The organism is Acetobacteroides hydrogenigenes, assembly GCF_004340205.1.
Taxonomy (GTDB): domain Bacteria; phylum Bacteroidota; class Bacteroidia; order Bacteroidales; family ZOR0009; genus Acetobacteroides; species Acetobacteroides hydrogenigenes.
Window position 1 is genome coordinate 1 of record NZ_SLWB01000020.1, and the last position, 45,724, is coordinate 45,724.

The 45,724-nt window shown below is 45.1% G+C and carries 45 protein-coding genes and 2 tRNA genes; 27 read left to right on the top strand and 20 right to left on the bottom strand.

Features of this window, described 5'->3' with window-relative positions; genetic code table 11:
* The 4 genes from porK to porN all read left to right on the top strand — a co-directional run.
* A partial coding sequence (gene porK, locus CLV25_RS14900; protein WP_165877105.1) for a T9SS ring complex lipoprotein PorK/GldK occupies positions 1-816 on the top strand: 816 nt, incomplete at its 5' end.
* 11 nt (positions 817-827) lie between these two features.
* On the top strand, positions 828-1,955 hold the full coding sequence (porL, locus tag CLV25_RS14905) for a type IX secretion system motor protein PorL/GldL (protein WP_131840466.1): 1,128 nt from the start codon (positions 828-830) through the stop codon (positions 1,953-1,955).
* Between the two features lie 25 nt (positions 1,956-1,980).
* Positions 1,981-3,555: a type IX secretion system motor protein PorM/GldM gene (porM, locus tag CLV25_RS14910; RefSeq protein WP_131840467.1), complete on the top strand. Its 1,575-nt coding sequence runs from the start codon at positions 1,981-1,983 to the stop codon at positions 3,553-3,555.
* Positions 3,556-3,557: 2 nt separating this feature from the next.
* Entirely contained in the window at positions 3,558-4,466 is a 909-nt protein-coding gene (gene porN, locus CLV25_RS14915; protein WP_131840468.1) for a type IX secretion system ring subunit PorN/GldN, read from the top strand.
* A 72-nt stretch (positions 4,467-4,538) separates the two neighbouring features.
* Here porN and CLV25_RS14920 read toward each other — a convergent pair whose 3' ends face one another.
* Positions 4,539-5,624 carry a mannose-1-phosphate guanylyltransferase gene (locus CLV25_RS14920; RefSeq protein WP_131840469.1) on the bottom strand — a complete coding sequence of 362 codons (1,086 nt, stop codon included), beginning with the start codon at positions 5,622-5,624 and terminating at the stop codon, positions 4,539-4,541.
* A 107-nt stretch (positions 5,625-5,731) separates the two neighbouring features.
* Here CLV25_RS14920 and CLV25_RS14925 point away from each other — a divergent pair, with 107 nt between their 5' ends.
* Positions 5,732-6,472, top strand: coding sequence for an MlaE family ABC transporter permease (locus CLV25_RS14925; protein ID WP_131840470.1), 741 nt, complete (start codon positions 5,732-5,734; stop codon positions 6,470-6,472).
* Positions 6,469-7,239, top strand: coding sequence for an ABC transporter ATP-binding protein (locus tag CLV25_RS14930; protein ID WP_131840471.1), 771 nt, complete (start codon positions 6,469-6,471; stop codon positions 7,237-7,239). The genes CLV25_RS14925 and CLV25_RS14930 overlap by 4 nt, the downstream gene beginning before the upstream one ends.
* Before the next feature lie 5 nt (positions 7,240-7,244).
* On the opposite strand, the gene CLV25_RS14935 is transcribed toward CLV25_RS14930, so the two are convergent.
* Positions 7,245-7,577: a DUF4834 family protein gene (locus CLV25_RS14935; protein ID WP_131840472.1), complete on the bottom strand. Its 333-nt coding sequence runs from the start codon at positions 7,575-7,577 to the stop codon at positions 7,245-7,247.
* A 34-nt stretch (positions 7,578-7,611) separates the two neighbouring features.
* On the bottom strand, positions 7,612-10,158 hold the full coding sequence (locus tag CLV25_RS14940; protein ID WP_131840473.1) for a hypothetical protein: 2,547 nt from the start codon (positions 10,156-10,158) through the stop codon (positions 7,612-7,614).
* Positions 10,159-10,307: 149 nt separating this feature from the next.
* Here CLV25_RS14940 and ung point away from each other — a divergent pair, with 149 nt between their 5' ends.
* Positions 10,308-10,991, top strand: coding sequence for a uracil-DNA glycosylase (ung, locus tag CLV25_RS14945; protein WP_131840474.1), 684 nt, complete (start codon positions 10,308-10,310; stop codon positions 10,989-10,991).
* Between the two features lie 2 nt (positions 10,992-10,993).
* On the opposite strand, the gene CLV25_RS14950 is transcribed toward ung, so the two are convergent.
* Both CLV25_RS14950 and dtd read right to left on the bottom strand, forming a co-directional pair.
* A complete protein-coding gene (locus CLV25_RS14950; protein WP_131840475.1) occupies positions 10,994-11,317 on the bottom strand; it encodes a nucleotide pyrophosphohydrolase in 324 nt (107 codons plus the stop codon).
* Complete coding sequence (gene dtd, locus CLV25_RS14955; protein ID WP_131840476.1) at positions 11,317-11,769, bottom strand: D-aminoacyl-tRNA deacylase; 453 nt, start codon at positions 11,767-11,769, stop codon at positions 11,317-11,319. Before dtd ends, CLV25_RS14950 begins: the two co-directional genes overlap by 1 nt.
* A gap of 143 nt (positions 11,770-11,912) precedes the next feature.
* On the opposite strand from dtd, the gene CLV25_RS14960 reads away from it, so the two are divergent.
* Together CLV25_RS14960 and CLV25_RS14965 are read left to right on the top strand one after the other, a co-directional pair.
* A complete protein-coding gene (locus tag CLV25_RS14960) occupies positions 11,913-12,794 on the top strand; it encodes an SMP-30/gluconolactonase/LRE family protein (RefSeq protein ID WP_131840477.1) in 882 nt (293 codons plus the stop codon).
* 35 nt (positions 12,795-12,829) lie between these two features.
* Positions 12,830-13,390 carry a hypothetical protein gene (locus tag CLV25_RS14965; RefSeq protein WP_131840478.1) on the top strand — a complete coding sequence of 187 codons (561 nt, stop codon included), beginning with the start codon at positions 12,830-12,832 and terminating at the stop codon, positions 13,388-13,390.
* A gap of 257 nt (positions 13,391-13,647) precedes the next feature.
* Here CLV25_RS14965 and CLV25_RS14970 read toward each other — a convergent pair whose 3' ends face one another.
* Positions 13,648-13,851 carry a hypothetical protein gene (locus CLV25_RS14970; protein WP_131840479.1) on the bottom strand — a complete coding sequence of 68 codons (204 nt, stop codon included), beginning with the start codon at positions 13,849-13,851 and terminating at the stop codon, positions 13,648-13,650.
* Between the two features lie 62 nt (positions 13,852-13,913).
* A tRNA-Gly gene (locus tag CLV25_RS14975) sits at positions 13,914-13,986 on the bottom strand.
* A 383-nt stretch (positions 13,987-14,369) separates the two neighbouring features.
* Here CLV25_RS14975 and CLV25_RS14980 point away from each other — a divergent pair.
* Both CLV25_RS14980 and CLV25_RS16115 read left to right on the top strand, forming a co-directional pair.
* The gene (locus CLV25_RS14980) at positions 14,370-15,218 is read left to right on the top strand and encodes a hypothetical protein (RefSeq protein ID WP_131840480.1); all 849 of its coding nucleotides are present in this window, start codon (positions 14,370-14,372) and stop codon (positions 15,216-15,218) included.
* 45 nt (positions 15,219-15,263) lie between these two features.
* Positions 15,264-15,386, top strand: coding sequence for a hypothetical protein (locus CLV25_RS16115; protein WP_262709479.1), 123 nt, complete (start codon positions 15,264-15,266; stop codon positions 15,384-15,386).
* Between the two features lie 185 nt (positions 15,387-15,571).
* Here the strand turns inward: CLV25_RS16115 and CLV25_RS14985 are convergent.
* The 3 genes from CLV25_RS14985 to CLV25_RS14995 form a co-directional block, all read right to left on the bottom strand.
* Positions 15,572-15,644: transfer RNA gene (locus tag CLV25_RS14985), tRNA-Gly, on the bottom strand.
* 74 nt (positions 15,645-15,718) lie between these two features.
* A complete protein-coding gene (locus CLV25_RS14990) occupies positions 15,719-16,336 on the bottom strand; it encodes a nitroreductase family protein (RefSeq protein ID WP_131840481.1) in 618 nt (205 codons plus the stop codon).
* A 23-nt stretch (positions 16,337-16,359) separates the two neighbouring features.
* Positions 16,360-17,286: a DMT family transporter gene (locus CLV25_RS14995; RefSeq protein ID WP_131840482.1), complete on the bottom strand. Its 927-nt coding sequence runs from the start codon at positions 17,284-17,286 to the stop codon at positions 16,360-16,362.
* A 73-nt stretch (positions 17,287-17,359) separates the two neighbouring features.
* Between CLV25_RS14995 and CLV25_RS15000 the strand changes: the two genes are divergently transcribed.
* Positions 17,360-18,451 carry a lysylphosphatidylglycerol synthase transmembrane domain-containing protein gene (locus CLV25_RS15000; protein ID WP_131840483.1) on the top strand — a complete coding sequence of 364 codons (1,092 nt, stop codon included), beginning with the start codon at positions 17,360-17,362 and terminating at the stop codon, positions 18,449-18,451.
* Here CLV25_RS15000 and CLV25_RS15005 read toward each other — a convergent pair.
* Positions 18,448-19,131 (bottom strand): phosphoribosylformylglycinamidine synthase subunit PurQ, encoded by a 684-nt coding sequence (locus CLV25_RS15005; protein WP_131840484.1) that lies wholly within the window; start codon positions 19,129-19,131, stop codon positions 18,448-18,450. The genes CLV25_RS15000 and CLV25_RS15005 overlap by 4 nt on opposite strands.
* 153 nt (positions 19,132-19,284) lie before the next feature.
* On the opposite strand from CLV25_RS15005, the gene CLV25_RS15010 reads away from it, so the two are divergent.
* The 11 genes from CLV25_RS15010 to CLV25_RS15060 all read left to right on the top strand — a co-directional run bounded on the left by CLV25_RS15010 (position 19,285) and on the right by CLV25_RS15060 (position 31,644).
* Entirely contained in the window at positions 19,285-20,337 is a 1,053-nt protein-coding gene (locus CLV25_RS15010; protein ID WP_131840485.1) for an endonuclease/exonuclease/phosphatase family protein, read from the top strand.
* A 183-nt stretch (positions 20,338-20,520) separates the two neighbouring features.
* Positions 20,521-21,360: a CheR family methyltransferase gene (locus CLV25_RS15015; RefSeq protein WP_131840486.1), complete on the top strand. Its 840-nt coding sequence runs from the start codon at positions 20,521-20,523 to the stop codon at positions 21,358-21,360.
* 9 nt (positions 21,361-21,369) lie between these two features.
* Positions 21,370-22,200 carry a CheR family methyltransferase gene (locus CLV25_RS15020; protein ID WP_131840487.1) on the top strand — a complete coding sequence of 277 codons (831 nt, stop codon included), beginning with the start codon at positions 21,370-21,372 and terminating at the stop codon, positions 22,198-22,200.
* A 3-nt stretch (positions 22,201-22,203) separates the two neighbouring features.
* Positions 22,204-22,761: a chemotaxis protein CheB gene (locus CLV25_RS15025; protein WP_131840488.1), complete on the top strand. Its 558-nt coding sequence runs from the start codon at positions 22,204-22,206 to the stop codon at positions 22,759-22,761.
* A gap of 6 nt (positions 22,762-22,767) precedes the next feature.
* Complete coding sequence (locus CLV25_RS15030) at positions 22,768-23,523, top strand: GAF domain-containing protein (protein WP_131840489.1); 756 nt, start codon at positions 22,768-22,770, stop codon at positions 23,521-23,523.
* A gap of 2 nt (positions 23,524-23,525) precedes the next feature.
* Positions 23,526-26,126, top strand: coding sequence for a PAS domain S-box protein (locus CLV25_RS15035; RefSeq protein WP_131840490.1), 2,601 nt, complete (start codon positions 23,526-23,528; stop codon positions 26,124-26,126).
* A 26-nt stretch (positions 26,127-26,152) separates the two neighbouring features.
* Positions 26,153-26,725 carry a SiaB family protein kinase gene (locus CLV25_RS15040; RefSeq protein ID WP_131840491.1) on the top strand — a complete coding sequence of 191 codons (573 nt, stop codon included), beginning with the start codon at positions 26,153-26,155 and terminating at the stop codon, positions 26,723-26,725.
* A 26-nt stretch (positions 26,726-26,751) separates the two neighbouring features.
* On the top strand, positions 26,752-27,132 hold the full coding sequence (locus tag CLV25_RS15045) for a DUF1987 domain-containing protein (protein ID WP_131840492.1): 381 nt from the start codon (positions 26,752-26,754) through the stop codon (positions 27,130-27,132).
* 36 nt (positions 27,133-27,168) lie between these two features.
* Entirely contained in the window at positions 27,169-30,261 is a 3,093-nt protein-coding gene (locus tag CLV25_RS15050; RefSeq protein ID WP_131840493.1) for an ATP-binding cassette domain-containing protein, read from the top strand.
* Positions 30,261-31,190: a hypothetical protein gene (locus CLV25_RS15055; RefSeq protein WP_131840494.1), complete on the top strand. Its 930-nt coding sequence runs from the start codon at positions 30,261-30,263 to the stop codon at positions 31,188-31,190. Before CLV25_RS15050 ends, CLV25_RS15055 begins: the two co-directional genes overlap by 1 nt.
* A gap of 4 nt (positions 31,191-31,194) precedes the next feature.
* Positions 31,195-31,644, top strand: coding sequence for a hypothetical protein (locus tag CLV25_RS15060; protein ID WP_131840495.1), 450 nt, complete (start codon positions 31,195-31,197; stop codon positions 31,642-31,644).
* 56 nt (positions 31,645-31,700) lie between these two features.
* Here CLV25_RS15060 and CLV25_RS15065 read toward each other — a convergent pair whose 3' ends face one another.
* Entirely contained in the window at positions 31,701-32,066 is a 366-nt protein-coding gene (locus CLV25_RS15065) for a diacylglycerol kinase family protein (RefSeq protein ID WP_165877107.1), read from the bottom strand.
* A gap of 270 nt (positions 32,067-32,336) precedes the next feature.
* Between CLV25_RS15065 and CLV25_RS15070 the strand changes: the two genes are divergently transcribed.
* Positions 32,337-32,555 (top strand): hypothetical protein, encoded by a 219-nt coding sequence (locus CLV25_RS15070; protein WP_131840497.1) that lies wholly within the window; start codon positions 32,337-32,339, stop codon positions 32,553-32,555.
* A gap of 123 nt (positions 32,556-32,678) precedes the next feature.
* Here the strand turns inward: CLV25_RS15070 and tsf are convergent, their stop codons facing one another.
* From tsf to rplM, 4 genes are all read right to left on the bottom strand, one after another.
* Positions 32,679-33,503 (bottom strand): translation elongation factor Ts, encoded by an 825-nt coding sequence (gene tsf, locus CLV25_RS15075; protein ID WP_131840498.1) that lies wholly within the window; start codon positions 33,501-33,503, stop codon positions 32,679-32,681.
* A gap of 34 nt (positions 33,504-33,537) precedes the next feature.
* Positions 33,538-34,359, bottom strand: a complete 822-nt coding sequence (gene rpsB / locus CLV25_RS15080; protein WP_131840499.1) for a 30S ribosomal protein S2 — start codon at positions 34,357-34,359, stop codon at positions 33,538-33,540.
* Positions 34,360-34,514: 155 nt separating this feature from the next.
* Complete coding sequence (gene rpsI, locus CLV25_RS15085) at positions 34,515-34,901, bottom strand: 30S ribosomal protein S9 (protein ID WP_131840507.1); 387 nt, start codon at positions 34,899-34,901, stop codon at positions 34,515-34,517.
* 5 nt (positions 34,902-34,906) lie between these two features.
* The gene (gene rplM / locus CLV25_RS15090; protein ID WP_131840500.1) at positions 34,907-35,362 is read right to left on the bottom strand and encodes a 50S ribosomal protein L13; all 456 of its coding nucleotides are present in this window, start codon (positions 35,360-35,362) and stop codon (positions 34,907-34,909) included.
* A 351-nt stretch (positions 35,363-35,713) separates the two neighbouring features.
* Between rplM and rlmH the strand changes: the two genes are divergently transcribed.
* Both rlmH and CLV25_RS15100 read left to right on the top strand, forming a co-directional pair.
* Positions 35,714-36,187, top strand: a complete 474-nt coding sequence (gene rlmH / locus CLV25_RS15095) for a 23S rRNA (pseudouridine(1915)-N(3))-methyltransferase RlmH (RefSeq protein WP_131840501.1) — start codon at positions 35,714-35,716, stop codon at positions 36,185-36,187.
* Positions 36,162-39,842, top strand: a complete 3,681-nt coding sequence (locus tag CLV25_RS15100) for a sensor histidine kinase (protein ID WP_131840502.1) — start codon at positions 36,162-36,164, stop codon at positions 39,840-39,842. The genes rlmH and CLV25_RS15100 overlap by 26 nt, the downstream gene beginning before the upstream one ends.
* A gap of 130 nt (positions 39,843-39,972) precedes the next feature.
* On the opposite strand, the gene CLV25_RS15105 is transcribed toward CLV25_RS15100, so the two are convergent.
* The 4 genes from CLV25_RS15105 to CLV25_RS16225 form a co-directional block, all read right to left on the bottom strand.
* Entirely contained in the window at positions 39,973-40,629 is a 657-nt protein-coding gene (locus CLV25_RS15105) for a hypothetical protein (protein WP_131840503.1), read from the bottom strand.
* 524 nt (positions 40,630-41,153) lie between these two features.
* Complete coding sequence (locus CLV25_RS15110) at positions 41,154-41,705, bottom strand: DUF6705 family protein (protein ID WP_131840504.1); 552 nt, start codon at positions 41,703-41,705, stop codon at positions 41,154-41,156.
* Positions 41,706-42,000: 295 nt separating this feature from the next.
* On the bottom strand, positions 42,001-42,555 hold the full coding sequence (locus CLV25_RS15115; protein ID WP_131840505.1) for a DUF6705 family protein: 555 nt from the start codon (positions 42,553-42,555) through the stop codon (positions 42,001-42,003).
* A 16-nt stretch (positions 42,556-42,571) separates the two neighbouring features.
* The gene (locus CLV25_RS16225; RefSeq protein ID WP_317129334.1) at positions 42,572-44,191 is read right to left on the bottom strand and encodes a 2Fe-2S iron-sulfur cluster-binding protein; all 1,620 of its coding nucleotides are present in this window, start codon (positions 44,189-44,191) and stop codon (positions 42,572-42,574) included.
* Positions 44,192-44,591: 400 nt separating this feature from the next.
* On the opposite strand from CLV25_RS16225, the gene CLV25_RS15125 reads away from it, so the two are divergent.
* Complete coding sequence (locus tag CLV25_RS15125; RefSeq protein ID WP_131840506.1) at positions 44,592-45,335, top strand: hypothetical protein; 744 nt, start codon at positions 44,592-44,594, stop codon at positions 45,333-45,335.
* Positions 45,336-45,724: the final 389 nt, after the last annotated feature.

The following is a 45,724-nucleotide window of genomic DNA, read 5'->3' on the forward strand; positions in this document are numbered from 1 at the left end:
ACATTTTGCCACATGCCACATAACTCTCACACCTTCAATTTTTTCGCCTCAATTTTCACCACATCAACCTCTCACAATTCGTTCTGTCCCCCTTACATACGCAACCGTGGCTCATTCATTATGCGCAATGTCGTAAACGTATATCCCGACACGCTTTGCTGGACAGCCGACTTCTCATACTCGTACAATGATCCTACAACGTCAACCTACTTTTGGCAGCCCAACTACGACGACTATCCAGTTGTTGGAGTAACTTGGAAACAAGCGTTCGCCTTCTGCGTTTGGAGAACAAACTACCTCCGCGACTTCTTGAGCGAGCGTGGAGAATCTCCAGTTCACGAATACCGTCTTCCCACTGAGGCTGAATGGGAATACGCTTCGCGCGGAGGAATCGATCTAAACATGTATCCTTGGGGTAACTACTATACCAGAAATCAAAAGGGATGCTTTATTGCCAACTTCAAACCACTAAGAGGCAACTACTCTGACGATGGAGGCGTTAAAACCGTCGCAGTAGCCTCGTATGAACCAAACGACTATGGTCTTTACGATATGGCTGGGAATGTTGCAGAGTGGACAAGTGATGCATACGACGAAAGCGCTTACTCCCTAACTCACGATTTAAATCCTAGCTATCAGTATAATGCTAAGCCCAACGACAAACCTGCAAAGAAACGCAAGGTTATACGTGGTGGCTCTTGGAAAGATGTGCAGCACTTCATTCAATCATCGGCTCGAACTTATGAGTATCAAGACACTGCACGCTCTTATATTGGATTCCGTTGTGTTCGTTCTTTAATGGGGGGTAATTTTTAAACTTGGGAATTATGAAAGGGAAATTAGACTTTGTACAAACAGAGGGTTGGAAGAATTTTATGGCAAAACTCTATGGATGGGGTGCTAGTGCCGTAATTGTTGGAGCGTTGTTCAAGCTAATGCACTGGCCGGGTGCTGGTCCTATGCTTGTAATTGGAATGGGTACAGAGGCTGTTATTTTCTTCTTTTCTGCATTTGAGCCAGTACACGAAGAGTACGACTGGAAACTTGTATTCCCTGAACTTGCAATAAAAGATGAGGAAAGCCTAGAAAGAATTAGAGAAGAGCGTAAGAAGGAAAAAGAGATTAAAACTCCTAGCCAAGTTAGCACAGGTGGTGCAACTAGCATGGTAAACATTCCCAATATTGACATATCAATAGATCAAGGCTCTATCGACAAGGTCAACAAGGGCCTCGGCGATCTTGCTAATGCCGCTTCAAAGATTGCAGACATATCTGGCGTTACTCTAGTTGTTGACGATTTTTCTGGCAAACTTCAAAAAGCATCAGCAGGCGTAGATGAGCTTAATGGACAAATTGGAACGTCTAGCAAAAAACTAGGAGAATCGGTTGACACTCTCAGCAACTCATTCCTTAATGGTGTTAGTTCTGTAAACCAAGCAGGAGATGCTCTTGTAGAAGGTGTTAAGCAGGCAACAAATACGCTCTCGCAAAGCCTAAAGGAAAGTGCATCTTCAATGACTAGCCACTTCGAAAAAGCAGGAAATACCATCGAAAGCACCATATCAGCAAGCACTAAAGAATTATCTGAGAAGATCTACCAATCGGCAGATGTTCTATCTTCTTCATTCGAAAAGGTTAGCCGCCAGGTTCTAGCCGACCTAGAAGCCGTAAAAACTGGCAATGGAAACCAACAAAAGAACATCGAAACGCTAAATAAGAATTTGGCAACACTAAATTCTATATACGAGCTACAAATTCAAGAAACAGACAAGCATCTAAAGAATTCGAATAGTCTTTACCAAGGTGTAGAGGGAATGATTAAGGATATCCGCCTGTCTGTTGAGGAAACACAGAAATTCCGACAAAGCATGCATGCCCTAAACTCGAACATCAACTCGTTGAACGATGTATATGGTAATATGCTTACAGCTATTCACGCTGTTCATAACAACTAAACTCTTACCAAAATTAGAATAAATCATGGCAGGAGGTAAACAGACACCAAGGCAGAAGATGATTGGGATGATGTATTTGGTGCTCACAGCAATGTTAGCGCTAAATGTGTCTGCCGAAGTGTTAGAAGCTTTTGTCCTTGTAGATAACGGACTAAACCAAACGCTAAAGAGTTTTCGATCAAAAAACGAAGACTACTACAACCTGATTGCTGCTGCTGAAAAAAATAACCCAGCAAAGGCTAAGAAATGGATGGATAAGTCCGCCATCTTAAAAGAAAAAGCGCTAGAACTATGCAAGTACATAGAGGAGGTAAAGGTCAAAATAGTAAAAACAGCTGACGGAGAAACAGCAGAAGCGGTATCGAGCACTGGAGTAGATGGCCATAAGGTTTTGGCAAAAAGTGACACCAGCGTCCCTGCAAATATTCTGTTAGGACCTAATGAAAACGGAGATGCTTACGAGATAAAGAAGAAAATAGAGAAGTTCAAAACAGAAATTCTTGGCTTGATCGAAGAAAAAGACCGTTTCCCCGTACTTGTACAAACCATAAATCGAATTCTTGACACTCAAGACCCACCTCTATCTAAAGATGGTGAGAAAAGAACTTGGGCATCTATCAGATTTGAAGGGGTTCCGCTTATTTCGACGCTACCTTTGCTATCAAATATGCAGGTTGACGTTCTCAACTGCGAAGCACTCCTTCTCGACCACTTCTTTAAGCAGATTGATGCACAAGATGTTCGTGTTAACGCATTCGACGTTGTGGTAGTGCCAGAAGCATCTACAATACTAAAGGGTGAAACGTTTAAGGCTAGCGTAATGCTTGCTGCATACGACAAAACGCAGCTCCCAACCATATCGGTTAATGGAGCATCGTGCAAGATAGAGGAAGGAAAGGGTATCTACGAGGCTATTGGCAATTCACTTGGAGAAAAGACTCTAAAATGCCAGGTAATCGTAAAAGGACCAGACGGAACACCTCAAAAATACGAGAAGGAATATAAATATCAGGTTATTCAACCTATGTTTACCGTTTCTCCAACAAAGATGAACGTGCTTTACAGAGGGATTGAGAATCCTGTAGAACTTAGCGTATCTGGTGTACCAAACGAAAACGTTATGGTAGAAATATCCAACGCTTCTATCCGCAAAGCCGGAGGCGTATTCCTGGTAGAGCCAGGTGCAGGACGTGAATGTCAAGTTAGGGTTTTCGCAAAAATTGGCGCAACCAAAAAGCTTATGGGAACCTCATCATTCCGCGTAAAGCAGCTGCCGCCTCCAACTCCACGCCTTGACGGTGCAAGTTCAAAAACCATAAGCAAATCTATTCTTATGTCGTCATTAGGCATACGAGCAGAAATGCCACAAGATTTCGACTTCGATCTAAAGTATACAATCCGCTCTTTTGTGATTACAGGACGAAGTAGAGATGGATACGATCAGAGCGAAAGCTCGAATAGCGCAGCCTTTACCAGCAGCCAAAAAGCAATTCTTGCCAATGTTACATCAGGGCAAAGAGTATTTATTTCTGAAATAAAAGCAGTTGGCCCTGATGGTAGAGTCGTAGAGTTGAATGATTTAGTATATAAAATTCGATAGCCATGAAAATGAAGCTTTTTACTTCAGCATTTCTATTTGCATTTGGCTTTTTATGTGTCAACGTAGCTGTTGCACAAGATGAAGAAATCAAGAAGCCTAGTCTTGTGCCTTTAAGCCCATACACTAAAAACATTTCGCACGAAAGAACACCTCTTGACTTTCATGCTGTTCAAGAAGCTGACATATACAGTTCTTGGAGAGTATGGAGGATGATAGACCTTAGAGAAAAACTTAACCATCCTCTTTACTATCCAACCGTACGAATGCGTAACAGGCACAGCTTTGTTCAGGTACTGGTAGATAGCATTAAGCACGGTGCAATTCGAGCTTACAGCCCCATAAACGACGAATTTACCGATACCCTATCGTTCAAAGAAGTAGCAGAAAAATTTGGAGCCGTTGAGAAAAAAGAAACAAGGCAATCTCTTTCTGGTGCTGACACTACGGTAACCATTCCGGCCGAATGGCGTTGGAGCGAAGTAAAGCAACTTCTTGTACTTGAAGAATGGTTTATAGACAAGCGTCGCTCAATACTTGATGTTCGCATACTTGGAATCTGCCCAATCCGCGTCTTTAATAAAACGATCAAAACAGGAGATGAAGAAGCGGAAACGGATGCAGAAGATGACAGCGAATTAAGTAAGGTTAAACTCTTCTGGATATACTACCCAGAAGCTCGCAAGGTACTAGGCCGTACAATGGCATTTAACCCACAAAATATAGGTCCAGAATATACCTATGACGACCTTTTACTAAAACGAAAATTCTCATCTTACATCACCAAAAAGGCTAACACCTACGACGATAGGAGCATTAGTGACTATACGGTTGGTGGAATTCCAAATATGCTCGAGGCAGAGCGTATTACCAACGAGATTATGGACAAGGAACAAGACCTTTGGGAATACTAGGGTATATATAAAAAACATAAAAGGAGGCTAAGCCTCCTTTTATGTTTTAATCCCAAGCCAACCAATAACCGATTACTTAGGTTTAAAGTTCGTCTCAACATCAGAAGCATAATTCTTAATCTCGTGCTCATTATGCTTATTAATAATCATTGTCGCATCATCTGTTTGGATAACAAGGTAATCTGTTAATCCTTCAACTATAATCGGACGATCGGTCTTATTCTCTATAATGCATCCTGTAGAGCGGTATGCAAGAATCTTATTACCAACCCTAACATTATTTACCTCATCCTTAGGCGAGTTATTGAATAGAGAGTTCCATGTGCCAACGTCAGACCATCCAAAGTCGGCACAATGAACGTAGACATTGCTTGCGCTCTCCATTATACCATAGTCAATCGAAACAGATCGGCATAGGCTATACACCTTAGCAATAAAGTCTTTTTCCTGAGGCGAATTATAGATACCAACGCCATCTCTAAACAACGAATCTATTTCGGGAAGATGAGTCGAAAAAGCTTTAAGGATCGACTTGAGGCTCCATATAAAGATTCCCGAATTCCAGACAAACTCACCGCTATCAACAAAAACTCTAGCAATCTCTCTATTGGGCTTTTCCGTAAACGTCTTTACCTTAAAGATAGAAGGATGCCCCTTAACAGCCTCATTATGGTTTATCTGAATGTAACCATACCCCGTTTCCGGACGATTGGGCGTAATGCCCAGCGTCATTAGAACATCCTGATTCTCGGTAAACACAAATGCCGATTCGACAGCCATAAGAAACTCGCTCTCGTTAAGGATCAGGTGATCGGCTGGGGTTACCACAATATTCGCATTCGGATCTATATTTAGGAGCTTATAGCTTGCATACGCAATACAAGGTGCCGTTTTCCTACGGAGAGGCTCAAGCAAAACCTGATTTTCAGTAAGCATAGGAAGCTGCTCCAATACAAGCTCTTTGTAAATATCATTAGTAACAACAAAGATGTTCTCAACAGGAATGATACGACTAAAGCGATCGAAAGTACTTTGAAGAAAAGTTTTCCCAACACCCAAAAGGTCAAGAAACTGTTTCGGAGTCGAAGTATTGCTCAACGGCCAAAAGCGGCTACCAATACCACCTGCCATTATAATACAGTAACGATTTGAAGCCATTACATCATTTTTTATGTTGCAGAAGCAAAGGTACTAATAATATCTTCCAAATATAAAATTGGTTAAGCCATCAATCTTCCGTACTTTTGCACATATAAAGCGTAGTAATGAACTTTTTTGCATCAATAGGCAAATACACCCTCTTTATCCACCGAGTTTTCTCGAAACCCGAGAAATGGAGCATTTACTATAGCAGAACCATCATCGAGATAGAGAAGTTGGGGATAAATTCAATCGGCATTGTACTTATTATATCCGTTTTCATGGGGGCGGTAATAACCCTACAAACGGCTTATAATACCACTAGCCCCCTACTTCCGACCTATATCATCGGGGTTGCTGCACGAGACTCCATACTCCTAGAGTTTAGCTCCACAATTGTTGCCCTTATTCTAGCAGGGAAAGTAGGCTCCAATATTTCTTCTGAAATAGGAACCATGCGCATAACCGAACAAATTGATGCGCTCGAAATAATGGGGGTAAATTCTGCTGGATTTCTTGTCATGCCAAAGATTATTGGCGCGATGTTCTTCTTCCCCGTTCTAACAATCCTTAGCATGGTAATCGGCATCTTTGGAGGATGGCTCGTGGGCGAGTTTACAGGGGTAATTACCACCATGGAATACATCAAAGGGATACAATGGGGCTTCATTCCTTTCTACGTAACCTACAGCCTCGTTAAAAGCGTTATTTTTGCCTTCATCATAACTTCCGTGGCTGCTTTTCACGGATACCACGTAAAAGGAGGCTCTCTAGAAGTTGGAAAGGCCAGCACCAAAGCTGTTGTTGTAAGCAGCATCCTCGTTTTACTCTTCAACCTAGTCATTACCCAACTACTGCTAAAATGATACGCTGCATAAACGTCTGCAAAACCTTTGACGACCGTGAGGTGCTGAGCAATATTGATACAACCTTTGAAAAAGGAAAGACAAACCTCATTATAGGTCAGAGCGGATCTGGGAAAACCGTTCTGCTAAAATGCATGGTAGGACTACACGAGGTTACCTCTGGCGATATCATGTACAGCGAGACCAACTTTTCAGCGCTATCCAACAAACAGCGAAGCGAAGAGCGTAAAAAGATTGGTATGATATTTCAGGGTGGAGCGCTATTCGACTTTGCCACCGTAGAAGGAAATGTGCTGTTTCCGCTAAATATGTTCACCAATATGAGCGAAGAGGAGAAGCTTGATAGAGCAAACTTTTGCCTCAGAAGGGTGAACCTGATAAACGTTAACCACCTTTACCCCTCACAAATAAGCGGAGGTATGCAGAAGCGAGTTGCTATTGCACGAGCAATTGCGCTAAACCCCAAGTACCTGTTCTGCGACGAACCCAACTCGGGCCTAGATCCCATCACTGCAGGCATCATAGACAACCTGATAAAGGAGCTAACCATAGAATACGACATCACTACCATTATTAACACCCACGATATGAATTCGGTGATGCAAATTGGAGACAAAGTAATGTTCATTCATGAGGGCAAGAAATGGTGGGAAGGTTCTAAAGATGATATTCTTGATAGCGACAATCCTGAATTGAACAAATTCGTATTTGCCTCAGAAATGGCACAAATGGTAAAAAAATACCATAACAGGCTAAAAATGAAGTAGCAGCCTTACTTTATCTCTTCAAAGTCTACGTAGTCGCCAGTATCTCTTTTGATTTTCTTGTCCTGCTTAGCGTTTGAATTGGTAATTGTAACATCACCCTCGCGATGGTTCTCCTCTTGCGAAGTTTGCCTGTTGCCGCCAAAACCGTAGGTAAAGTTATGGAAGAAGGCTCCGTTGCCATTCTCAAAACCTCCAAAACGTTTTTGCATTCGCTTTATGTATAGTTTTAGGGCTAACTTCCCCAGAAAACCAAGAAGATAGAATCCAAGAATCAGAAAAATAATAAAAGTCAAAAATCCTTCCATTTCAAAAAAATTACGCGCCAAAGATAGCACCATTGCTACAAAATAACCTACTTAAAAATTGCTTTCTCTAAAGTAGCGTAGTACCATCGGCTAATATTTGGGTACTTACAATTAAGTTACCCTTTATCTCAATAGCAAAAAGCATTCCATCTACTCCATCAAGAACAATTTCAGACTTTCCGATGCCACATGGAAAGCCTCTAGACAGTTCACCTTTAGCGTTAAACTGGTAAACATTGCTACTGCTATCGAACAATAAGAAGGGGCTACGACTCCCTCCACCAAGAATTTGTAGTCTAGACATTTCGCCTATAACTTTCATTGTTTTATCAACCTTCAGATCCTTAGCAAGAACCTTAATACCAGAGCTACTTTTCAATAAAATAAAGTAACGATCGCCGACCATACCTTCTTTTACCCCATAGCAATCTTTAAACACACCTGACAGTTTGTCTGACTGGGCAAGTAGCTTGCCATTTAATGCCACTACCCTTTGTGGAGAGAATAGCACCATCTTTTGATCTGCGACAATAACCTGCCCATTACGTAGGTCGAATGGAAGCCTCCTTACAATGGCTCCCTTTGCATTCAGTATCTCTGTCCTACTATCCCTAGACAAAGCGATATAGTTTTGGCTCCTGAAGGTAAACATCACAATCTTAGTCGGCATAAATGCCAGCTTAACCAACCTTTTAGGCTGCTCCTTACCAAATGGATTTACAAGGTATAGGATCCTACCATTATCAACAATATAGGTAAGATTGGCCCCTTCGCCGATCCCCTTGTCGGATAACCGTTCTATCCTATTAGAAAAAGAAAATCGGCTAATAATCTCTCCCTTATCGTTTATATAAGTAAGCGTTTTATCTACAACCAACGAAAGTACATTACGTCCATGCTGTGCTATGCTAAATATAGTATCAGGCTTACTTGGAAGTCGCCTACTCCACTTAGTATGCAGCCCAGCATCTAATGCTACCAAACTGTCGGCCTTAACAGCAACAAGTAAGCTTCCACCCTCCTGCTTCTGTAAAACCGTACACATCGCCAAAGGCTTTGTAGAAGCATACGCAGATGTTGTATTCGGACTCATTCTCGCCCTCCCCATATAACCGGATAGCAGCAAGTTATCTCCACTCGAGGTCACGGTAAAAGCAAGTCCATGCCAAGCCCCAATATTTTTTTTAGATAAGAAATCCAACGCAAGAGCCTTAAAGATAGACTTTAAAAATTTTTCTGAGGATGATGGATTAATGTATAAAGCAGCGACACCCGTATTGGTTACCTTCTTTTTCCACAGCCCACAAATGCTAGCATTCTTGCGCAAGGAAGCAATGGAGCATTCGTAGTTAAGCATTCTTATGGCACTTTCAGATGCTGCCATTACCACCTTACTATCCTTTACCTGTATATAGGATGGCTTTACCATCTGAAACGATGCTCCAAGTATTTTTTGCAAACTAGCATTTGTTGAATCAAGAGCAAGCTTTACGATCTGGCTCTCCTGAATACGCCTCAAACAAGGCAGTTGCTTTAAATTCTGAAGCAACACTCCTGCATCCTTTGGATATAGAATAGCAACAAAACCAGACGAGTCTGTTCGTACGCTTTTCACATGCTGAACAATAGCACGTTCAGGATTAACGGTTAGCAACAGTCTTTTAAGATCACACTTACTGCTATCCCTATTGTTCGGATACAGATGCTTCATCTCGGTTCGATAGTCATCAAAACAGCGTTCAAGGCAAAATGCCGTATTCTCAGTTAGAAGCGAAGGAGAGAGAAGCTCACGAGGATGCACCAACGCCATCTGCTTACCATATTCGCTCTGCTCATCTACAGTAAGCATTCCACTAAAGGTAGCCTCACTATCGTTATGCGTATAGTCAATAAGCATCCAACTGCAAAGACGAGATGCTACATCTGCCATGTTCAGCCCATCTAAAAAAACATTAGCCTTAAGCCAAGGAGCAATAGCCTTAATATTTACAACAATTGAAGCATCGGATGTTGAGCTTGTAAGCTTATATACATTTTGAAGTTCTGGAGACACAGCCGATTCCACGTCAATTTTACGTGCTGCCGATTCAATTAGAACCAACGAAGGACTAAAGGATGTTATGCCCTTTGCATGCATAAAGTACAAAGAGTAGCCATTCGAGAATGTACAAGTGTATATCGTCCGATTATTGTAGCTAATTTCGTTAACCTTGAGCTTCGCAAAACTGAGTAGCTCTTTCATCTGCCTATTGCTCAACTCCTCGTTAGAGTTAAGCAGCACCAACGGCTCAATCCTGTTTTTGCCAATAGGGTGAAAGCTGATGAGCATCGGATTCTCCAGCATCTCCCTAAACTTAGAGTTCCCCTCCAACCGCTTTATAACCTTATCGACATAGGGATTAACAGCACCCGTAAAAGGATTCTTATCGCTATTCCCTCCAGCAAATGCATCTAAATGATTAACCCTTACCACCGCAACAACATCTGTAGGAATAGCCGTTAGTATGTTTGTTGCCTGGTTCTCCTTTTTGTAGTAGTAAATAAACGCACCACCAAGCCCAGCAAGCAGCATCAGGCCTAGCGCAATAAGTATAAGATATTTTTTAGTTGACATAGCAAAAAATCTTGTATCAAAGATATAAACAAGAAAGCGGATTGCCGTTACAAGATGGTCTTTTTAAGGTGTTTTATGCACACACGGTCGTAATCCGCGTTTGGCAATCAAATCATTTTAGCCTTACTTTGCATAAACCGCAACGCAAAATGGAAGCTACCAAGAAACCAATTATCCACGAGAGCTGGTACAATGTACTAAATGCTGAGTTCGAAAAGGATTACTTTATGTCGTTGAAAGCATTTTTGGTGGAAGAGAAAAAGCACCATGTTGTTTACCCTCCCGGACCACTCATCTTCAACGCTTTCGACACAACACCTTTCGACGAAGTTAAGGTGGTTATTCTTGGACAAGACCCCTACCACGGTCCTGGTCAGGCCCATGGACTTTGCTTCTCGGTTCCTGAAGGCGTTCAGCCTCCTCCTTCGCTGGTTAACATCTTTAAAGAACAGAACGAAGACTTAGGTCTACCACGACCTCAACATGGCAACCTAACCGCTTGGGCAAAGCAAGGTGTTCTTCTTCTTAACGCAACGCTAACGGTAAGGGCTCATACCGCCGGTTCGCACCAAAAGAAGGGATGGGAAACCTTTACCGATGCTGCCATAAAGGCCGTTTCCGACAACCTTACGGGTGTGGTATTCCTGCTTTGGGGTAACTATGCGCAAGCCAAGAGCGCCATTATCGATACATCAAAGCACCACATCCTAAAGTCGGTGCATCCCTCACCCCTTTCCGCATCGCGAGGGTTCTTTGGTTGCAAGCACTTCTCGAAGGCCAACGAGCTGCTGAAAGCACAAGGCAAAGAACCAATCAACTGGAGGCTTCAGTAGAACTACAGCTTCGGGTTCTCCTTATGCCGATTGGCATCGCGCAGCGTCTTCTTCTCCAGATTTTTTTCTAGCGCCTGGGTAAGATCTATGCCAGTTTGGTTGGCAATGCACATCAGCACAAACAGCACATCGGCCAGCTCGTCGTCAAGGCGCTTGCCCTTGTCGCTCTCCTTCTCCGACTGCTCGCCATAGCGCCTAGCCATTATCCGCGCCACCTCGCCCACTTCCTCCATTAGAATGGCAAGGTTGGTCATCTCGTTAAAGTAGCGCACGCCGTACTCCTTAATCCACGCATCGATGCGGGCTTGAGCCTCCTCTATGGTCATCACTCTCTGTTTTTAGTATCAATAACAATGGTTACAGGGCCATCGTTGAGCAGCTCCACCTTCATGTCGGCGCCAAAGATTCCCGTGCCCACAGGCTTACCTAAATCGCGCTCCACTTGGGCTACAAACTGGTTGTACATAGGTATGGCAAAATCGAGCTTAGAAGCCTTGATGTACGATGGCCGATTCCCCTTCTTGGTGGAGGCGTGCAGCGTAAACTGGCTAACAACAATGATGTCGCCACCTACCTCAGCCACCGAACGGTTCATCACGCCTTGCTCATCCTCAAAGATGCGCATTCGAACGATTTTTCCGCTTAGCCACTCGATATCCTCCGGAGTATCGGCATCCTCTATCCCAACTAGGATAAGCAGCCCCTCGCCTATCGAAGATTTAACCTCGCCATCGATGGTAACCGAAGCCTTTGCTACCCGTTGAACTACTGCTCTCATCTATCATTATTTTATAAAGCCCCTAAAAGTATAAAATTGACGGCAAAGGATACGCACAAAGGTCAATTTGGACAAAACATCAGACAAAAGCAGCAAAGAGAGCATCATCATGCTATATTTGATGCCAGCAAATAATCGCAACCATGCAAAAAATACTACTACTAGCAGCACTGCTAACCTCAACAACGGCAATTGCACAAAAAAGTGAAAGCCCCTATCAGCCTAAAGACCTAACGGCCGAAATGGTTTTCTCCAAAAGCATAGAAGGCCCTGCTCAAGGGCCCGATGGAATTCTCTACCTCGTAAACTTCGAGCGCAAGGGAACTATTGGGCAAATTGACAAGCAGGGTACCCCATCGCTCTTTGTCAACCTCCCCGAAGGGAGCACCGGAAACGGTATCCGCTTCAACCGCAAGGGCGATATGTTTATTGCCGACTACACCGGGCACAACATCCTCACCATACAAAGGGGAAGCAAGGAGGTGAAGGTATTCGCCCACGAGCCAAAGATGAATCAGCCCAACGATGTGGCCATAACCTCCAGCGGTATCCTATTCGCCAGCGACCCCAACTGGAAGGATAACACCGGCAACCTCTGGCGCATTTCGCCCAAAGGAGAGGTAACGCTCCTTGAGGCCAACATGGGCACCACCAACGGCGTAGAGGTAAGCCCCGGCAACAAGTATCTCTACGTTAACGAATCCATCCAGCGCCGCATTTGGCGATACAACATAGACAAGCAGGGCAACATCAGCAACAAAACGCTCTTCTACACCTTCGACGACTTTGGAATGGACGGCATGCGCTGCGACGTAAAGGGAAACCTCTACGTTACGCGCCACGGTAAGGGAACCGTTGTAATCCTTTCTCCAAAAGGCGAGCTTATCCGAGAGGTAACCATGAAGGGTAAGCTACCCTCCAACATCGCCTTTGGCGGTAAGGATGGAAAGACCTGCTACATCACCCTACAGGACAGGGGGTGCGTAGAGGTATTCCGCAGCGAGGTTGCCGGAAGGGAGTACTAGAAGTTTTACTGATATTCAACCCGTGAACGTTGCCAATGCTTAACGACCTATCATTCGAGGAGGTTCTATGCCGCACCTGCAGCAAAGTAGAGATGCAGGCTATTACCGAGGTGGTGTGCCAGCATCCCGAGAGGATCAACGAGGTGTGGGCTCTCGCCAACTCGTCCATCCCAAACGCCTGGCGAGCCGCTTGGGCGCTGGCGCATATCAACGAAAAGAATAGCCAGCTGCTTATCCCCTATCTCGCAGAGATAGCCGACATCGTCACCACCACCAAGAACCTCAGCATCAAGCGCGAGCTATTAAAGATTCTGATTCTTCACCCCCTACCCGACGAGCCATCGGGGGTGCTGCTCGACAGCTGCTTCGAAACGGTAACCTCCAACCTCGTCCCTGTAGGGCTAAGGATGTACGCCATGAGCATGGTTGCCAAATACTGCGACAAGTACCCCGAGCTTATCCCCGAATTCGTTGCCGTGCTCGAAACCATCTTGGCAGAGCCCCCATCTGTAGGCATGAAAGGCTGGGCAAGCCGGCTAGTACAACAGCTCTCTCAGAATAAGAAGCTAAACGGAAATAGACGGAAGCGTTTGTAAGATTAAAGAAATTAAAGAATATCCATAACGTTTAGTCAAAGTTCATTGCCCTCCCACCTGGCGCCTCGACTCCGCTCGGCGACCAAGCTAAGCAAAACCGAAACTCGGCAACCGAGCAAAGCCTATACCGGTAGCCGAGCGGAGCCGATACCGGTAGCCGAGCGAAGCCGAGGCTAAAACAGCAAACCCCACCGGAGACACTCCTGGCGGGGTTTACCAATATTAATTAGGTGTAGCAGTTTGTTTATCGACGACGGCTATTGGGCCTCATGGCGCTCAAGCCCCAGCGACCTCAGCTCGTTCTTAACCTGCCCTAAAGCCTGCTGTAAAGCCAAGCCCTGATTCTGAAGCTCGTTAAGCCGGTTCATTTCCCAATCGGTAAGGTTGAAAGTCATCCTCAGATCACTTCCAAAGTCAACATCTAGCGTATGCATCTTTTCACCTCCCATGATTCTAAACATCAGTAAAAATAAAAAAGCCACCCATACGTCTTTCGGACGTACACGTGGCTAACTTCGTTAAGAGCGAAAAACGGGGCTCGAACCCGCGACCCTCAGCTTGGGAAGCTGATGCTCTACCGACTGAGCTACTTTCGCATGGTGTAGGGGCAAATGTATAAATATTTTTGAATCGATGGCTAGCGCTCCCAAATTTTCTTTCCGTTAAAAGTGGATGCGAGTACTAAAGCGAATCCCTTTTCTTTCGGCCAACAAAAAAATATTTCCCCCATCAGCGCACCAACCAACCCCCGTTCGCCGTAGTCTATATCAGCGCTCGAGGCTAGGCGAAGTTTGTAACTTCGCCTTTGCTAAGTAGCGGTCTTTAGACCGCAATCAAATGTAGCAAAAAAGCAAAGCGCAGACCTACGCCCCCTCGGCAGCCAGCCAACGAAAAAATTTCCCCCCATCAGCGCACCAACCAACCCATCTTTTTCATATTTTCAGATGACCTAAAAATATACTAACCCAACTGCTTAACCATGACAAAGCGCAAGTACCGAGGAACCGACTCCCAAATGCTGATGGCCGCCTACCTGATTGCCGATCGCGGTATAGAGAAAGCGCAGCTCCTTGCCGAACGCCGCCCACAATGGGCCGACCCCTTCTTCCCAAACCTAAAGGCCAAAATCAACGAAGCCTTCAGCAAGAATATGGGCGTAGACATCCTCGCCTACCAGCAGGAGGCCACCGCAAAGGTTAAGGGCATCATCGCCACCGCGCACCGCGGCATCATGGACCTGAAGGCCGAAATCGAGGTAGGCTTCCGCAGCAGCCCCACCCGCAGAAGCGTCCTCCTTACCGAGCTCGGCTACGACAAGCTGCCCAAAAAGAACATCAGCCAGAGCCAGTACGTCCAGCTGCTGGCCACCCTACGGGCCAACCTCACCCCAGCCGTAAAGGCCGAGCTGCTTGAGGTAGGCGCCAACCCCGCCGCCATCGACGCGCTGCTGCAGCTGGCCCAGCAGCTCATCGAGGCCAACGACCGCCAGGAGTCGCTGAAGACAAACCGCAAAATCCTAAACGCCGGTAACATCGCCGAGCTCAACGCCCTCTACGACGAGGTAACCGCCGTGTGCAAGCTTGTAGCCACCTACTTTGCCGGCAACCAAACCATGAAGGAGCACTTCAGCTTCGCCAAAGCGCTAAAGGCACAGGGGTACATGCGCCGCTCCAAGAAGAAGGAGCCATCCGCATCGCCCACCAAGCCAGAAGCCGCCGCTCCCAACCCGCAGGCCAGCAGCCATGGCGCCTCCATCGCCCCCACGCTGATCGACGGCGCCCCTTCAGCCACCGTCGCCAACGAAAAAGCAGCCGCTGCCGACGAGTAAGCAGCGGCCGAAGCCATTTCAGCAATGGCCGAAGCAATATAGGTCATGGCCGAAATCATTTCAGAAGTGGTCGAAGAGAATTCAGAAGCGGCAGAAACGAAGAAGGAAATGGCCGAATCCACAACAGTAATGACAGAAACTATATCAGAAGCGGCCGAAACAAAATAAGAAATGGCAGAAATCATATCGGTAATGGCCGAAGCTACATCAGCAATGGCAGAAGCCATACCAAAAGTGGCCGAAGGCGCATCAGCAACGGCAGCCAAAGCAAAGGAACGGAAAGCGACCGCAGCAGGTCAAGCAGCAGCAAAACGGCACCAACAAAAAAAGGACCACCTTTCGGTAGTCCTTAGAGCGGAAAACGAGACTCGAACTCGCGACCCCAACCTTGGCAAGGTTGTGCTCTACCAACTGAGCTATTTCCGCGTATCGTCTTAGAGTGCCGTTGTTTTTCTAAGACGATGCAAAAGTAGCTATAAAATCGGTATCTGCAAATTTCATCAGGAGACAAATTCAAAAATAGTGTCAATTTCCTTCTTCTGCTTTGGAGGGAAATCGTGGCTGGCGTACCCAACCACCACCATAGCAACCAGTTCGCAATTAGAGTCGACATTGAGCATTTTTGCGATTTCCTGCTTGGCAATTAGCGGCGACGACATCCAACAGGCGCCCAACCCCATGTTTACCGCCGCTAGAAGCATATTTTGTACGCAGGCGCCGATGCTCTGCATGTCGGGATAGGCTCGCATGCGGTTTACCTCGTCGTGCGTAAGGGTAACGCCCTGCTCGAGCACCGACTCGTAGGGCGACGAAAATACGAAGATAACGGCAGGGGCTTTCTCAAAGAAGGTCGAGAAGTACTCCACCTGCTTCTTGATCTGCTCGCCCACCTCGCAGTTCTTTTCGGGTAGCGCCTCTATCTTTTGGGCCACAACAGCGGCAATCTCCGACATTTTCTCCCTGCTGGTCATGGCCACAAATCGCCAAGGCTGAAAGTTATTGACACTTGGGGCAAGCCCGCCAATGCGGCATATTTCGCGAAGGGTATCCCTAGCAATCCCTTCGTCGGTATACGAGCGAACGCTCGTACGCTTTTGGGCAACATCAATAAAATCCATAGCACGCGTTTTTTCTGCTCAAGTTAAGGCTTCTTGGCAAATAACGCAATAGGATTAGCAATGGTAGGACGGCTGGCGATGTACACCCCAAGGCAAACGAGAAGCATGGATACGACCTTTACCCAGCCCAGCGAGTCAACCCCAAGAAAGAGGGCGAAAACGGCGGCTATAGCCGGCTGCGTGTAGGCAAAGATGCTAACCGTGGTGGCCTTAATATGGGTAAGGGCAAAGGAGGTAAACAGGTAGGCCAAAAAGGTAGCACCAACCACAATAAAGGCGATATCGACAATGGCGTTGAACGGTTGGGCGAATAGGTTGTACTCCAGCATGGGCTTAAGTCCGATGGGCAGCATCTGCACCGTACCAAAAAGGAAGACCCACTTGATAACCGTTAGCGAGGTGTACTTCGACATGAGGGGCTTAACCGTAACCAGGTACAGCGCATAGAACGTTGCGTTGCCTAGTATCATGATATTTCCGAGCAGATGCTCCCTTCCAAAGCTTGCCGTTCCGCTGTAGGTTACCAGCGATATGGCCCCTGCCGCTCCAATAACGATCCCCACAACCTTCGATGCCGTAATCCGATCGTTCAGCAGAAGCGAGGAGAGCAGCAGCACCAGTATTGGGCCAAGGGTTACGATAATGGCGGCATCAATCGGGGTTGTTCGGGCAATTCCGTGGATAAACAACGATTGGTTTAAGGTTACGCCAAAAAGAGCCGCCAAAAAGAGCCGAAGCAGATCGCGCTTCTCCACCCTTTCCGACTGGTAGAAAAGCGACACCAGCCACATCAGCGCAGCCGCAACAAGAATGCGGTACATGGTTAGCGTAACCGGATCGATGTACACCTTTACCACCATCTTCGACACAACGTAGTTGACCCCCCATATTAGGTTAGCCCCCACAATTGCAGTAACTGCCCAAAACTTAACAGACCTTCCGTTCAACATCTTCCATTCTTAGTTAAAAAAGAACCTCCGGTTTCACCGAATTTCCCTACATTTGGAAAAATTCAACAGACAGATGAGCCAAGAGATTAAAAAAAATGTGGTTGGCAAAGTTAAGACTTCGAATATAATTTACCCCATCATAATAGGATTCGGCGTAATTGGCTACATGGTTTATGCAGAGTTTAACCCCAAAGCCTTTGCCGCCATATCCTTCACAGCAAGCTCTGCCTTTTGGCTAACCTTAGCGCTCGTTCTTATGGCCTTTCGGGATATCGGCTACATGATTCGAATTCGCCTACTAGCCGACAACCACATTAGCTGGCGTCAGGCGTTTCGGATTGTCATGCTCTGGGAGTTTACTTCGGCGGTTACCCCTTCGGCCGTAGGGGGTACCAGCATCGCCATACTTTTCGTTCATAAGGAGGGACTGTCCATTGGTAAGAGCAGCGCCATCGTAATGGCCACCTCCTTCCTCGACGAGCTCTACTTCCTTGTTGCAGCACCTATTGTCTTTCTTATATTTGGAAGGATGGAGCTTTTCAACGTGCAAGGCTCTTCGAGTTTGGTCCAGAGCTTATACACCATTGCCCTAGTTGGGTACTTCATAAAGCTCGCCTATACGCTCGTGCTCAGCTACGGCCTATTTTACAATCCTAAGGGGCTAAAGTGGCTTATCGTAAACATATTTAGCATCCGCTATCTTCGAAAGTGGAGGTATAGCATGACAAAGGTTGCCAGCGAGATCGTAATGTCGAGCAAGAACCTACGCTCGCGCCCGGCTTCGTTTTGGATAAAGACATTTGGGGCAACCTGCTTTTCGTGGACATCGCGCTATCTGGTAGTTAACGCCCTACTTCTAGCATTCTTCACCATGCACGACCAGCTGCTCATCTTCGCACGCCAAATGGTAATGTGGATCATGATGCTGGTAACGCCAACTCCGGGCGGTAGCGGCTTTGCCGAGTACCTCTTTACCGTATTTTTGGGCGATCTGATACCCGTTGCAGCCGACTTGCAGAAGGGGCTTTCGGTAGCCTTTGCCTTCATCTGGAGGCTGATTAGCTACTACCCTTACCTAATCATAGGAGCACTAATCGTACCACGATGGATTAGGCATAAATTCCACTTCCGGAAACAACCTCACCACCACAGCCCACACATCTAGCGGGTAATCATCTTAAAAAAGGAGTCCATCAGCTCAAGGCCATCGAGATGGTGCTGAAAGAAGCTCTTTACAGCAGGATTAGGGGTAATGCCAAAAACATTTCGCTGCGCATTACAAATCGCGGCAATGCTGCTGGTCGATCCATCAGGATTGCTCTCTTTCGACACATAGCCGCGCTCGTCGCAGTAGCGTAATAGTATCTGCCCCTTCTGCTGAAGCCTACGAACTGACTCGTCACTAAGACGGTAGTAGCCGAGCGCATGCGACAGGTACAGCCGAAGCGGCTTATCGAAATCGACCAAATAGGTTAGCGGCGACCGCTTAAATTCAGACTTTACGTCTACCATAGCATTCACCAAACTGGTACGAGAAGTACGCACAAATCCCCCCTCGAGCAATCCTGCCGCACAAAGAATCTGAAAGCCGCTTTGAATCCCAACAATAAAACCACCCTGATCAGAGTACTCCGAAAGGCTAGTATATAGCGAACTCTGTTCTATTCTTCGCTTTAGCTCTTCGCTATCGCTGTAGAGCGTGCTTGGCGGAACCATAACTAGGTCGTATTTCCATTGCTCCGTATTGCCTAAATCAACTATTTCTGCGCTATTATGAAAATGTTCTCTTAAAATCTGAACAAGGCTCACATCCATTCCAGGAATATTAACAATCCCTATTTTCATCTATTTAGATATAATCAGGTTAAGTAGCATTCTATCAAATATAGCAGAATGTTTTTACAGCGCCATTTTTTTAACTTTTTATCTTTTGATTTTACAAACTAAAATGAGTTTATTTAACAAAAAGGGAATTCTGGCACACGCACTACTGGCTTTATGAAGATTTTCAAGTACATACTACTTATTGTAGCAGTAACATTACTGCTTTTTGGTTCGTTTTTATACTACTCGGAAAAAACATTGCCCACCTATAAGCCCAAGGAGGTTATTTTTAGCAGCAGCTCGCAAAGCACCTTCGACAAGGATACCATCACCATTCTCACATGGAACATTGGCTACTGCGGATTAGGAAAGGACATGGACTTCTTTTACGATGGAGGAACAAGGATGCGTACCAGCAAGCCCATTACCCTTAGCAACCTTAAAGAGATTGTAAGAACCCTTACCGCAAATAACGATGCCGATTGCATCCTTCTTCAGGAGATTGACATTAATTCGAAGCGTAGCTACAACATCAACCAAGTGGAAGAAATGAAAGCCAACATGCCCGACTACCAGCACTACTTTGCAGCCAATTACGTTGCCGATCTCATTCCTGCTCCAATATCAAGCCCACTAGGTAGGGTAAACTCCGGAATCTTAACGCTAACCCAAACAAACCCCCAACAGGTAGCAAGACATAGCTACCCCGATAGGCATCCATGGCCCGAAGGGCTCTTTATGCCTAAACGATGCTTCATGGAGAGCCGAATCAGCACAAAATCAGGGAAAGAGTTGGTTATTGTAAACACCCACAACTCGGCTTACGATAACGGTAGCCTCCGAAAAATGGAGATGGACTTGCTTCGCGGCTTTGTTCTTAAAGAGTACCAAAAAGGCAATTGGATTATCGTAGGTGGTGACTGGAACCAAAATCCAACAGGTTACCTCCAGAAAAACGTAGATAAGGAAGCCTTAAAACATTTCACACCTGGCCAAATCCCCGAAGGCTACTTTCCAAAAGGATGGCATCTTGCATGGGATAAAGGAACCGATTCGAACCGTTTCCTAAACAAGCCCTACCAACAAGGAAAAACCATGACAACAACGATAGATTTCTTCTTACTTTCGCCCAACATCGAAACCCTAAGCGTACGAGTACTACGCGATGGATTTACCTACTCCGACCATCAGCCGGTGCGGGCCACATTTGTACTCAAGCAACCTTAATTTTGAATCAAAAGACAACCATTACCGACCATAAAAGACGCGTAAAGAAAAGCTTACCGTAAGCTAACAAAACTCTTAAATTACAGCGAGCTAGTTTGATTTAAAAAACTAATAGCTACTTTTATCTCGGATAATGAAGGGGTAGCAATCGCCTCTAATGGCTGTTTGGAATAGGATGAAGCTATGAATGTAACAGACGAAGAACTAGGATGTTTCATAAGGACTTTAAGGGATAGTGGAGGATACGACCTCAGCGATTATTCTGATAAATCGCTGAAGAGAAGGCTACAGAAGGTCCTAGATGACTCTAGGCTCCCCTTTGGCACCTTTATTGGGAACATCAAGCAAGACAGGCTTTTCGCCGAAAAGGTTCTAAAGGATATTACCGTAAATACCACAGAACTTTTCCGCGACCCACAAATGTGGCAAACCCTAAGGCATCGCATACTACCCCGTTTTAAAGCAAATAAAACAATAAACATTTGGCACGCAGGATGCTCTACCGGTCAAGAAGTTTACTCGATGATCATCTTGCTAAACGAGATGGGCCTGCTTGACAAAGCAAAAATTGTAGCAACCGACATCAACAATGATGTGCTTGATGTTGCCCGTAAAGGACAGTACAAGTATCGCTTCAATATAAGCTACCTCGACAACTTCGATCAGGTTATGAAGCACAACCCTTTTAACTACGACGAGGTTTACGATGTTTCCTACGAAAAGTATTTCGTAATAGATAAGGCTAAAGATATTCTTTCCATAAAAAAGGAGTATACCGAGATCCCCTTTTTTAGGAAGCATGATTTGGTAAAGGACGGAACCTTTGTTTACGCCAAGTTCGACATTGTATTCTGTAGGAATGTAATTATTTACTTCAACAATAAGCTGCAGAACAACGTGTTTAACCTATTCCATCAGAACCTTTACCCAAAAGGATGCCTAATTCTTGGTGCACACGAAGCAATTCTTGGACCTTGGGCTCCCCGGTTCGAAAAGAATGGATCATTCTACACAAAGAAATAAGCAAATGCTATGGCAGCAGAAATAGGTATAGTTGAAACTCGCAACGTTTTTAAGCTCATACTCGAAAAGCACGAGCATGACTTTAGGGACTACTCTATAACATTTCTAAAGCGAAGATTGGAGCACATACTTCAACTCCACGGGATACGAGATACCGAAGCTATAATGCGAAAACTAGATCTGGACAAATCTTACTTTAACCAGTTTCTAGCCGATTTTGTTCCATCAACAACAGAGATGTTCCGAGATCCATCGCTATGGAGATACCTCAAAGAAACCATTCTACCCGAGCTCTCCAAAAGCATATCGCCAATCAAGATATGGATCCCATCGTGGGATAGCGGAGAGGAGCTATACTCGCTTGCTATTACCTTAAAAGAAATGGAACTCCTTAGCCGAACAAAAATTTTTGCCTCAACCTACTCAGAACTTGTAACAAAAAACATCAAAGAAGGGAAGGTTGACCCTAAAAAGATGGAAATGAACGAGGCAAACTACCAACGCTTTCAAGGAAAAACCATATTCGGGAACTACTTTAAGCCCGCAGCAGACGGCTCTCTATTATTTAAAACAGAGTTGATTCGAGATGTAGTATTTGTAAGACAAAATGCTAATTTTGATAGCTCGGTTCCGGGGTGTAACCTTATACTCTTCAGGAATCAGCTTATATATATGAATATTAGCCAAGAAGAGAAGGTTATCAGCAACCTAAGAGACAACCTAAATACAGGTGGATTTTTGGCTATTGGTATAAAAGAGAACCTAGAGCATCTTGGTTGTGGAAGCAGCTTTATCAACTTGAACAGTTCAGAAAAGGTTTATAAAAAGAAAAATGGATAGCCTATGTATAAAGCAATAATAATTGGCGGATCGGCTGGAAGCTTTCAGGTAATAACGAAGATTCTTCATGCTCTACCTGCAAACTACCCCCTACCCATTATTCTTTGCCTGCACAGGCTAAAACATGTACGGTCGGGCTTCGTAGAGGCGCTCTCCATAAAGTCGGGGATACCTATTATAGAGCCTGAGGATAAGGAGGCTATAAAGCCAGGAAGAGCATATCTGGCTCCTGCCAACTATCACATGTATATCGACCTAGGCAATAGAATTGCTCTATCGACGGAAGAGCCAGTTAACCACTCACGTCCATCGATAGACTTGTCGTTTATCAGCGCTGCGCAAACCTACAGAAATAAGCTTTTGGGCATTATTCTCTCGGGTGCAAACAAAGATGGGGCCTACGGACTAAAGCGCATAAAAGATTTTGGAGGAACCTGCGTTGTTCAAGATCCAAAAGAATGTCAGGTAAGCACGATGACGGAAGCGTCGCTCAAACTTACCAAGGCAGATATGGTACTTAGTACAAACCAAATAATTCAGCTTTTGCTGAAGTATAAATAGATAACTATGAAAATTGCGGCAAATATACTTGTGGCTGGATTGTTGCTATTTGGATTCGCTGCTTTTGCCTTTATCCAAAACGCCTTGATCGAGGGAACTACCCCTTGGTATGGATATATATGTTTGGCATTGTCGCTTCTATCCGGCATCATCCTTTTTGCACGATTTCAATTTCAAAAAGATCAGATCAAAAAGCTCTCCGAGAGAATCGAAACCCTTAGCAATTCTCTTAATGCTAGCGTAAAGCAGGTTGAAACAAAAACAGCGAAAGAGTCTAGTGCAGCATCGACCAAAGAAATCGCCCAAAGAATCGTGCAAACGCTAAATCTTGAAGCAGGCATAGAAGCAGTATCGGAGGAAATCCTCATGAAGCTAGCTAAAGAAGTATCATTTGCTCATGGGCTCTTTTACGTAGCTGATAAGCAAAATAAGGGTTACTTTAAGCCCACATCGAAGTACGCATACTACTCCGAGCGAGAACTCGACGGCTTCAAAATTGGCGAAGGCATAAACGGTCAAGCAGCAAAAGATCAGCAACCAGTACTGCTGGAATCAATACCCGAAAACTATGTCACTGTCGTTTCGGGATTAGGAAAATCTAGCCCACGTGCCCTTTCGCTATACCCAATAGTGCACAACAAGAAGACTGTTGCCCTACTAGAGCTTGCTTTCCTTGCAAAGCCTACAACCCAAAAACTTGAGATCATCGGAATCTTTTGCGAAACTATTGGAGAAAAGCTTTCCCAAAAACAACTTGCATAGTAATGGAGGAGAATTCAAAAATACTAGTAATAACAAGGAACAAGAAGCGCTTTGCGACTTACTCCACTGCGCTTATGTTTTTTCCGTTGGTTGCGTGGATGCTAGCAATTGCTAGCAAAAGTTACCCCACAACATTTGCATCCATAGCAAAGATTCACAGCGAGATACCCGTCATTTGGCTTCTCGATCTTGTTCCCTTTATTTTTGCCAGTGCTATTCTTCTTTTTTTGAAAGAGCATAAGGAAAAGATTTCAGAACTGGAGGATGAGCTAACAGAAAAGAAGGATACAATTAACCGAAACGCCATCTTTGCCAAGCAAATTGGAGAAGGGAACTTTGCCATTGATATCGAAAGCAACGAAAAGGATGTTCTTGCGAAGTCGCTGATTCTAATGCGCGACAACCTCCTTAAGAATAACAACAAGGAAGCCGAAGAGGCTTGGATTGCGGAAGGGAAAGAGGCCATTTCAAACATCCTACGTATCCATAATAAGCTCGACGTACTGGCGTACGAGGTACTTGTCTGCCTTGTAAAGTACTCAAAGGTTGTACAAGGGTCCTTCTACTTCTACGACGAAGAACGTAAAGCTATCGTAAATCTAGCTTCATACGCATACAACCGCCGTAAGTACGTCAACCAAGAATTTAGAATTGGCGAAGGACTTATTGGTCAGTGCGCCTACGAAAAGGATATTATTTATAGAACAGAGATACCTGATGATTACTTTACCATAACCTCTGGTATTCTTGGCGATCAGAAGCCACAAGAGCTAATCATCATTCCTCTTATTACCGATGAGAAACTTTATGGGATATTAGAGTTTGCATCGATATCTGAGATACCGCCGCTTACGATTCGCTTTTTCAAGGATCTTGCAGAGATTATTGCCCGTACCATATTCAACATCAGCGTAAACGAGCGCACCGAAAGGTTGCTTCTCGAGTCGCAGCAAATGACCGAAGAGCTGCGCGAAAACGAGGAAGAGTTGCGTCAAAATGCAGAAGAAATGATGGCAACCCAAGAGGAACTCGAGAATACGAATACTCGCCTCGAAATGCAAATCAACGAGGTAGAAAACGTGCAAAAGAAGCTTCACTCGCTGCTCGAAAATGCCTCAGAGGTTATCTCTATCTACAACAAGGATTTGGCGCTTTCCTATATCAGCCCATCCGTAACATCAATCTTGGGCTTTACCCCCGAGGAAATGATTGACGGTATGGACAAGCAACGCCTTACCAAAAAGGGAGAAGAACATCTCGACGAACTCTTTCAGAACCTACTGTATAATCCTCAGCAAAGCTATACCATTCAGTACACCTTCATGAAGAAGAATGGTGACAAAATTTACCTCGAGGTTACAGGCCGCAACCTTATCTCCGACCCTGCCATCAACGGTATTATTCTTAACATGCAGGATATTACCGAGCGCAAGCGTGCCGAAAAAGAGGAGCGCATGAAGAGTAAGATGCAGGCGCTTTCGGAAAACTCTATCGACCTTATCATGCGCCTTAGCACTATGGGGCAGATTTTTTACGTCAACCCAACCGTTAAGTCGTATTTCGATATCGATGCCAAAAAGATACAGAACCAAACCATAAGTTCGGCAAACTTGCCCAACTCGTTGGTAGAGTTTTTTACGACAGCTATATCTACCATCAGCGAAACCAAGCAAAAGATGGAAGATGAGATTTCGTTTGAATCCAACTTCGGGAAGACGATCATGCATATCGTTGCGATTCCTGAATTTAACGATAACGAACTTGAAACCATTCTATTCGTATCGCACGATATCACAGAGTCGAAGCGCATCGAGATGGAGATTCAGGAAAAGAACCGCAACATTACCGAAAGCATCAACTATGCCCAACGCATTCAAAGTTCGATACTTCCCGATAATAGGTTGCTCCGCAAGTTCCTTCCCAACTCGTTCATGTTCTACCTTCCACGCGATGTGGTCAGCGGCGACTTCCCCTGGATGTTCGTTAAAGATCATAACAGCATTTACGTAGCTGCAGTAGACTGTACCGGTCACGGCGTACCCGGAGCGCTGCTCTCGTTCATTGGCTACTTCATTCTTAACAATACCGTAGATAAGGACAGGTCAATGAGCGCCGGCGAGGTACTGGATGCGCTGCACAACGAGGTTCGTACGACCCTTAAGCAGGATAGAGTTGATGCAGATGCCCGCGACGGAATGGATATTGCGCTATGCAAGATCAACCTAAAGGATAATATCCTCGAATTTGCAGGAGCTCACCGTCCGCTATACCTATTGCGCGACAACCAGCTTCAGGAGTTTAAGGGAGAACGAAGGGCAATTGGAGGTATTCCTTCGATGAAAAAAGCAGAAATGCCGTTTACCAACCATACCATCAACATACAGCCATCCGACAAGATCTTTATCTTCTCCGATGGACTACCCGATCAGGTTGGAGGAGCAGAAGGCAAAAAGTATTCGGCTGCTCGAATCAGAAACCATATTACGGCAAACCCAGACCTAACCATGACAGAGTACGAGGTGCTATTCAATAAGGACTTTATGGAATATAAGGGTTCTAATAAGCAAATCGACGATATACTACTAATTGGAATTGAGTTTTAATTAGACACATGTAATAACAACAAGCTATGGACAACAAGAACATTAAGGGGTACATAGAATTCATCTACGATTTTTACAAGTCGATGAAGGCTCATGAGATATCCCTTGTATATGAGGGGGAAATAACTCATCAGATTACCAAGGCCTTTACCACTATGGCTGAAACAAACATGCTAAAGGACGAGGAATCGAATTCTGTACAAAAAAAGGTATTCCACGTGATGGTAGAATGCCTCCAAAACATTAGCAAGCATGCTGATGCCCCAGGCCTTGAGAACGATATTTTTGCCTCTAGGGGACTTTTTATGGTTAGCAAAGGCTCAAACAGCTACAATGTTACAACAGGTAATATTGTTGAAAACGACAAAATATCGGAGCTAACTGCCCTGCTCGACCATATCAACTCGTTGGATAAGGATGGCCTTAAAGCGCTTCATAAAGAGCAGATGCAAAAGGGTAGCCTATCAGAAAAGGGAGGTGCAGGACTTGGCTTTATTGACATTGCCCGTAAAACAGGAAATAAGCTCGAATACCATCTTCTTCCTGTTGACGACCTGACCCACTTTTTCGTGCTAACATCAACCATAACAAGAGAATAATAAAGATTTTACCATATTTTTGCGACATGGAAACAATTAAAATACTTGGAACAGACGACACTCCTAATGTAATTCTGGATGCTAACAACGAGATTTTCGAAATCTCTGGACGCTCGCTTCCAGAAGACGTGAGCGCTTTCTACGAGCCAATTCTTAGCTGGCTCGACGAGTATGCCCAAAATCCTAATCCAAAAACCGTTTTCACCTTCAAGCTGGTTTACTTCAACACAGCCTCTTCGAAGCTGCTTCTAGACATCCTGATGCGCTTCGAGCACATGAAGGAAGACGGTGCCGATGTAACCATCCGCTGGTGCTACCCCGACGATGATGAGGATATGGAGGAAGCTGGCGAAGAGTATGCCGATATCGTAGACGTACCTTTCGAAATGGAGGCTTATTCCCTATAAATCAATTTGAGAACTGGCTGGCGATAACTTGATAGTATGAGCGAAGAAATCTTAAGAGCGCTGATGCAGCTTTTTGCCCTTATCGTAAAACAAGACGAAGGGGTAGAGCGTAAGGAACGAGAGTACGTAGAAAACTTTCTGGTTCAGCAGCTCAACGAGGATGCGGTAAAGGAGTATCTTACTCTTTTCGACCAGCATGCAGGACTGCTAGCAACCGATGGCGAAGAGGAAAAGGAAACTAAAAAGAGTAGACTTACCTCCGTAAAAGATTCGGTGCGCATTCTTGGAATCTGTAAGAAGATTAACAAAACGCTTACGCAGCGACAAAAAATTGTCGTTCTCGTTCGTCTATTCGAGCTAGTAAACTCCGAGGGTCGCTTCTCGGAACAGCGCATGGCAATTATCAATACCGTCGCCGAAGTTTTCAACCTTTCGAAGGAAGAATTTAAGGGAATAGAGGAGTTTGTCCTAAACAACACCGCCGAAAAACTAGACTTGCCTGACGTACTCACTGTCCATAGCAGAACGATAGAGACGGAAGGCAAGCAAATCTTTTCCGAAGGTCTATCGGGCATTATCGCCATACTTCAGATCAAATCAGTAGAGCTCTACTTTCTGAAGTACACCGGCCATGACGACCTCTTCCTCAATGGTCTTCCGATCAACAACAAGCGCATATACCTCTTTGCCAACGGTTCTACTATACGTTTGCCAAAGGCAAAGCCCATTTACTACTCCGATGTTCTTGCCCGCTTCAAGGCTGATGAGAACTACACTCCTCTTTCATACGAGGTAAACAACATCAGCTACCGATTTAAAACCGGAAACCTTGGACTACGCAGCATCTCGTTTGCCGAGGAACAGGGAAAACTCATCGGCATTATGGGAGCCAGTGGAGCAGGTAAAACCACACTCCTTAACGTGCTTTCGGGCATCGAAAACCCCACCGAAGGCGAGGTGCTGATTAACGGGCTAAACCTTCACTCGCAAAGCGAAGAGCTTAAAGGCATCATTGGCTTTATTCCACAAGACGACCTGCTAATCGAGGAACTTACCGTTTTCGAGAACCTATACTACAACGCGAAGCTTTGCTTTAAAGATAAAACAGATACAGAGGTTCGCGATTTAGTTGATAAAACGTTGCTTCTTCTTGGGCTCATTGACCAAAAGGACTTAAAGGTTGGAAGCCCACTAAACAAAATGATTAGCGGTGGCCAACGCAAGCGCCTTAACATTGCGCTGGAGCTTATCCGCGAGCCATCTATTCTATTTGTTGATGAGCCGACATCGGGACTTTCGTCGCGCGACTCGGAAAACGTGATGGACCTTCTGCGCGAGCTTGCCCTAAAAGGAAAGCTCGTGTTTGTGGTTATCCACCAGCCATCGTCGGATATCTACAAAATGTTCGACAACATGCTGATCCTCGATACAGGAGGATACCTCATCTACCAGGGAAATCCAGTAGAGGCAGTAATGTACTTTAAGCGTCTCGACGCCCAAATCAATAGCGATGTTGGGGAATGCCCAACCTGTGGCAATGTAAATCCAGAGCTAATATTCAACATTGTAGAAGCAAAGGTGGTCGATGAATTTGGCCGCTACACAGCCCTTAGAAAGGTATCGCCTCCAAAGTGGGAAGAGCACTACAAGGAAAACATCAAGATGCCAAAGGTGGAAACCATCAAAAACGCACCACCATCGGCGCTAAAGATACCTTCAAAGTTAAAGCAGTTCTTCATCTACACGATGCGAGACTTCCGTAGTAAGATTAGCAACATCCAGTATGTGATGCTTAACTTGCTCGAGATGCCAATTCTCGCCTTTATTCTTGCATACGTAACCCGCTATATAGCCAACCCAAAATCGGACATATACATTTTTAAGGATAACGAGAATATCCCGATTTTCATCTTCATGTCCATCATCGTAGCGCTATTCGTTGGGCTAACTTTGAGTGCAGAAGAGATTTTCCGCGACCAAAAGATACTAAAACGAGAATCGTTCTTAAACCTCAGCAGGTTAAGCTACCTTTTCTCTAAAACGCTTATACTGCTTTCGTTATCGGCAATCCAAACTATACTTTTTGTTCTGATTGCTAATTCCATCCTTGGGATAAAGGATATGTACTTTACCTACTGGCTAGTACTATTCTCAACGGCCGTATTCGCGAACCTGCTCGGATTAAACATCTCGGCAACATTCAACTCCGTTGTTACCATTTACATTGTTATTCCATTGTTGATGATTCCAATGATGATGCTTAGCGGCGCCATGTTCACCTTCGAAAAACTGAACCGCAGCATCAGCAGCACCAATCGTGTTCCAATTATCGCCGACCTTATGGCAACCAAATGGGGCTACGAAGCGCTTGTCGTATCTCAGTTTAAGGATAACCAATTTGAAAAGTACTTCTACGACATAGATAAGGAAGAAAGCAAGGCCAACTACAAACTAGTTTCCTACCTTCCAGAACTACAAAAGCGCCTCGACCAAAATGGAGAAGCGCTAAAGAATCCAACATCCGCAACTAGTAAAGAAGTACTAGAGGATAACATTGCAGTACTACGCCATGCCTTTGCTCTAGAGAAAATAGCAGTTCCTGAAATTAGGTTTGCTTATCTAGATCAGTTCACTCCTTCAACGTATAACGTAGCCATAAACAAAGCGGCTTACAGCTACACCGATCAACTCCTAAGCTACTATGGAAAAGCATTTGCACGTTTTAACGGCAAAAAAGAGGCATTACGTTCCTTCATGGTCAACAAAAACGAAAAGGTTTACAACGAACTTCGCGCACAGTACCATAACGAAAGCATTAGCGATTTAGTAAAGCGACCTTTCGAGAAGAATAAAATACTACAATTTGGCAATGAACTCGTTCAACAGTACGAACCTATTTTCAAAGATCCTTCTCCTAAAGGATTCTTCGATTTCCGTTCGCACTTTTTGGCCCCCCAAAAGTATTTTGCAGGTAACTACATAGACACCTACTGGTTTAACGTTGCCATGATATGGCTGATGTCGATTCTTCTTTTTATAGCCCTTTACTTTGAACTACTGAAAAAATTGCTATTTTCGTTCCCATATAGACTAGCATTGTTAAAACCCAAAAGTAAAGCCGAAAATTAATGGGAATAATCAAAAGAGTCGGTTTTCTCCTTGCGCTTACCGTTTTGCTCTACTCTTGCATGTCGGATACAGCAAAAAAAGCAAAAAATGAGTTCGAAATGCCCGACTCTCTCGTATCTACAGATACAACTAACGGAGAACAGGCGTTAGACCAAACAAAAGATATGGTAGACCATATGGTTGATAACCTAGGATCTCCTATTGAAACTATTGCCCTGCTAAAAAGTTTGGGAATTCCATTTAACAGCACGCTTCTGGCTTCGAACGACGATGTAGACCGCTTCAATAGTAGCTACTCGCAGGCAGCCGCACTTGGCATCTATGGTGCCGACCTAGGTTATCTGAACTTCTATGGTAAAACATCTCATGTTCTTAGCTACATCTCAACCGTAAAGGGCCTTGCGGATGAGCTCAAAGTTGGTCAATTTTTTGACTACAGCACACTTAAAAGACTTGCATCCAACAACGACAATATAGACTCGTTAATATTCATCTCGCGCAAAAGCATGAACCGAATAGACGAGTATCTACGCAAAACCCAACGAAGTAGCCTAAGCGCTGCTATTGTAACGGGCGTTTGGATAGAAGGAATGCACTACGTAACTCAATTTTATAGGCTTAACCAAAAAAGTCGTCTTAAAGAAGCAATAGGAGACCAAAAAAACCTAATTGCGCTACTCATCAAGGTTTTGAACGGCTACACCTACCATCCCGAAATGGCGGAGATGAAAAAGTACCTTGAGTACATCAACGAGCCTTACAAGAATGTTACAATAACAGTCCAAGAAGGAGAGCCAGAATATAAGGAGATTAACGGCATTTATACCGTTATCCAGCACGACAAAACGGTTATAAATATAACCACCAAGCAGATTAACGAAATCACAGCCCGTATCCAAAAGGTACGAAGTAAACTATTGGGGGAATAGCACTATGAAAAAGATACTTCTATTTATAATCTTTGGTTTTGTTTTCTGCCTATTAGGTACAAACAAGGTGTTTGCACAATCAGAAGAACAGCTGCTTGAAATAAACGGAAAAAAAGCCAACAAGGCCTGCAAGGTGACCTACGAGAAGGACTACAAGATTAAGCTTCTTGAAGGCACGCCAGCTCCTCAAAGCAAATTTACCGTGGTTCTTACCAAAAACGTTCAGTACCGATTTGTAATAGTAAGCTCTAGGGATTTCCCCGGTCAGGGCATATTTAAGCTTTACGACAATGGAAAAGTCGTTTTGAATAGTTACCAAGAAAACACCGATACGGTAATGGATGTCATTGACTTTAATTGTACAAAAACAGGCCCCTATCACATATTTTGTGAGTTTAAGGATGGAATGGCGGGTAATGCAGTCTTAGGCCTTTACGTAGTAAGAATACTCTGACACTTGCAATAAGATAAAAGAAGAGGGATTTCTATTCGAAATCCCTCTTTTACTTTTTAAAAGAACAGCTTTGGAGTAAAAACAATTAAGCCCACAACAAAAGCTGTAAAATTGGCAATAAGAACAGAAGCGGCTCCTAGGCTCTTAGCCACGTCTATAAAAGGAGCATCAGCCATATTCGGTGCACTCGCCAAAAACTCAATAGAAATACTAGCAGCAACTGTAGAAAGCACAAAGCCTATTGCAAAAACAACAAAAACCCATTCCACGCTAGTAAGTTCAAATTCAATTCCAGCAATTACAACAACTATAGCAGCAGCAATATCGAACCACGCATTAGGTTCAAATTCAATGAGGTTTGCAACACCTTCAAAACCGAGTTTTAAGGTCCTATACCTAGATCGTACCGAAAGCTTTTTCATAGAAGTATTCATAGCAACTAACAATTGTTTATTAAAACGTTTGACGTGTTTTCGCTAACAAATAAAAGCCACAAAGCATAGAGTAAAATTCGCACTATACGAACTAAAAGTCAACTAAAAAACCAACAAATAAGTATTATTGTATCCGATAAATAGAAGTAATATCAAACAAATATTTTCAAGACCAATACTCATTTTTATTCAATAAATAAACCTTAATTAAATTTCGATTGTTATATTTACAAAAAAGACAATTAATACTTCGACAAAATGGATACACAAGCAAAAAAACCAGTTGAAAAGGTAAAAGGCAAGAGAGGAAGAAAGCCCCGTCAAACGCCTGTAGAACTTATCATTTCACTTATTAACAAGCTCGAATCATTCGAAGATTTAGACAGGCTAGCCGATGAAATTGTAACCATTAGAAACAGCAAAAAGGAAGCTGAAATTAACAGGCTTAAAGCCCAACTTGCCAAGCTTCAAGGATAGCCGTAAGCAAGAAAAAGAACATAAAGCACGTAGAAAACCATCTTCTACGTGCTTTTTTACAATAAGGAAACAAAAAAGGGCTGCATTGCTGCAGCCCTCAAATTTATGCGGTAAACCGATTGTTTAGTCGTTTAGTGACCAGCGAAGGAAACCTGTAACTTTTGCTTCAGCATCGGCGCTCTTAAGGTAAGCCTCTACGCTCATTTTAGCATCCTTGATGAAGTCTTGAGCCATCAGGGTGTTATCCTTAAAGAACTTATTGAGTTTGCCAGGGGCAATCTTCTCAATCATATCCTCTGCTTTTCCTTCAAGACGAAGCTGCTCTTTCGCAATTTGAAGCTCCTTTTCAACAACTTCAGCAGGAGTTGAACTCTTATCAAGAGCAACAGGATTCATTGCTGCTACTTGCATTGCAATATCCTTAGCAACCTCTGTGTTGATTACCTTAGAGAAAGAAACCAAGGTAGCCAGTTTTTTATTCATGTGAATGTAAGGAATAACGAAGTTATCCTCTAGCTTACCATAGAAAGAAATGCCAAGCTTTTCACCTGTAACACCAGACTTCTCAGTTACCAAGTCAGCAATAGAAAGACCATTTAGGTTAAGAGCAAGTAGCTCTTCTAGGTTTGCTGGTCTTTTCTCGATAGCAAGGTCAAGGATGCTTTCTGCAAGACCAACGAAATCCGCGTTCTTAGCAACGAAGTCAGTTTCGCAGTTTAGGCAGATAGCAGCACCAAACTTACCATCGGCAGTAGTTTTAGCGATAACAGCACCTTCGGTAGCCTCACGGTCAGCACGCTTGCTGGCAATAAGCTTACCTCTTTCGCGGATAAGATCCTGAGCGCGCTCGAAGTCGCCATTAGCTTCTTCAAGAGCCTTCTTGCAGTCCATCATCCCGGCACCGGTCATTTTACGTAGCTTTGCTACATCGGTTGCGGTAATAGCCATTGTTAAAATATTTTTATCGGTTATTGAAAACAGATTATTCAGCACTCTCCTCTTCTTGAGCAGGAGTTTCAACCTCAGCTTCGTCAGCTACAGGAGCCTTCTTAGCCTTTGCCTTTGCTGGCTTGTCAGCCTTAGCAGGTTGGCTGTCTTTTTCTTTTTCCTTTTCAACCTTGCGCTCTTCTAGGCCTTCTTGGATAGCAGAAGCAACCACGTCGATAACTAGGCTGATTGATTTAGAAGCGTCGTCGTTAGCTGGGATAACATAGTCAATTGGTGTTGGATCACAGCAGGTATCTACCATAGCAAATACGGGAATGTTAAGCCTCTTAGCTTCACGAACGGCATTAGCTTCTTTTTGAACGTCTATCACAAAAAGTGCAGCTGGAAGACGGGTAAGGTCAGCGATAGAACCAAGGTTCTTCTCGAGCTTGGCGCGTTGACGGGTAATTTGTAGTCTTTCGCGCTTAGACAATGACTCGAAAGTACCGTCGGTTGACATCTTCTCAAGTGAAGACATCTTCTTTACAGCTTTACGGATGGTTGGGAAGTTAGTAAGCATACCACCGGGCCAGCGCTCGGTAACGTATGGCATATTAACTTGGCTTATTCTTTCCGAAACGATTTCTTTTGCTTGCTTCTTGGTAGCAACAAAAAGAATCTTACGGCCTGATTTTGCGATTTGCTTAAGGGCACTTGCGGCCTCATCGAGCTTTACAACGGTCTTGTGTAGGTCGATAATGTGGATGCCATTGCGCTCCATGAAGATGTAAGGAGCCATCTTAGGATTCCACTTTCTCTTTAAGTGACCGAAGTGAACACCAGCATCAAGAAGCTGGTTGAAATTTGTTCTTGGCATTTTTTTGTGTTTTACTTGTTTAAAACCTCTTCGTCAACTGTCGAGTAGCATACTGGTCTCGTCAGTTTTTCGCAGCAGGGCAACGCTCAAGTAGTACCCGAAGGTAGTCTCGTAGGTTTGAAACCCAGTCTGCAACAAATAGGAAGAAAAAAAAATTAACGTTTACTGAACTGGAATCTCTTACGAGCCTTTGGTTGACCTGGCTTCTTACGCTCAACAACACGAGAGTCGCGAGTTAGAAGGCCGTTAGCTTTAAGAACCGAACGGTTCTCAGCATCGATTTCGCAAAGTGCGCGAGAAATTGCAAGGCGAAGCGCCTCTGCTTGACCCTTAACGCCACCGCCATCGAGGTTAACCTTGATGTCGAACTTACCAAGCTGGTTGGTAAGCAAAAGGGCTTGGGTTGCAGTGTACTGAAGTACACCAGTTGTGAAGTAAACTTCTAGTGGCTTGTTGTTGATTACGATCTCACCCTTCCCAGGGGTCATGTAAATACGAGCAACAGCCGCTTTTCTTCTTCCTAGCGTGTTAACAACTTCCATGCTCATTACTTAAGATCTTTTACGTTGATAACTTTTGGTTGTTGAGCCTCGTGTGGATGCTCTGCACCAGCATATACATGCATGTTACGGAACAACGCAGCGCCAAGGCGATTTTTTGGTAGCATACCCTTAACGGCCTTTTCTACAACGAAAAGAGGCTTACGCTTTAGCATATCTGCAGGAGTTGCAAAGCGTTGTCCACCAGGGTATCCGGTGTGGCGAACGTACACCTTATCGGTAAGCTTGCTACCGGTAAAGCGCACCTTCTCTGCATTAATGATGATTACGTTATCACCACAATCAGAGTTTGGAGTAAATGAAGGCTTGTGCTTACCTCTCAGAATTTTCGCAACTTGAGATGCAAGGCGGCCCACTACTTGATCGGTTGCATCTATCACAACCCACTCCTTCGGAGCAGATACTTTATTGACAGATACAGTCTTGTAACTTAGTGCGTCCACTTTACTGTAAATTTTTGGTTAATACCTGTTATAACTGTGATCCAACCCCACTTTATGGGGCTTGCAAAAATACAACTTATATTTAAAACCACAAAGAATTGCTCACCGTTTTGTTTTTCTGTACATTACATTTTAACAGATCGCCTCCAAATCCGAGAAAACTCTAAACCTTCGTCACCCCAATAGGGATGCTCAAACGCCAATTTAGAGCCCCAATTGCAGCCAACAAGCTTGCTTTCGGATTTGCAATGTCCTAAGTTTGCCCCAAATTACGCAGCACCTTGAATTCAAGACGCTGCTACACCTTAATAACAGTTTTTTTAACTACATTAGACGCAAGGCTTATACGTTATGAAAATAGACCTAGTACTCGTCGGGAAAAGTGACCAGAAATACCTTCAAGAGGGTATAGACATCTACCTTAAACGCCTAAAGCACTACTGCCAATTTGAGATGAAGGTAATTCCCGACTTGAAAAGTACCAAGAGTCTCAGCGAAGAACAGCAGAAGGAGAAGGAAGGTGAACTGATTATGAACCAAATTAAGGACTCCGACTTTGTGATACTGCTCGATGAACGAGGAGAGTCACTGTCGTCAGTTGACTTTGCACAGCTAATCGAGAAAAGGCAGGTTGCAGGAACTCGAAAGATCAGCTTCGTCATCGGAGGCCCATACGGATTTTCGAAGGAGGCTTACGCCAAGGCCAACGCTAAGCTTTCGCTATCGGCAATGACTTTCTCGCATCAGATGGTTAGACTTCTTTTTATAGAACAGCTATACAGAGCTTTTACAATAATTAATGGAGAACCCTACCACCATAAGTAAGCAAAGAAAAACCATTCGAAGAAAGAAGACGTTTTTCGTAGGCATAGCTGCGATCCTAGCGGCTGTTGTGCTATACCTATCGGCACAATTCGCACCGCGCCTATCTACCTACAACAGCAGCAACATCAAAAAGATTGAGAGTACTATACTCAACAAAAAGGAGCTGCTTCGCGAAATAGCCAAGGCCTGGTTCAGTACCAAAGACACCTCGCAAAAAGCGGCATTCGATATACTCGACGACAGAACCATTTCGAAGCTAAACAAGGAAAACATAGGCATATTCCTTTGCGACAGTACGAAGCTGGCTGCATGGAGTACCATCCCCAACATTGCCGACTCAATGCTTGCCCGCATCGACACCACCATGCGCCTCTACAGCTTCAACGACGGATGGTTTCTCGCATCCCGCTTTAAGCACAAAGGGAAATCGGCAATTATAAGCATTGAGGTTCAAAAAAGGTATCGCTTTACCAATAAGTTTTTAGAAAATAGGTTTAACCCCATACTAGACATACCCGCATACTTTAAGATAAGCAGAAGCTCCACTGCTGCCCCTAATACAAAGAATACATTTGTTGTTAGGGCTGGAGATACGCCTGTTTTTGTACTCGAAAAGGATAAGAACATCTCCACACCCAATCCCATTAAGGATGCTCTTATCTACACATCGCTCATTCTCCTAATTATTGGAGGTTGGCTCGTCATCCAATCGATATCCTTTAAAAGGAATATTCGGCTATTCTTCTTCTCGCTACTTGGCTGGAGCGCAATCTGCGCTATTCTTGTTAATACACTTGCCACCTTCCCTTCATCCTTAACGTTCTTTTCGCCCGAGCTCTACACCTCGAAAGGAGCATCATCGCTTGCCGTACTAGCAGCCTATACGCTAATCTTTATATCCTTCTGCTCCACCATATACAGGCACTATGTAGACTATAAAATACAGAGACGAAGATTCCTAAAACCGCTTGCAGCTCTTCTTTCGTTATTCCTATCGCTAATTGTACTTGCAGCGCATTTAATTGTATCGAGCCTTGTAAGCCATGCCTCTGTTTCGTTTGGCGTAATAAAGATTTCGGAAATTAGCCGCTACTCGCTGATAATATACCTCATAATCGCGCTTATCATCATTAGCATTATACTCCTTTCCAACCTATTCTTTAGGCTTTTTAGGGAGATACCAACCCGAACTAAAGCGGCAATACTTGCCATCCCACTTTTGATCGTTTCGGGCATCCTTGCGCTAACCGACTCGTCTATTGCCATCTTTTTTGCGGCCACTCTTGTCACCTATGCCATCTTTCTCTTCAGGCTCAAGGCCTACATGCGCATCGGCATCCGCGACATTTCCCTAATTCTGATACTTTGGGCTGTAGCAACATCAACCGTCATCTGCCATTTTGTGGTGATAAAGGACGAACGCAATCGCATCGAGTTTGCCGAATCGCTCTACAACGAGAAGGACCCCATATTTGAGGCTTCCCTACCCGAGCTTACCCAACAGATCGTAAAGGACAAGACCATCCATCAGCTCATACATAACCCCTCGGCTAACGATAGCATCATCTACCAGCATATCAAGAAAAATGTACTCCGAGGCTACCCGAGTAAGTATAACCTACGCATTACCATTTGCCCCGTAAAGGCAAACCTTTTCCTACCCAACGAAAAGAAGACCACCAGCTGCCAGAAGTACTTCAACGACATCTTCCAGCAAAAGGGCTCAAAGATTAAGAACTCGGCCTTCTACCTTATCCGCAACTTCCCCGGAGAGATTTGGTACATTGGGCAAATAGACTACCTCTGCAGCAAAGGGCTCACATCGCTATACGTAGAGTTCAACGTTAAAACCATCAGTAGCAACCCCGGCTATCCAGAGCTACTTCTTAAGAAAAACGAACCGCGCGTTAAGGGCTATAGGGACTACGAGTACGCCCACTACTTCGACAGCAGTTTGGTTGCCAAAAACGGTAGCTACTCCTACCCATTTATAATAGAGCCTCCCACTAAAAAAGACAGCATTCAGGTACGCCCTCAAAAAGGCTACTCTAACCTATACTACCGCTTCGACCAGCACAACACAATGGTGATATCGAGGCCTATTCTAAACCTTTTCGACATTGCCTCCTGCTTCTCCTACATCTTCATCTCGCTGGTACTAGTAGGACTTCTGGTGCTCAAGTTTAGCCGTTTTCCTCTCGACGACACCCTATCGCTGCAATCCTTTAAAGGAAGAATAACCCTTTCGTTTGTGGTGGTGCTCATCGTTACTCTGATACTTACGGCTGCCGTATCGCTAACCTACGGCATCAAGCGCTTTGAGGCCTACAAGGAGCAAACCATACAGGATAAGATGAAGAGCGCCATCCCGGCCGTGTACAACGCGCTCTACACGCCAAGCTCCGAGTCGCTCACCGACGAGCTCGTTAAGATATCGAACTACCTATACGTCGACGTAAACCTCTACAATATAAGCGGCGAGCTGGTGGCTACATCGCGCCCCGAAATCTTTTACGACGGTCTACAAGGCTTTAAGATGTCGCCAAAGGCGTACAAAAGCCTTGCGCTTATCTACGATGGCTTTTTTGTGGATAACGAAAAGATCGGCGACATGACCTACACCTCGTCGTACTCGCCCATCTCCGACAGCAACGGCAAGCTCATCGGCTACGTCAACCTACCCTACTTCCTGCAGTACGACAACCTCCGCAAGGAGCTCTACACCATCGCCATCACCATAGCCAACATCTTCATCCTGCTGCTGCTTCCGGTAATCCTGATTGCGGTACTCATATCCAACTCCATCACCAGTCCGCTGGCTCAGATCCGCAACCGCATGCGCATCTTCGACCTAAAGACGAACCCCGAGCCCATCCCCTATAAGCAAAACGACGAGATTGGCGACCTGATCGTGGAGTTCAACAAGATGATCCTGCAGGTAGAGTCGAGCGCGAAGCTGCTGGCCGACAACGAGCGCGACCTAGCCTGGCGCGAGATGGCCCGCCAGATTGCCCACGAGATAAAGAACCCGCTTACCCCCATGAAACTGAGCCTGCAGTACCTGATGATGCTCAAGGGTAAGAAGGATGAGCGCTGGCTGGAGCAGTTCGACCGCTTTGCCGCCTCGCAGGTAGAGCAAATCGACTCGCTGGCCAAGATCGCCAACGAGTTCTCCGACTTCGCCAAGATCAACTTCGACGAGCAGATCACCATTCTAGACCTCCGCGCAGCCGTAAACGAGATACTCCCTATCTTCGACGGCTTCCCCAACCTCAACTTCGAGGTTAATATGCCCAATGCTCCTGTAAACGTAAGGGTAGGCCGCGAGCACCTTAAACGAGTTATCGTTAACCTGGTAAAGAATGCCATACAATCGGTAGACGACGATAAAACCGCCATCATCGCCATCACGGTAATCGAAGAAATGGGCAAGGCAACCCTATCGGTTAAGGACAACGGCAAGGGCATCGCCGACGAGGTTAAGCCGAAGCTCTTTACCCCCAACTTCACCACCAAGTCGTCGGGAACGGGGCTTGGGTTGGCCATCTGCAAGAACCTGATAGAGGCCTACAACGGTACCATATGGTTCGAGTCGGAGGTTGATCGGGGATCAACGTTCTACATCGAGCTGCCTAGCGTTACGGCACCCGCGTAGGGGCGAATTACATTTGCCCCTCGTTTTATATGAGCCGCCAGCATGGCGGCGCTACCCCTCCAAAAACAAAGAGCGCAGCCATTGTATGGCTGCGCTTATTTTGTGGTTTATACGGCTCTCCTAGTGCCCTTCATAAAACCAAAGAGTTTCCCCAAAGCTGTATCATACTCGTTCCGAAAGATTCTTGAGCGAATCTTTCGGTTATCCACATCTCCTTTGTGAGGATATCGGCCATACCCCCATACTCGCCGGAAACAAAAAAGCATTTCTCCTTCGATTGCTCCTCGATGATTCGCTTTAGCTCATCCCTATACTGGGGGTCGATCCCAACCAATGGGTCTTCCAGCAAAACAAGGTGAACGTTTAGGTACACCAGCATGACGATTTCCAGAAAGCGACGTTGCCCATCCGTAAGCTGGTAGCCCTTGCTCTCTAAAAGCGGCTTTACGAAGCTGCTTTCGGCAGCTTGTGCAGCCATCTTTGCCCCGCATACCAGCGTCAGCATCCGGCTCACCTTTATATTTCTTTGGAAAAAGCTGGTTTGAGGCAAGCAGGCAACACGCATCTTCGAATTAAATATCCGTACAAGCGGACTATCGCCAACCTTTACGAATCGGCGATCTGCTTGAAGAGAGCCAAAGGTGGGGCCAAACAACGACTTTTTCTCTCGACCATCACCACCCGCTAGCCCAACGATTTCGCCCTTTCGGCTGCGCGAAAACAGATCGTTTAGCACCTGCTTAACTTCAAGCCTACTATTCCGTCCATCAGAAAGCATTGTAACCATACCAAAATAATTAACCTATACAAACAATCGGGGTCCTACCACCTGCATGCAAAAGCCATTAAGCCAATTCGACGTTTCCACATTCGCCGTAACGATGCAGCAACATCCAAGCTGCAGGTAAAAATAAGCTGCCCTTAAAATTAGTATTTTAGCTGTTAAATAGTACACGTTAGCTGATAAAATTCTCCTCCATCCCCCAAAGCCCGAATCGAAATGGGCCAAGACAGCGCCAACTCGTGGGGGCACATGCCATACACCCTCACTCTACATCAGCCATACGAGCCGCCAGCATGGCGGCTCTACCCCTCTCAAAAACGTAAAGCGCAGCCGTGGTAAGGCTGCGCTTGTGTGCATTCGTATAATTGCGGTCTAAGGCCACTACATGTTTCGACGGAAACGCAGTTCGAAGTAGCCATTTACATATTCCTTCGAGCCTCGTGCATTTATACTACGTCGAACAGCGTTAACCTATCGTCACCTTTTCCTCCCTCTGCCTCTAGCAATGTCTTGGAAGGAAACCTTAGCTACTCCACCCTTCGTAGAATAGCTCTTATTGGAACAGACCAACCCTCTGACAAGGGAGGTGAGATAGGTTTTCCATCTATAGTAAGTGAGAGATGGTCTACGTAAGGTCGAATTTTCCACTCTAACTGCCCATTTCTTATTGCTATCTTACCATATGTCACTTTACCCTTTAACGGATCCTTAAAGAATACACCTAATGAAACTGAGTCGGGAATCCCGCTTTTGTAGTTGGACGCAGATATAGGTTGCTTACTGTTGCTGTTAAATACCGTATCCTGTGGAAGGTCTAGACAGCCGTGCACAATCTCACCATGAAGGGTATACTCATAGGTGCCGCAAATTGCTTCAACGTCGTATTCGTAGAATACCTCTCGACACTTGTATAGCTTCAAGGTAAAGCAGCTGGTGTCCGTTTTGGCTTGCCAGGTGCCAACGTAGCGGCCCACCGCACCTTCCTGCTTGTAGTATCGGAATGGCTGCTGACCGAAGCACGCCAGCGTGCTTGCCACTAGAAAACCACCTAGCAGCAGCTTCAGAGCTTTTTCTATCATAGGGTTCGTATTATGGCTAGCATTTTATGTTTATGGGGTTTCCCAGCCCATCTCTGGTTAGCGGGTCGTAATCGTCGTCAGCTATTTTGGTAAAGAGCATCAGTCCGGCGTTATCTATGAATTGTAAAAATTTTGTTTCCAGCTCACGAATGCATATGTTTTCAAACCATGTCAGGGGTAAAAAGCAATAATCAGCCCTCACCGAGTAGTGCAGCTGATTCTGTTTGGTGCAGGCTCTTGCCAGTTAAGATGTGTTAGGACGAGGCTGTGCCTCGTCCTAACAGAGAAACCTTAGCTACTCCACCCTTCGTAGGATAGCTCTTATTGGAACAGACCAACCCTCTGACAAGGGAGGTGAGATAGGTTTTCCATCTATAGTAAGCGAATGATGGTCACTGTAATGTCGAATTTGCCATTCCAAAAAACCATTACTTATGGTAATTCGTCCAAAAGTACTTTTATTCTTTAGCCAATCTCTAAAAGATAATACTAATGAAACGGAATCGGGTATTCCTGTTTGGTAGTTGGCCGCAGTAATAGGCAAGCGCTTGCTAAACCATTTACAAACGGTATCCTGCTGAAGGTTTAGGCAGCTGTACACCAGCTTGCCGTTAAGGGTGTACTCGTAGGTGCCGCCAACCCCTTCAACATCGTAGTCATCATAAACCACACGGCACTTAAAGAGCTTCAGGGTAAAGCAGCTGGTGTCCGTTTTGGCTTGCCAGGTGCCAACATAGCGACCCACCGCACCTTCCTGCTTGTAGTATCGGAATGGCTGCTGGCCGAAGCACGCCAGCGTGCTTGCCACTAGAAAACCACCTAGCAGCAGCTTCAGAGCTTTTTCTATCATTGGGTTCGTATTATGGCTAGCATTTTATGTTTATGGGGTTACCCAGCCCATCTCTAGTCAGCGGGTCGTAATCGTCGTCAGTTATTTTGGTAAAAAGCATCAGCCCAGCGTTATCTATGAATTGCAAAAATTTTGTTTCCAACTCGTAGGAGTTTAGATCCCAAACTTGATTTTTAAAAGTTTCATTAAAAAACCCTTCCAACGCCCCATAGCCGTTTGTCAAACCCCAATTTTTCGCAAAAGCAGCAAATTTTCCACCATCAGCTATGCTTAGGAAGTAAACGGTATTGTATGATGTTGCAACACCATAATTAAAAGATGCAGGATCGGCATGTCCTGTCCTGTATGCATCCCACATTACCTTAATATCACCTGCAGAAAATATAGCCCCACATTGGCTTGGATGGCTATGTATCATTGTTGCTACGTAGGTATTAAGAGACATTCCCACAATACAATTATCCGCTAATCCAGTATACGGCGTACAGATACCTCTATTGTTTATTACAGTTCCAAATTCAACATTACTTGTTTTGGCATTTTGCAATAGTTCTTTAATATAAGTTGATAAGTTAGGTGTACTTGCAATTCTTGTTGCCATAGAACATGGATCGAAGGGTATGGGATTTGGTATAATAAAGGGACCACCTGTTCCATTCGGTTCGTTAGTATCTGGATCTGGGTCGGGATTGGGATCGGTATTTGGATCAGGGTTGTATGGTCTTTCCCCAATTATCACCAGTTCATCAATATCACCTGTCATTGGTATTGGCATAGTTTTGAAAAGTAACTCCTCCATATGGGTCTTTATGGAACAATCGCTTTTTGGGTAGGCTACATCAAGCAAAACAAATCCCATGCTTATTTGATCTCGATCGAGGTATTGTTGATCGCTTTGATCAACAGATCCCGAAACAAGCAAGCCGGCAGACGAAGGCTCGACGCCAGCACGCGAGCTGTACGGTAGCGATATTCCGTTCTCTTCAGCGGCATCCAGAATATACTGATCATCTCGGCAATCTATTTCATATGTACCCCATGGTAAAATAAGCGTAACCTTGTAAACCTTTGCCGACTTCAAATATTTCGCCTTATGCCAGCTTGGCTCGGACACCTTGGTGTCGTACGCTTGGTTGTCGGCAGATGTGCTTCGAAACAGCAGGTTCCTCTGCTTCTGGTACGCTTCAATTTCCGAGAGCAGGGAGGCTCGTGTGGTACAGTTCCACATCGCGAAGATCGCTCGGGAGCGAAGCTCCCGTACTTTAGCTTCGTAGTCCGCAATGGCCGCATCCTCTTTGGTGCTCCAAAAGCGGCTGTCCTTATCTACCGTGTAGCGAACAATTTTTTCATGAAGCATGCTGTTGTGGGTCACTCTGAAGAAGTACTCGACGAGGCGGTCAATGTCCGCATCCGTTCGTTCAAGATCCTTGCTGGTTAGGTTCTCTGAAGTGCTTTTGAAGTCGGTGAGGGCTAGCATCCGATTTGCGGCAGCGAGCGACGAAAGATCTTGAAACAGCTGTTTTCTTGCTCGAATAGCTTCCTTCTCTTTGCTGTTTTCAGGCTCAATGCCCTCTTTATGACAGCCTACGAAAGCAATACCTACTAGCAGAAGTGCGAAAATGTGCTTTATTTTCATGTGTTAAAAAAGATTTATTGCGCAAACATGAAGCATTTTTCACTGTGAAAAAAATTAAGATTGCTTGATAATAGTATATATTTTTTTATCGTAATCGCACATTTGCTTAACATTGAAAGCCCAAACACAATCACGGTGGCCAAAGCTTTTAGCCATCGAATTCGCTTCGGTTACAGCATCGTCTACTTGTCCCCCAAACTTACCAATTCCGCCCCACCCTTCCCATCCCTTAACCGAAAAACCGCACCCAAACCCCTTCCACCCGCACTATAAGCCACATAGCAGAAAAAAGTTGCCGGTTGTAGCTAATTTTTTCATCAAATATTTTTGGTTATTTAAGTTAATCCTATTAGCTTTAAGACGTTTTCAAAATATTTACAACCACAAACAATTAAGTATCATGACAAGTACCACAGAAACCGGCAACGCCAAGAACGTGGACAACGCCGAATTCCTAATCGCAATCATCGCCACATTTGGCACCAAGTACAACCCCAGCAACCCCGCCATTGCCACTACGGCCCTGCAGGCGAAGGTAACCGCCGGCCGTAAGTCCATCAACGACGTAAGCCTTGCACAGGGAAACTTCTTCCAGGCCGCTTCCGCCCGCGAGGAGGCGTTTAAGGGGCTGCTACCGCTCACCACCCGAATCGTTAACACGCTGAAGGCCTCCACCACCTCCGAGAATATCGACGCCAACGCCACCACCATTATCCGTAAGCTTAGGGGAAGCCGCGCCAAGCCCCTCCCCGAGCCCAAGCCCACCGCCCAGGGCGAGGTGGCCGTTAAGGCGGAAACCGTCTCGGTGTCGCACAAGAGCTTCGACAGCCTGACCGACAGCCTCGACGAGCTGGTGAACCTGCTGGCCACCACGCCCGAGTACGCGCCCAACGAGCCCGAGCTCAAGCTCGAAGCCGTTAGAGCCTACGCCACCGAGCTGCGCGCCAAGAACAACGCCGTGAACGCGGCCATTGCCGCCCTCGATGCCGCCCGCGCGGCCCGCAACCGCGAGCTCTACGAGCCCGACAAGGGGCTGGTTGATCTTTGCCTTACCGCCAAGCTCTACGTAAAGGCCATCTTCGGCCAGTCGAGCCCCGAGTACAAGCAGGTGGCCAAGGTAGAGTTTCAGAAGAATTTAATCTAATTCTTACCATAAAATACCAAGGTCTGGCGTGAGCCACACCTCCTTTCTGTAAGGGCGGAAGTCTACTGTAAGGACTTCCGCCTATTTTTTTGCAGATAAGGCTGCTGCAGCAATTGCCGTCAAAGCTACGTATGAAGGAATAAAATCGAAACGTAAAATAGATGCACAACGAAAAGTCGGCATGGATTGGTAAAAAGAGTCGTAAGGCTATCCCGTAAACACCATGGCGAAGTTGAAGGCGCTAGCTGTCAAGCTAAGGATTTTTTTCAAAGCCTAATGCATAATCATGGCAGTTTATCCCCTTTTACCTTTAAGAAATGACAAAAGAAGGTGTTTGATTGTTCTTGAGGAAAAGAAGACCAAGAGGGAAATGAGTTTAATCCCCTAGG

Bases quoted from the DNA above. Each gene is read 5' to 3' on its own strand.
- CLV25_RS15125 (WP_131840506.1), top strand. From the start codon at position 44,592: ATGACAAGTACCACAGAAACCGGCAACGCCAAGAACGTGGACAACGCC.
- CLV25_RS14990 (WP_131840481.1), bottom strand. From the start codon at position 16,336: ATGGATTTTATTGATGTTGCCCAAAAGCGTACGAGCGTTCGCTCGTAT.
- CLV25_RS15060 (WP_131840495.1), top strand. From the start codon at position 31,195: ATGAAAAAGATACTTCTATTTATAATCTTTGGTTTTGTTTTCTGCCTA.
- CLV25_RS16115 (WP_262709479.1), top strand. From the start codon at position 15,264: ATGGCCGAAATCATTTCAGAAGTGGTCGAAGAGAATTCAGAAGCGGCA.
- dtd (WP_131840476.1), bottom strand. From the start codon at position 11,769: ATGAGAGCAGTAGTTCAACGGGTAGCAAAGGCTTCGGTTACCATCGAT.
- CLV25_RS15110 (WP_131840504.1), bottom strand. From the start codon at position 41,705: ATGATAGAAAAAGCTCTGAAGCTGCTGCTAGGTGGTTTTCTAGTGGCA.
- CLV25_RS14930 (WP_131840471.1), top strand. From the start codon at position 6,469: ATGATACGCTGCATAAACGTCTGCAAAACCTTTGACGACCGTGAGGTG.
- CLV25_RS15015 (WP_131840486.1), top strand. From the start codon at position 20,521: ATGAATGTAACAGACGAAGAACTAGGATGTTTCATAAGGACTTTAAGG.
- CLV25_RS15040 (WP_131840491.1), top strand. From the start codon at position 26,153: ATGGACAACAAGAACATTAAGGGGTACATAGAATTCATCTACGATTTT.
- CLV25_RS15100 (WP_131840502.1), top strand. From the start codon at position 36,162: ATGGAGAACCCTACCACCATAAGTAAGCAAAGAAAAACCATTCGAAGA.
- CLV25_RS15010 (WP_131840485.1), top strand. From the start codon at position 19,285: ATGAAGATTTTCAAGTACATACTACTTATTGTAGCAGTAACATTACTG.
- CLV25_RS15115 (WP_131840505.1), bottom strand. From the start codon at position 42,555: ATGATAGAAAAAGCTCTGAAGCTGCTGCTAGGTGGTTTTCTAGTGGCA.
- porN (WP_131840468.1), top strand. From the start codon at position 3,558: ATGAAAATGAAGCTTTTTACTTCAGCATTTCTATTTGCATTTGGCTTT.
- CLV25_RS15020 (WP_131840487.1), top strand. From the start codon at position 21,370: ATGGCAGCAGAAATAGGTATAGTTGAAACTCGCAACGTTTTTAAGCTC.
- rpsI (WP_131840507.1), bottom strand. From the start codon at position 34,901: ATGGAAGTTGTTAACACGCTAGGAAGAAGAAAAGCGGCTGTTGCTCGT.
- CLV25_RS14940 (WP_131840473.1), bottom strand. From the start codon at position 10,158: ATGTCAACTAAAAAATATCTTATACTTATTGCGCTAGGCCTGATGCTG.
- CLV25_RS15050 (WP_131840493.1), top strand. From the start codon at position 27,169: ATGAGCGAAGAAATCTTAAGAGCGCTGATGCAGCTTTTTGCCCTTATC.
- CLV25_RS16225 (WP_317129334.1), bottom strand. From the start codon at position 44,191: ATGAAAATAAAGCACATTTTCGCACTTCTGCTAGTAGGTATTGCTTTC.
- rpsB (WP_131840499.1), bottom strand. From the start codon at position 34,359: ATGCCAAGAACAAATTTCAACCAGCTTCTTGATGCTGGTGTTCACTTC.
- porM (WP_131840467.1), top strand. From the start codon at position 1,981: ATGGCAGGAGGTAAACAGACACCAAGGCAGAAGATGATTGGGATGATG.
- CLV25_RS14960 (WP_131840477.1), top strand. From the start codon at position 11,913: ATGCAAAAAATACTACTACTAGCAGCACTGCTAACCTCAACAACGGCA.
- CLV25_RS15055 (WP_131840494.1), top strand. From the start codon at position 30,261: ATGGGAATAATCAAAAGAGTCGGTTTTCTCCTTGCGCTTACCGTTTTG.
- CLV25_RS15035 (WP_131840490.1), top strand. From the start codon at position 23,526: ATGGAGGAGAATTCAAAAATACTAGTAATAACAAGGAACAAGAAGCGC.
- ung (WP_131840474.1), top strand. From the start codon at position 10,308: ATGGAAGCTACCAAGAAACCAATTATCCACGAGAGCTGGTACAATGTA.
- rlmH (WP_131840501.1), top strand. From the start codon at position 35,714: ATGAAAATAGACCTAGTACTCGTCGGGAAAAGTGACCAGAAATACCTT.
- CLV25_RS14925 (WP_131840470.1), top strand. From the start codon at position 5,732: ATGAACTTTTTTGCATCAATAGGCAAATACACCCTCTTTATCCACCGA.
- CLV25_RS14920 (WP_131840469.1), bottom strand. From the start codon at position 5,624: ATGGCTTCAAATCGTTACTGTATTATAATGGCAGGTGGTATTGGTAGC.
- CLV25_RS14995 (WP_131840482.1), bottom strand. From the start codon at position 17,286: ATGTTGAACGGAAGGTCTGTTAAGTTTTGGGCAGTTACTGCAATTGTG.
- CLV25_RS15045 (WP_131840492.1), top strand. From the start codon at position 26,752: ATGGAAACAATTAAAATACTTGGAACAGACGACACTCCTAATGTAATT.
- CLV25_RS15000 (WP_131840483.1), top strand. From the start codon at position 17,360: ATGAGCCAAGAGATTAAAAAAAATGTGGTTGGCAAAGTTAAGACTTCG.
- CLV25_RS14935 (WP_131840472.1), bottom strand. From the start codon at position 7,577: ATGGTGCTATCTTTGGCGCGTAATTTTTTTGAAATGGAAGGATTTTTG.
- CLV25_RS14950 (WP_131840475.1), bottom strand. From the start codon at position 11,317: ATGACCATAGAGGAGGCTCAAGCCCGCATCGATGCGTGGATTAAGGAG.
- porL (WP_131840466.1), top strand. From the start codon at position 828: ATGAAAGGGAAATTAGACTTTGTACAAACAGAGGGTTGGAAGAATTTT.
- CLV25_RS15005 (WP_131840484.1), bottom strand. From the start codon at position 19,131: ATGAAAATAGGGATTGTTAATATTCCTGGAATGGATGTGAGCCTTGTT.
- tsf (WP_131840498.1), bottom strand. From the start codon at position 33,503: ATGGCTATTACCGCAACCGATGTAGCAAAGCTACGTAAAATGACCGGT.
- CLV25_RS14980 (WP_131840480.1), top strand. From the start codon at position 14,370: ATGACAAAGCGCAAGTACCGAGGAACCGACTCCCAAATGCTGATGGCC.
- CLV25_RS15030 (WP_131840489.1), top strand. From the start codon at position 22,768: ATGAAAATTGCGGCAAATATACTTGTGGCTGGATTGTTGCTATTTGGA.
- CLV25_RS15025 (WP_131840488.1), top strand. From the start codon at position 22,204: ATGTATAAAGCAATAATAATTGGCGGATCGGCTGGAAGCTTTCAGGTA.
- CLV25_RS15105 (WP_131840503.1), bottom strand. From the start codon at position 40,629: ATGGTTACAATGCTTTCTGATGGACGGAATAGTAGGCTTGAAGTTAAG.
- CLV25_RS15070 (WP_131840497.1), top strand. From the start codon at position 32,337: ATGGATACACAAGCAAAAAAACCAGTTGAAAAGGTAAAAGGCAAGAGA.
- CLV25_RS14965 (WP_131840478.1), top strand. From the start codon at position 12,830: ATGCTTAACGACCTATCATTCGAGGAGGTTCTATGCCGCACCTGCAGC.
- CLV25_RS15065 (WP_165877107.1), bottom strand. From the start codon at position 32,066: ATGAAAAAGCTTTCGGTACGATCTAGGTATAGGACCTTAAAACTCGGT.
- CLV25_RS14970 (WP_131840479.1), bottom strand. From the start codon at position 13,851: ATGTTTAGAATCATGGGAGGTGAAAAGATGCATACGCTAGATGTTGAC.